Source organism: Ruegeria sp. AD6 (assembly GCF_056542325.1).
The window spans coordinates 1-57,671 of the sequence record NZ_JBQFZQ010000010.1; the positions used below are offsets into that span (position 1 = coordinate 1).

45 protein-coding genes and 1 tRNA gene (1 of these 46 running past the window's edge) are annotated in these 57,671 nt (G+C 53.7%); 12 read left to right on the forward strand and 34 right to left on the reverse strand.

Annotated elements, in window-relative coordinates; genetic code table 11:
* The 8 genes from ACR0KJ_RS16860 to ACR0KJ_RS16895 form a co-directional block, all read right to left on the reverse strand.
* The coding region (locus ACR0KJ_RS16860; RefSeq protein ID WP_480627215.1) for a hypothetical protein at positions 1-239 on the reverse strand (239 nt) is incomplete at its 3' end.
* Between the two features lie 9 nt (positions 240-248).
* Positions 249-4,619, reverse strand: a complete 4,371-nt coding sequence (locus ACR0KJ_RS16865) for an NACHT domain-containing protein (RefSeq protein WP_480627216.1) — start codon at positions 4,617-4,619, stop codon at positions 249-251.
* A gap of 41 nt (positions 4,620-4,660) precedes the next feature.
* Positions 4,661-5,245 (reverse strand): restriction endonuclease, encoded by a 585-nt coding sequence (locus ACR0KJ_RS16870; protein WP_480627270.1) that lies wholly within the window; start codon positions 5,243-5,245, stop codon positions 4,661-4,663.
* Between the two features lie 1,281 nt (positions 5,246-6,526).
* On the reverse strand, positions 6,527-7,891 hold the full coding sequence (locus ACR0KJ_RS16875) for a sensor histidine kinase (protein WP_480627217.1): 1,365 nt from the start codon (positions 7,889-7,891) through the stop codon (positions 6,527-6,529).
* A 561-nt stretch (positions 7,892-8,452) separates the two neighbouring features.
* Positions 8,453-8,779 carry a hypothetical protein gene (locus ACR0KJ_RS16880; RefSeq protein WP_480627218.1) on the reverse strand — a complete coding sequence of 109 codons (327 nt, stop codon included), beginning with the start codon at positions 8,777-8,779 and terminating at the stop codon, positions 8,453-8,455.
* A gap of 90 nt (positions 8,780-8,869) precedes the next feature.
* A complete protein-coding gene (locus ACR0KJ_RS16885) occupies positions 8,870-10,240 on the reverse strand; it encodes a sensor histidine kinase (protein ID WP_480627219.1) in 1,371 nt (456 codons plus the stop codon).
* Positions 10,227-10,904, reverse strand: a complete 678-nt coding sequence (locus ACR0KJ_RS16890) for a response regulator transcription factor (RefSeq protein WP_170734041.1) — start codon at positions 10,902-10,904, stop codon at positions 10,227-10,229. Before ACR0KJ_RS16890 ends, ACR0KJ_RS16885 begins: the two co-directional genes overlap by 14 nt.
* Positions 10,905-11,015: 111 nt before the next feature.
* Positions 11,016-11,543 carry a roadblock/LC7 domain-containing protein gene (locus ACR0KJ_RS16895; protein WP_480627220.1) on the reverse strand — a complete coding sequence of 176 codons (528 nt, stop codon included), beginning with the start codon at positions 11,541-11,543 and terminating at the stop codon, positions 11,016-11,018.
* Between the two features lie 1,055 nt (positions 11,544-12,598).
* Here ACR0KJ_RS16895 and ACR0KJ_RS16900 point away from each other — a divergent pair.
* The 5 genes from ACR0KJ_RS16900 to ACR0KJ_RS16920 all read left to right on the forward strand — a co-directional run bounded on the left by ACR0KJ_RS16900 (position 12,599) and on the right by ACR0KJ_RS16920 (position 18,236).
* On the forward strand, positions 12,599-13,054 hold the full coding sequence (locus ACR0KJ_RS16900; RefSeq protein WP_480627221.1) for an EF-hand domain-containing protein: 456 nt from the start codon (positions 12,599-12,601) through the stop codon (positions 13,052-13,054).
* A 234-nt stretch (positions 13,055-13,288) separates the two neighbouring features.
* A complete protein-coding gene (locus ACR0KJ_RS16905; RefSeq protein ID WP_480627222.1) occupies positions 13,289-14,353 on the forward strand; it encodes a hypothetical protein in 1,065 nt (354 codons plus the stop codon).
* Entirely contained in the window at positions 14,350-15,879 is a 1,530-nt protein-coding gene (locus ACR0KJ_RS16910; RefSeq protein ID WP_480627223.1) for an ABC transporter transmembrane domain-containing protein, read from the forward strand. Before ACR0KJ_RS16905 ends, ACR0KJ_RS16910 begins: the two co-directional genes overlap by 4 nt.
* Position 15,880: 1 nt before the next feature.
* Positions 15,881-17,464, forward strand: a complete 1,584-nt coding sequence (locus ACR0KJ_RS16915; RefSeq protein ID WP_480627224.1) for a sensor histidine kinase — start codon at positions 15,881-15,883, stop codon at positions 17,462-17,464.
* A gap of 100 nt (positions 17,465-17,564) precedes the next feature.
* Positions 17,565-18,236, forward strand: a complete 672-nt coding sequence (locus ACR0KJ_RS16920) for a response regulator transcription factor (RefSeq protein ID WP_480627225.1) — start codon at positions 17,565-17,567, stop codon at positions 18,234-18,236.
* A 471-nt stretch (positions 18,237-18,707) separates the two neighbouring features.
* Here the strand turns inward: ACR0KJ_RS16920 and ACR0KJ_RS16925 are convergent, their stop codons facing one another.
* The gene (locus ACR0KJ_RS16925; RefSeq protein WP_480627226.1) at positions 18,708-19,565 is read right to left on the reverse strand and encodes a LysR substrate-binding domain-containing protein; all 858 of its coding nucleotides are present in this window, start codon (positions 19,563-19,565) and stop codon (positions 18,708-18,710) included.
* An 85-nt stretch (positions 19,566-19,650) separates the two neighbouring features.
* Between ACR0KJ_RS16925 and ACR0KJ_RS16930 the strand changes: the two genes are divergently transcribed.
* Positions 19,651-20,673, forward strand: coding sequence for a permease (locus ACR0KJ_RS16930; protein WP_480627227.1), 1,023 nt, complete (start codon positions 19,651-19,653; stop codon positions 20,671-20,673).
* Positions 20,674-21,290: 617 nt separating this feature from the next.
* Here the strand turns inward: ACR0KJ_RS16930 and ACR0KJ_RS16935 are convergent.
* From ACR0KJ_RS16935 to ACR0KJ_RS16945, 3 genes are all read right to left on the reverse strand, one after another.
* A complete protein-coding gene (locus ACR0KJ_RS16935; protein WP_480627228.1) occupies positions 21,291-22,589 on the reverse strand; it encodes a dicarboxylate/amino acid:cation symporter in 1,299 nt (432 codons plus the stop codon).
* Between the two features lie 152 nt (positions 22,590-22,741).
* Complete coding sequence (gene cuyB / locus ACR0KJ_RS16940; protein WP_480627229.1) at positions 22,742-24,175, reverse strand: cysteate racemase; 1,434 nt, start codon at positions 24,173-24,175, stop codon at positions 22,742-22,744.
* Positions 24,172-25,569: an aspartate ammonia-lyase gene (locus ACR0KJ_RS16945; protein ID WP_480627230.1), complete on the reverse strand. Its 1,398-nt coding sequence runs from the start codon at positions 25,567-25,569 to the stop codon at positions 24,172-24,174. Before ACR0KJ_RS16945 ends, cuyB begins: the two co-directional genes overlap by 4 nt.
* Before the next feature lie 183 nt (positions 25,570-25,752).
* On the opposite strand from ACR0KJ_RS16945, the gene ACR0KJ_RS16950 reads away from it, so the two are divergent.
* The gene (locus ACR0KJ_RS16950; RefSeq protein WP_480627231.1) at positions 25,753-26,649 is read left to right on the forward strand and encodes a LysR family transcriptional regulator; all 897 of its coding nucleotides are present in this window, start codon (positions 25,753-25,755) and stop codon (positions 26,647-26,649) included.
* A gap of 8 nt (positions 26,650-26,657) precedes the next feature.
* Here ACR0KJ_RS16950 and ACR0KJ_RS16955 read toward each other — a convergent pair whose 3' ends face one another.
* The 7 genes from ACR0KJ_RS16955 to ACR0KJ_RS16985 form a co-directional block, all read right to left on the reverse strand.
* Complete coding sequence (locus ACR0KJ_RS16955) at positions 26,658-27,584, reverse strand: LysR substrate-binding domain-containing protein (protein ID WP_480473292.1); 927 nt, start codon at positions 27,582-27,584, stop codon at positions 26,658-26,660.
* Positions 27,585-28,102: 518 nt separating this feature from the next.
* Positions 28,103-28,453, reverse strand: a complete 351-nt coding sequence (locus tag ACR0KJ_RS16960; RefSeq protein WP_480627232.1) for a hypothetical protein — start codon at positions 28,451-28,453, stop codon at positions 28,103-28,105.
* 88 nt (positions 28,454-28,541) lie between these two features.
* Complete coding sequence (locus ACR0KJ_RS16965) at positions 28,542-30,422, reverse strand: TniQ family protein (RefSeq protein ID WP_480627233.1); 1,881 nt, start codon at positions 30,420-30,422, stop codon at positions 28,542-28,544.
* Positions 30,419-31,411, reverse strand: coding sequence for an ATP-binding protein (locus tag ACR0KJ_RS16970; RefSeq protein WP_480627234.1), 993 nt, complete (start codon positions 31,409-31,411; stop codon positions 30,419-30,421). Before ACR0KJ_RS16970 ends, ACR0KJ_RS16965 begins: the two co-directional genes overlap by 4 nt.
* Positions 31,404-33,542, reverse strand: a complete 2,139-nt coding sequence (locus tag ACR0KJ_RS16975; protein ID WP_480627235.1) for a transposase — start codon at positions 33,540-33,542, stop codon at positions 31,404-31,406. The genes ACR0KJ_RS16970 and ACR0KJ_RS16975 overlap by 8 nt, the downstream gene beginning before the upstream one ends.
* The gene (locus ACR0KJ_RS16980; protein WP_480627236.1) at positions 33,539-34,234 is read right to left on the reverse strand and encodes a Tn7 transposase TnsA N-terminal domain-containing protein; all 696 of its coding nucleotides are present in this window, start codon (positions 34,232-34,234) and stop codon (positions 33,539-33,541) included. The genes ACR0KJ_RS16975 and ACR0KJ_RS16980 overlap by 4 nt, the downstream gene beginning before the upstream one ends.
* 259 nt (positions 34,235-34,493) lie before the next feature.
* On the reverse strand, positions 34,494-34,718 hold the full coding sequence (locus ACR0KJ_RS16985) for a helix-turn-helix domain-containing protein (RefSeq protein ID WP_170755634.1): 225 nt from the start codon (positions 34,716-34,718) through the stop codon (positions 34,494-34,496).
* A 259-nt stretch (positions 34,719-34,977) separates the two neighbouring features.
* Here ACR0KJ_RS16985 and ACR0KJ_RS16990 point away from each other — a divergent pair, with 259 nt between their 5' ends.
* The 3 genes from ACR0KJ_RS16990 (at position 34,978) to ACR0KJ_RS17000 (ending at position 37,644) form a co-directional block, all read left to right on the forward strand.
* A complete protein-coding gene (locus tag ACR0KJ_RS16990) occupies positions 34,978-35,445 on the forward strand; it encodes a hypothetical protein (RefSeq protein ID WP_480627237.1) in 468 nt (155 codons plus the stop codon).
* A 214-nt stretch (positions 35,446-35,659) separates the two neighbouring features.
* Positions 35,660-36,409 carry an NERD domain-containing protein gene (locus tag ACR0KJ_RS16995; protein WP_480627238.1) on the forward strand — a complete coding sequence of 250 codons (750 nt, stop codon included), beginning with the start codon at positions 35,660-35,662 and terminating at the stop codon, positions 36,407-36,409.
* Positions 36,410-36,876: 467 nt separating this feature from the next.
* Positions 36,877-37,644 carry an inositol monophosphatase family protein gene (locus tag ACR0KJ_RS17000; RefSeq protein WP_480627239.1) on the forward strand — a complete coding sequence of 256 codons (768 nt, stop codon included), beginning with the start codon at positions 36,877-36,879 and terminating at the stop codon, positions 37,642-37,644.
* 6 nt (positions 37,645-37,650) lie between these two features.
* Here ACR0KJ_RS17000 and ACR0KJ_RS17005 read toward each other — a convergent pair whose 3' ends face one another.
* The 4 genes from ACR0KJ_RS17005 to ACR0KJ_RS17020 all read right to left on the reverse strand — a co-directional run bounded on the left by ACR0KJ_RS17005 (position 37,651) and on the right by ACR0KJ_RS17020 (position 42,532).
* Positions 37,651-38,217, reverse strand: coding sequence for a histidine phosphatase family protein (locus tag ACR0KJ_RS17005; RefSeq protein ID WP_480627240.1), 567 nt, complete (start codon positions 38,215-38,217; stop codon positions 37,651-37,653).
* A gap of 2 nt (positions 38,218-38,219) precedes the next feature.
* On the reverse strand, positions 38,220-39,293 hold the full coding sequence (locus ACR0KJ_RS17010; RefSeq protein ID WP_480627241.1) for an ABC transporter ATP-binding protein: 1,074 nt from the start codon (positions 39,291-39,293) through the stop codon (positions 38,220-38,222).
* The gene (locus ACR0KJ_RS17015) at positions 39,290-41,416 is read right to left on the reverse strand and encodes an ABC transporter permease (protein ID WP_480627271.1); all 2,127 of its coding nucleotides are present in this window, start codon (positions 41,414-41,416) and stop codon (positions 39,290-39,292) included. The genes ACR0KJ_RS17010 and ACR0KJ_RS17015 overlap by 4 nt, the downstream gene beginning before the upstream one ends.
* A 90-nt stretch (positions 41,417-41,506) precedes the next feature.
* Complete coding sequence (locus ACR0KJ_RS17020; protein ID WP_480579810.1) at positions 41,507-42,532, reverse strand: ABC transporter substrate-binding protein; 1,026 nt, start codon at positions 42,530-42,532, stop codon at positions 41,507-41,509.
* 729 nt (positions 42,533-43,261) lie between these two features.
* Here ACR0KJ_RS17020 and ACR0KJ_RS17025 point away from each other — a divergent pair.
* Positions 43,262-44,155, forward strand: a complete 894-nt coding sequence (locus ACR0KJ_RS17025) for a bifunctional helix-turn-helix transcriptional regulator/GNAT family N-acetyltransferase (RefSeq protein WP_480627242.1) — start codon at positions 43,262-43,264, stop codon at positions 44,153-44,155.
* Between the two features lie 232 nt (positions 44,156-44,387).
* Here the strand turns inward: ACR0KJ_RS17025 and ACR0KJ_RS17030 are convergent, their stop codons facing one another.
* Genes ACR0KJ_RS17030 through ACR0KJ_RS17065 form a run of 8 tightly spaced genes read right to left on the reverse strand, consistent with a single transcriptional unit; the run spans position 44,388 to position 54,471 of the window.
* Positions 44,388-45,692, reverse strand: coding sequence for an aminotransferase (locus ACR0KJ_RS17030; RefSeq protein WP_480627272.1), 1,305 nt, complete (start codon positions 45,690-45,692; stop codon positions 44,388-44,390).
* 52 nt (positions 45,693-45,744) lie between these two features.
* Positions 45,745-47,307, reverse strand: coding sequence for a trimethylamine methyltransferase family protein (locus ACR0KJ_RS17035; protein WP_480627243.1), 1,563 nt, complete (start codon positions 47,305-47,307; stop codon positions 45,745-45,747).
* Positions 47,300-48,532: an aromatic ring-hydroxylating oxygenase subunit alpha gene (locus ACR0KJ_RS17040; protein WP_480627244.1), complete on the reverse strand. Its 1,233-nt coding sequence runs from the start codon at positions 48,530-48,532 to the stop codon at positions 47,300-47,302. The genes ACR0KJ_RS17035 and ACR0KJ_RS17040 overlap by 8 nt, the downstream gene beginning before the upstream one ends.
* Positions 48,532-50,592: an oxidoreductase gene (locus tag ACR0KJ_RS17045; protein WP_480627273.1), complete on the reverse strand. Its 2,061-nt coding sequence runs from the start codon at positions 50,590-50,592 to the stop codon at positions 48,532-48,534. The genes ACR0KJ_RS17040 and ACR0KJ_RS17045 overlap by 1 nt, the downstream gene beginning before the upstream one ends.
* 60 nt (positions 50,593-50,652) lie before the next feature.
* On the reverse strand, positions 50,653-51,714 hold the full coding sequence (locus ACR0KJ_RS17050; protein WP_480627245.1) for an ABC transporter substrate-binding protein: 1,062 nt from the start codon (positions 51,712-51,714) through the stop codon (positions 50,653-50,655).
* 17 nt (positions 51,715-51,731) lie between these two features.
* Positions 51,732-52,829: an ABC transporter ATP-binding protein gene (locus tag ACR0KJ_RS17055; RefSeq protein ID WP_480627246.1), complete on the reverse strand. Its 1,098-nt coding sequence runs from the start codon at positions 52,827-52,829 to the stop codon at positions 51,732-51,734.
* Positions 52,826-53,614: an ABC transporter permease gene (locus ACR0KJ_RS17060; protein ID WP_170560404.1), complete on the reverse strand. Its 789-nt coding sequence runs from the start codon at positions 53,612-53,614 to the stop codon at positions 52,826-52,828. Before ACR0KJ_RS17060 ends, ACR0KJ_RS17055 begins: the two co-directional genes overlap by 4 nt.
* On the reverse strand, positions 53,611-54,471 hold the full coding sequence (locus tag ACR0KJ_RS17065; RefSeq protein WP_480580044.1) for an ABC transporter permease: 861 nt from the start codon (positions 54,469-54,471) through the stop codon (positions 53,611-53,613). Before ACR0KJ_RS17065 ends, ACR0KJ_RS17060 begins: the two co-directional genes overlap by 4 nt.
* Before the next feature lie 203 nt (positions 54,472-54,674).
* Here ACR0KJ_RS17065 and ACR0KJ_RS17070 point away from each other — a divergent pair, with 203 nt between their 5' ends.
* Positions 54,675-55,241 carry a TetR family transcriptional regulator C-terminal domain-containing protein gene (locus ACR0KJ_RS17070; RefSeq protein WP_480627247.1) on the forward strand — a complete coding sequence of 189 codons (567 nt, stop codon included), beginning with the start codon at positions 54,675-54,677 and terminating at the stop codon, positions 55,239-55,241.
* 597 nt (positions 55,242-55,838) lie between these two features.
* Here the strand turns inward: ACR0KJ_RS17070 and ACR0KJ_RS17075 are convergent.
* From ACR0KJ_RS17075 to ACR0KJ_RS17085, 3 genes are all read right to left on the reverse strand, one after another.
* Positions 55,839-55,915 (reverse strand) — tRNA-Arg (locus ACR0KJ_RS17075).
* 64 nt (positions 55,916-55,979) lie between these two features.
* On the reverse strand, positions 55,980-57,362 hold the full coding sequence (locus tag ACR0KJ_RS17080; RefSeq protein ID WP_480583054.1) for an ATP-binding protein: 1,383 nt from the start codon (positions 57,360-57,362) through the stop codon (positions 55,980-55,982).
* Positions 57,363-57,381: 19 nt separating this feature from the next.
* On the reverse strand, positions 57,382-57,671 hold the 3' portion of the coding sequence (locus ACR0KJ_RS17085; RefSeq protein ID WP_480627248.1) for a dihydrolipoyl dehydrogenase family protein. Its footprint extends 1,129 nt past the window's final position; 290 of the gene's 1,419 nt are visible here — the last part of the coding sequence; its start codon lies off the right edge, out of view; its stop codon occupies positions 57,382-57,384.

Consider the following 57,671-nt stretch of genomic DNA (forward strand, 5'->3'; position numbering starts at 1 on the left):
GTTTTGATTTCCGTATCACATGAAGTTGTCATTGATGTCTCCACTTTGCGGGCACAGGCTGATCCTGCGCCCTGTACTGAGTGGAGCCCGGCTGTTCCGAGCGAATCTTGACCGTCGTCAGTACCGCTTCCGAACAGCCCAAAGTCCAGTTGTTTACTGTAAGAATCGGGCGGAAACCGGAAGTTCGCCGCGAGTGCAGCCTTCAATAGGTAGACCTGCAATGCGGCCGTTTGGTTCACAGAATCCGCTTACATGGTGTCGGACGGTTTCTCGGAGATGTCGCGCGTAACTGTGACCACCATCTTACCGTCAACGAGGCCATCATTTACTTCCGCACATTTATCTCCAACGAGTGCAACGAGTTCTGCAAAGTTCACCGTTTGGCCTTTGACGGACTTTCGGAAGGCGCTTCTCTTAACTTTCTTAGTCTTCTTGTCTTTCTCGACCTTTCTCGGACGAGCCGCATTCACGAGAACATAGATGCCCGTGTGGGATGAGGGCTCAAACAAGTACTGTTTTGAAAGCTGTTCGCCGGGGGTGTTGACCAGCTGATCACCGGTCCAATGCGTCATATCTGCGAGCTTAATCTCAACTGAAACCTTCCCCAAAGCGTCCGCTCTCGAGTGCAGCCTGATATCAGGTCGCTTCTCACCCGCGACTTCTTGCTCCCTGATCACCGTGTAGTATTGTTCCCCTGCGTCTCTTAGCCGAGCTGCCAGCCAATTTCTTAAATCGCCTTCCTTCGCTTCTCCTCGTCGGAAGAATGCGCTCTCATCATCGTCGGAGGTGTGCAGCCTTTCGAGGAGCGTCGTTAGATGCGATTGGCAAAGTTCCCTGAACTCGTCCACAGTCGTGGGCGCTTTGGACTGATCGTTGAGAAACCGAATTGCTTCATCGGGTGAAAACTCAGGCCTTCTTCCGGCCCCTCGTTTCATCAGCTCGATCTGGTACAAAAAAGTATCCCGGTAGCCCGCAAGCGTTTTTGACTTGGCCAGTCTCCCAAATGCGCTGACAACGCCTGGTGTTTGAAAGGCCGCCAACATGTTTGTGTAGTTTCGCCTGTTGCTTTCTGCGTGGTCAGCTTTACCCGGCGAGTACACAGTCTCATGCTGCACATCGTTCTCGGGAGGCCATGCCAAGTAAGATGCTTGAACCAACCACTCTAGAAGAATTGGATCTTGCTTAAACTCACCTCGCACAGGGTCTGATCCTTCCTCTAGAGCAGGCTTGTTTCCCTCGCGCCCCAAGTATTCGAAAAACAGCGCCCTCTGCCCGGCGCTTTCGAGATCGTCAAAGGTCGAGACCAACAAGCTTCTAGCGGCGTTCGAGTTCGCGTTCATCAGACTATCAAGCCAAACCCACGCCTCTCTGAAATCAAACCGAGTCAACGCCGCTCGATAACCCGAGGCAAGGAACCTTGAAATGTGGCCTTGTTCGACAGAAGGCGCGCGTGCCACGATGTCTAAACATAGCATTCTATCACGACGGTTCTGTGGAAGATCGCGCATCATCATCCGAAGGAGCATCGGCGCTACTAAGCTTCTAGTACGCCCGCCAGAGTAGGCGATCTTACTCACGCAATCAGACACGTGGTGGTCGTCATCACCTCGCTCCGTGTTGAAGTCCGCAAGCAACGCACCTTTGATCTCAGAGCAAAATTGGCTTGGAAAGTTGTGCGCTAGCTCGTCAACCCACTCAGGAAATCCGTTCAACTCGTGAAATGCGTAGCGGAAGGCTTTGCGTGCAAGCTCGGCATCGCTGGGCAACTCTCCGAATGAGTAATCCAAGTTGATGCCAGCTAGGCCGATGTGGCCGAGGTATGTTCGTCGTTCATCGTAGCTCGTATCATGGGCCTTCCAGTATTGCCGCAGGCCATCACTGAATAGCTGGGCAATCTCAGATCCGTATTCCTCCTGGACTGCGCGGATCGTTCCTGAACCAAGACCACTTGGGGCTTTATCGAAAAGCCAAACCGCATTGCTGTTGTCAAACTCGCCAGCAGCAATGTTCTTGCGGTTGCTCGTGATGAATTTTCGGTTTTTTCGGGCGGTTCTCCATGACTTAACGGCTTTCTTCTTGTCCCGGAGCCACCTTTGGGCGGCATAGCGATACTGATGCTGGAAACGAGTTTTTGTTCGCAGAAACCAACCGGTAACGCCGAACTGCCGCCGTTGATCGTCGTCCCCGTATTTCTTCAGATACCTCCTGAACAAACGTAGTGCATTGTTGTGTTCTGCGCCGCGGAGATTGACCAGAATTGTTTGGGCTAAGTCGAGTAGAAATGCCCGCTCGGACTGGTCGGTGGTTTCTGCAGCAAACTCGCAGTAGTGAGACACATCGGATTGATCGAAGACCCCTCCGTGTTCCTCGTTTTCATCAAATTCTAGGGGGTAGATCACCCCGAACGGGACTCGGTTCTTCTGAACGCGATCAGAGAAAAGATCCACTCTTCGTTGAACCAGAGCGTGCTTGACGTCGGGACGTGCTCGTAGGCCATCGGCCAGTTGCTGCGTCGGTGCCTTGCGACCGAATACGTCTATCCTGTCATCCTTGCCCATCGCCATCTCAATGGCATCAAGCAAGTCATCGTCGTCAGGGGGCAAATCCCTATCAAGCAACAGTTCCGACGCCAGATAGATGATGGCAGGCAAAAACCTTCGGTACCGGGCCGATGCGCTTGGCATTCGGTACCGATCCTCGGAACGGCCCGTAAACGCAAATCGCAGCAATATTGACAGCCAAGTCTGCTTTTGGAGCTTAGGAAGGCCTTCGAATATTTCGATCAAATACTGAGATGTTGCGGATGAATAGTTTGAGCGTTCTCGGTGAATTCTCGAAAGAATGGCAATCCCGTCGAGCAAGTTGGCTTCACCAAAGCTGTACTTCAATGCCTTCAACAGGAACATATTCCAGTTCGGAGCAGAATCCGTATCCTCGATGTCCGGCGGCTTGGTTGTCAGGGCTTCTGACAGCACATCAAGGCGAAATGACTCGTCTCCTATTTCATCGAGGGCAGCACACGCTTCCGCTTTGCTACGATAGCCAATTCCAGAATTTTCGACATAGCCCGCCAGTTTGGCAGCAAGCGGTCGCATCTTTCCGAACCGAGCGACCTCGATCAAAAAGTCGGTCAATTCAGGAGAGCTGGATTGGTCCAGAAGCTCGTCAACTACGGGCCACAAGTCAGGGTGCGTGAAGCGCTTTACATCATCATGATAGAACCATTCACCTCTGTATCGAAGGTCATCATACAGACGTGCTTGACTGCGTAGCGCGATCTCCTTGTCGCCGACAGAAAGTGACTTTGGGTCTCCAGTCTCGATAAGCAGCGCCGGTCTCACACTCGACACAACAGCCTTCGCTGAGCTATTCAAGGCCGCCAACCAGCCCATGACGTGTTCTGTTGACTGTGGGATCGACCGACGCCCAAGACCGTCGGCAAAAAGTGGCGCGATTGTTGCTTCGGAATGTGCTCTGGCTCGCAAGCTTTCGTCGAAATGCTCCGCTGCAAGGAAGTCTCGTATCTCCCGATGCGCAAACCTGATGCGACCGCCAACAGAGGGCTGAAACAGCCCGCTTGCGAGAAGCTGACGAACTTCTGTCGTGGTCCACGCTTCCACATCTGTAGACAGGACATTTGCTGCATTCATGGCATCAACGGCCGCCAACGGCTGGACAGAAAGATCCTGTTTACCCGACAAGACCACGAAGGCTGCAAGTTTTGCTGCGGCCTTGCGTGCCCGGTGAATGTCAATGTTCAAGCGATCTTTATTTTCAGATCGTCCAAATAGCCGCCACCCTACCAGTTCGCGCATGACTTGGAGTCTTGATTTGAAGACGTCATGCGATGAGCGACCTTCATTAATGGCCTTTTCCCAAACATCTAAGAATAGGTGCGCGTCCAGCGGTTGCTGGATTAGGGCAGTGGAAAGGTGGTCGTTCACGGCACCAATAAAGCCCGTGGGCTCTACGCCACGAGAAACAGCAAGTTTCTCAATGTCCCCGCTCACCAGTGGTGCTAGGCGATAAATCCTGTGTGTCGGGTCGTCCTCTCCCAAGTCCTGTTTTGCATCTCGTGTCTTTTTTATGAAACGAGTAAGACGTCTAATATCGCGCTCCCCAAGCCACTCGCTTGGGCGACTGGTGACTAGAACGCGCAAAGGGCTTCGGCGGCGTCCAATTTCAAGTGAGACAACGTCTAAGGCCTTTTCTAGCGCACTCTCATTGCGTGAAGACGGTAGGCGGGCCTCGTCCAGCGCGTCAAAAAACAGGAATCCGCCTTTTCTTGATCGCTTCCATTTTTCAAATCGGTCGCCTTGGTCATCCAATTCAAAGTCGAATGAGTTAGCCAAAGCTCCATCCTGTAGCGCTTCCAAGCGCATCAGGAATGCGTCTTGCCCTTCCTCAACGAGGCGCTTCACATGCTGACGGATTTCAGTTGTTTTGCCAGATCCAGCGGTCCCAAGGAGAATAGAAACATCGTTGGTGAGAATTTCTTCCCACTTTTTTCCTGTCTCGCGCGTCGCGAGAGAAGCCCAGATATTTTCGGACTCGTTCTCAAAGTCGCTGGGGGTGACTTCCAAAAACCGTCGGGACAAAGAAACATAATCTGAGGTCAAAAGATGAATACTCTCTTACTAGTGCCTATTTCCAAGCAGGCTTAATGCTGACGAAATGGGCCCTCTCTGTCAGACCTGAACCACTGTGCCAATGGGTTGATACGATCATCAGTAACAGTCGAAATAGAGGTTCTATTGCCTTCAGACCAAATCAATTGTCCTGCAAAATCTGGCAGATCGGGTGGATAGCCTGCTGCGCATAGCGGCTCTCTGCTCCGAGTGACGTAGGTAAGTTTACCATCCACGAATATCACAAGTGCGACACCGGCAGACGTGGCAAACTCGATAGCCCCTTTCTGAAAACCCGAAGTTGAAAATACAATAGACTTTTGTGCACCAACTGCTTGGGCTTTTGCGTACACACCCAGTATGACATCTCGCTCTATTGGCCGTCGGTGCTTTTTACACTCTACAAGGACACAGATCTTTGTACCGCCAAAAATCTCAAACTCTGCCCAGCCATCAATACTGTATTCTCCACCATGGCCATTTATCTTTTCTAGGTGACTGACAGTGAAACCCTGAAGCTCCTGCCCCGCAGATCGCAGCCAAGAAACAACCTGCTTTTCATAGACTTCTGGCGCAATCTCGATTGGATTGTGGGGGTTCCACCTCGGGTTGGTCACAGCTTTCAACTAACAAGTCCTGAAAAGTTTGGTTTTGAGAGGAGTATGTCTAGCCCAGGTTCGACAACAAGGTCATTTGCCCGTAAAGTGAGCTACCTGGATCAATGTCGGCTATGTGTGCTGCGAGTGCAGCATCTCGTCTATGTCTTGAAGGTCGGGAATGGGCCGAATGTCACTTTTCGCTATTAAGGGAATTTAATGATCGTCAATGGTGGCTATCATCCTTCACGCCTCATTCCTTTCGTGGGCCAGCGGGATTTGGACAAGCCAAACGCCCCTGGCCGTCAGGGTGAGGGCGCTGCCCTCCCCCTAGGGTAACCCTATTAGACAGGCCGTGTCCTCGGCTGTGCCTGCGGGCCGCACCACCCCTATCGAATAGCGTTGCCTCGCCCCCTCCCGCGTTCGCCACGTGGCAGATTAGCAGGAACAGGCAGCTTCGCTGTCTGACCTACAAATCAGCTCTGATTTTCCGATATGGATGTCAGATCAAACCATAATGTCTGCGGGAGTATGAAATCGGGGCGGCGTGTTAGTTGATGACTCAAAGATCAAATTCAACTGATATCCAACGTTGGGGGCGCCTTCCGATGTCGAACGTTCACTGAATTTCTGGTCCAACTGTGACGGTTGGGTCAGGTTCGTGTGACGTTCAACAAGCTGTAGGGCGACACATAGTTTTGCCATTCGGCGACCAGTAAGTCATTGATTTTGGGTCATTCGACTTTTAATGGGCACACTGGTTTTGCCTTTTGCGACTCAAAGGTTTTCCATCACATCAAAGCAGCTCAATATTCCAGGCCGCACGGGCTTTAGGCAGTCAGCCAACCATACCAAGACCGATTAGACCGATTTCAAAACGGTTCTGGTATTCGATGTCGGCCACCGGGGCGTTTCCAAGACGCTGAGCCAGAAGCACACACGGTCAATGCACGCACAACGACCAGCTGGCCTAAGAAGTTGCCGTTTAAAGCCATCATCAGGATTAAGTTGTACAACGTTAAATCCGACTCAGCTAGTTTCAGCAGCCTCTTCTTCTATAGCCAATCTAGGTCCACTAATTTATCCACACCCATCGCGACGAATTGCTTCCGTCAGCGATATTGGGTTTGTTTAGATACGCCGAATTACCTGATTACATCAAAGCGGGGCATCCCCGCCCTGTCGGCACCTTGAATGGTCGCTGTTTCGAGACAGTCTCTCCCGGCTTTGGTTGTTCGACTACCTTCTTCGGTCCCAAGTTTCGCAAACACCAAGATAGGTTCGCTCACCTATTAAGTGCCCTTACGCAACTTCGAATTGAATTGAAACAGTCAACCCAGGTGAATTGTTTGTGGCAGTTAAGAGCGACGAATGGTGGTCTGCAATAGCTTTCACCAGCGCCAACCCCAAACCATTCCCAACACTGTTACGTTCACTTTCCAGTTTATAGAAAGGAACAAAAAGCTTACCTAGTGTGTTTTCTGGAACGCCAGGGCCATTGTCGACTACCGAAAGCGTAACGATGCTTTCTTCTTGTTCAACGATCAGCAGAACCTTGGAATGCTCTGGACAATGATCAATTGAGTTCTGCAAAAGGTTTGCACAGAGCTGTTTTAGCATACCCTCATCGCCTTCGATTAGTGTGCGCCCTGATTGGTTCTCCACAAAACTAAGGCTTTGTGCCTTCACTTCCGCTAGCGGGATCATGTTCTCAACAGCTTCTCGACCCAGTCTATTCAAATCCAGATAGCTGAACGCTTTTGAACTGTTGCCTTCTTCGATGCGATTGATCCGCAAAACTGTTTCAAAGGTCCATTTGAGCCGATCAAGTTCAGATTGAATTTGGTCAATAGCTTCGACAGATTGACCGTCCGATTGCAGTGAATCCTTCGCTTGCTGAAGTGTGATGTAAGCGTGGGTGAGCGGGTTCTTCAAATCATGCGCAATGGCCGCAGCGGCTGATCGTGTTGTTGACATCAAAGCAGTCAGGTTGTCGAGATGGCTGTTCATTAGCCTTGAAACCCGGTCTATCTGATCATTGTTCTTGCCGACCGGAAGCCTCGCTTTGACTTCCCCTCTTGAGACTTTGTTGAGCGTCTTCGCCATTTGATCAAGTTTGCGATATGTTCTTATGCTGGTGATGTAGCCAACCAACAGCGTGCACAGCGTTGCTCCTAATCCGATTGCAACCAAAGACCAAGCCAACGATCGAAGTGTGCTTGTTACAAATGCAAGATCGCGACCAACCACGATTACGAAGCCACGGTAGGTTTGCACATTTACACGATGGATACGTTTTTCACCGCCCAAGTTAATGCCATCATCTTCGATTTCCCCCCAGCCTCGAAAGGAAGGGAATTCGTCTATGTTTCCAGCCAGACGCTTCCCTTGGCTATCGAACAGACCAATCAAACTCGTGTCGAACGGCAACCTGAGTGTCGCGTCATCAATCGCTTGTACGACATCGGAATCGTTGTCGTTATCGTCCAGGATTTCCTGAATGAAACGCATTTCGTCGATTAACAACGAGTCCATTTCACGCTGCAAGTCGCCACGAATTCTTTCAAATGTCAAAAATGCCAATGCTGCAACCGAAAGAAGTATGACCACCGCTGCGTACAACGCGGTAGTAAAGGCTGCTCCAGATACAATGTTTGAGCGTTTCATTCTTCTTTAGTCCGGTTACGTCGTCGTCACCATGTGGTTCGGCTAACGACGAACCTGTTCTGACGGATCAAGTATGTGATCTGAGGGTTTTAGCTGCATTTTCAGTCGAAGAATGGGGAATTTGGCCGAATGTGTTGCAACACTGGCGATGCGGTCCCCGCGAAGTTCAGTAGAGTCAAGCCGTTGATGTCCATACATGCTGCACTTGATTGTGCACAGCGCGCCACTTTTCACAGTCAACGCACAAGGAGTTCACGGCCGGTATTAGGAAGCAACAGAAAGCAGGATTAAGTGAACTTGCAACGCGCCCTTCCGAGGGGGAGGAAGGGCGCGCTGCTTTGACTGAGGGAAGCTTGCTTACGAGTGAGTGGTCCGTGTCTTCACGGCACCGGTAATACCCTCAAGAAGGGGTACGAGTGCTTCCTCAGTCGAGTATTCGGCTTCAGTTCCGAACCTGACAGCATCTTCTGCAACGTGATCTTGCCAGCGGGTTTTCACCATCCTTACGTTTTTGAAAGGTTTTTGCGATCTACCCAGTGAACACCGAGTGATTTGCGTTGATCATCCACCCTTTGTGCAATGTCCGTGATCTTCGATTGGTGTGGCACCATGAGTGGACAACTCATAGGTCATGGTTGGAAAATGGAGCACCAACGTCCAGACTTCGTCGGGCTTGATGTGGATAAATGTTACGCCATCCAGGCCGTGTGCGACAGAGGCCATGCCTTCTGTATCCTGCACTATCAGTCGCGCTTCTGAGAGGTCGGCATCCTGAAAAACCTGAACTACTTCTCCGTTTGTTTCTGACGTGCATTGGAATATTGTCTCGCCCGCCGTCACTGCACTCGCAGGCAATAGTGCCATTAGGAATATTGCATTTTTCATCATTGTGTTTCCGATCAAAGAGGTTGAGCTTTCAGGTTTGAGTGGTCCAGGTGATGGTTAGAATTCTAAGCAGCACAAATCTTCAGCTTGTGTTCAGGCCGCAATCGGAGGCTTCCCAAAACTCACACATACCCGCAGGCCCGGTTTGTTGTTTTCTGCGGTGATAAGTGCGCCGTGCCGCATTGCGATGGCCTTAACAAGCGATAGGCCGAGCCCATTTCCGGTGTCGTTTTTTGGGTGGTCAATTCGGAAAAACGCGTCAAAAATCTTGCTGATTTGTGGATCCGGAACCCCCGGTCCGTTGTCTTCGACAACCAGCTGTATCGCTTCAGTCGTGGCCGTAAGGGAAATCCTGATCCAACATCCAGGAGGGCAAAACCGGAGTGAGTTATTTACAAGATTGACGAGCAGCCGCTGCAGCATGTTTTCGTCGCCCCGTATCAAAATTGTGTCGGCGTTATAATCAGCGGTGATGTGTTTACCTGCTTCGACGGCGACCGGGTGAAACGCCTCTGCCACATTCTCAACGAGCGCACTCAAATTGACGGTCTGAAAGCTTATCTCATGCCCGCCCGCCTCGATCTGATATACTCTGAGTATTGTGTCGAAGGCGGTTCTGATGCGACTAAGGTTTTTCTCTAAATCGTCGAGGCTTGGTCGCGGGTCACCACCATACTCAACTTCGCTATATACCTTTTGTAAAGCCATGAACCCGTTCGTCAAAGGGCTCCTCAAATCGCGGGCAATTGTGACCGCAGTGGATTGAGCACAGTTGAGTGAGCTCGAAATCCAGTCGAGACGTCGGTTGACCATATGGCAAATTCGATCGCATAGGTCGCTTGTATCTGACACGGGAAGACGAAGACTGATATCTTCTTGAAAGGCCTGATCGAGGGTTCGCTCAATCCATTGAAGTTTTCGATGGTCTTGAGCGCTGAAGTAGTAGCCAAGACCCAGGACAGCGGCAGTTGTCGAAAGCGTCAGCAGCAACAACCCTTCCCAAAGGGTTGTCAAAGCCTGATGAAGTGTTGTCAGGCTGCGGGCGACCACTGTGCGATACCCAAGATACTCTGATATATGGAGAAGATAGACCGGGGCGGTCCCACCAAGTTGCAAAAAATCCGGATCGACCTCGTGCCAACCTATCGTATCCGGCGTTTTCGCAACTGATCCAGCAAGTGCTGAACCGTTCTGGTCGAACAGCGCGACTACGTGAAGCCCAGTTCGATTGGGACTATTCAAATGTTCAATTGCTCGCTGAACTGCTTCTGAGCCGCCGTCCAGTAAAATCTCATGAAGCAAGAGCTCTTCATCGAGGATTTGTAGCTGGAGATCACTGCGAAGCCTGTCTGCAAGCGCTAAGTAGGCAGCATAGCCAAACACAGCAGTTATGATCCAGACTATCAATGCTGCGAAACAAGCCGATCGGAACGGGACTCCTGAGGGAATGCTAAAGCGGCCCATGAAGGCTGTATCCAACGTTTCGAGACGTGTGCAAAAGTGGCGTCTCGAAGGGTTTGTCGATCTTCGACCTCAGGCGACTTATATACGTTTCAATCACGGTCGAATTTGGATCAAAGTTGTAGTCCCAGACTTGCTCCAAAAGCATGTTGCGTGTCACGATCCGACCGGCATTCCGCATCAAAACTTCCAACAGCGCAAATTCACGGGGCAATAAGTCTATTGTAACGTCTTGCCTTTTCACCACCCTGCTGAGCAGATCCATCGAAAGATCGTGGACTTGAAGCCCAGTTGAGGCAATGCTGGTCGGCTGTCGTCTGATAATGCTGTTTAGGCGCGCCAGAAGTTCTGAAAAATGAAAAGGCTTAACCAGGTAGTCATCCGCACCTTCGGTCAAACCCTCAACTCTGTCCTGAACGTCGCCTATTGATGTGAGGAACAAAACTGGGGTCTGTTTCTTCGCGGCCCTCAGGGCCTTGAGAACAGAGAGACCATCCATTCCGGGCAACATACGGTCTAAGACTATGGCGTCACATTCGTTGTACAAACAATATGAGAGAGCATCTCGACCATCATCATACCACTCCACACTGAAACCGTTCGATCTTAGCCCGGAATTGACAAATTCGGCGGTCTTTTTGTCGTCTTCTGCGACGAGTATTTTCATTTCAAGACCTCCGACTTTACCGTTGGATCCGTTTATCGCAGTTACCAGTGCGGGGTTAACTGAACTCAGCCATAACGGGATGGCTAAGTCCATTTGGCATTTCGTTGCAGACTAGAGGCTGAGCGTTTCTTCAACAGCTTTTACTTGCAATCGGGCGAGCCCCAGATTGGCGGTCTTCTTGTCCAACGCGACATACACAAAAATGTTTGGGTTTTTGTCCAGTGGACGAACCAGATGAAACTGTTTGCCAAGTGTGATCAGAATGTCTTCGATGGTATCGTTAAGCTTCAAAGCTTCAATTGCCTGAAGTTTGGCACGAACGACTTCAACATTCGCTGCCCCGGCAGTATCAAGATCAAACTTGGAACCGCCTTCTGCGCCTAATGTAAGGCCTGTATCGCTGTCGACGAGGCACGCCCCTAGAAGACCTTTGATTTCACTTAGTTTAGAAATGTCCAACGACATGTTTGGCTCCTTTTTAGCCTTAGAATTGTTGATCTGACCCGCACCGCGCATTTGATTGATTGGACGAGTACTGTTGTTTGCAGGTGGGATGGTAATGACGAGTTTTTGAACCAAGCCAAACCTTTCGCCAAATCTGGCCAGCACAGAGGTGGCATCACCTTTATGTCTCGACATTTGCTATCCAATTCTCGCTGTGATCGTGGAAGTAGAATGTCGAACTGGTTGCCTGTTGCTTCGAACTGCTTGGGCGTGAAGAAACAGCTGATCAACCAATCTGTCATCCAAACAAGGGAGATCGCCTGTCCCTTGACGGGGAAGACACTTGGGTTCTGATGTCACTTTCAAAACTGCGGTGCTTGGGTCTCGGGAGTTATTGTGCCCTCTGTGCAAAAAACTCAGTGCGGCAACGCAGGCAAGGGCCAAATATTGGGCAGTGTTGGCTGTAAGAGCCAGTACACTTTCCGAACCAAGAAGGAATGCGGGCCACAAATGACCGAGCTCAAAAAGAACGCCAGCCAAAACGGATAAAACAGAACTCAGCATCAGACCTTCGCCTCGTTACCAAACGACTAAGTGGTCCGTAGAGTATTCAGAGTTTTAACCGACCTTTCAGAAAGCTTAAACATTTGTAAGAATTTGTTTTTACGTTGACGAAAACTGGAAGCTTTGGCGCCAGTGGTTCATCAACAGTCCTTGCGAGCATTCAGACACCGGCTTTGGCTTAACGCTGAAACACTTGCTATGCCTTCTACGGATGAAGGCAAGCAAGTTGTTGGTCTATTGAGGAAAGTCGCTAGACTTCTGACGAATTATGCGATGGCACAACCAGCTAAGAAGCTGTTACGATCTGGTCAAGCTCCACAAAACGGTTGAGAAGCCTCTGCATTTTTTCAGGTAGAAGGACTTAATACGAAAGCATTAAATACTCTCAGACGGGAAGTGAACTGACTGAAGGTCTGATGCAAGCTGACATTAAGTAAACATATCGGACCCGATCACTCACGCGGCTGCAAAGTATAATTAATTGATCATCTGATAAATTTAGCCAGCGAAAACGCTAACTTAGATTCCACGCCAAACAATCTGCAAAGCACTCCATAGCGTCGCCAAAATTCATCTGACGTTCATCAGCAGAATATCAGCGCTTCATCCGAGCGCGCTATCATATCCTACTGAGATAGAAAAACTTGGTTCTCCAGGAACAATCGTCGGTTAAAGGGATATCTTTGTTGTTGGATCGACGCGAGACGGCGACGTGCAGAAAAAGGACATTCGGCCAAACTTACTGTTCTTTCACTTTCGCCCTTATCCTAATGATCGGCATTGGTTTATCGAACAAGGCCACAGCACAGACAGCGAGTTTTCGCTCTGTCGATACAAATTCAGACGGCGTTCTCAGTTTCAACGAACTCGTGGCTGCATTCGGGGAAGCAGGCGCGCGCAGGTTGATTGAGGATATCGACCAAAATGGCGACAACCGCGTTACGATCCGGGAGTTACGACAAAGCTCAGACAAGAAGAGTGGTGATCGAGACGGGCGTGAAGATCGGGAAAATCGGAGCGGAGGAGAGCGCGGCGACGACAATGGCGACTCTGGTGGAACGGGCGACGGCGACGACAGTGATGACGATGGTGGAGATGATAACGGGGACGATGATGGGGATGATGGGGATGATGACGACTGATCGTCGTCCAGCCGTCGCCGGGTTTTTGGCCCAATCCGTCCAACTCCGCCAACCCGGACTCAAATCCATTTCGGGGCTGCCATCAAGCTAAGCTTGCGCCCATTACTACCACCAGCGCGGCACGTTCATCTACTGTTCATTCAATCGCACCATGCCCCTTCATGCGCCTTTGCAACCTTTCTCACATGGAGCTGACAAAATGAAACCATGGACACGTCAGCCACGGAGCAAAGCATGAAACAGTTTTCCCCAATCCCCCTCAGTGCTTGTGAAATCGCAAAATGGGCATTCACAACCCGCCGCGTTGATCGGTCGGATGTTCACGGCCTCAGCACTCAGATGAGCAACGCAAAAGCAGGTGATCTGATTCTCTGCGAGATCGTCGAGATCGGGCACCACAAGAAAATACAGCTGGCCGAGCGGCGTGTTTCGACCAGCTATCCGGGCGATTTTGTTGTTTTGTGCCTGGGTGATCGCTATGCGCCAGACCAGTTTCTTGCCAGCGCCGTTGTCGACAATGATCTCATCGATCTGGTTGCGGGCGGCGGTGTAGCGGGCCGGGTGGATGCCGCGCATATCCGTATGGAGGACCCCACAAGGTTGAAACCTCTCGGTCTTCTGACCAACGCTAAAGATCAAGTAATCAACATCGCGGATTACGCCTTGCCCCAGTTGCCTGCCAATGACCGGGTCACTGTCATCGGCGTTTTTGGGGCATCAATGAACTCCGGCAAGACAACAGCTGCATCAAGCCTGGGCCATGGCTTGATGCGTGCGGGGTATTCTGTGGCAGGTGTCAAAGCCACAGGCACCGGCGCCTTTGGCGATTTCAATAGTTTCGAGGATGCAGGCGCGGCTGCGCTTGATTTTACGGATGTAGGAATGGCGACAACCTATCGGATGTCGTTGGAGAAGATCGAAACCGGCTTTGACACGCTGATAGCTACAGCCGCATCGCGAGGGGCCGAAGTGGTGGTTGTAGAAATCGCAGACGGCGTGTTCCAACAGGAAACACGCGCAATCCTTAAATCCTCGCGCATTCGGGATCGTCTGGACGGTATCCTGTTTGCAGCGCCAGATGCGCTGAGCGCATTAGGCGGTGTAACCGTGCTAAAACGGGTTGGGCTAAGCCCATTTGCGATTTCCGGGAAGGTAAGTTGCTCACCCCTCGCCTCAGCCGAAGCGCTTGAAGCTACCGGGTGCCCGATCCTGTCGCGTGAAGACCTTTGGTCACCTCCAATGATCGCCCAACATGTTGCCCCCCTGATGCGGCACGAACCAGAGAACGTGGCCGCATGACCCCCCTCCCCAGACTGGCCACTCGGGACCGCATCATCGATGCGGTCCTCGTGGCATCAAGCAGCGTCATTCAAGCGATTGCACTAGCCTTTGCTGCTTTCGCAACGCGAGACGCGTTTGGGGCGATTCACGCGGGACATGCGCTTGCTATCGAGACTGTAGCGCAATTGGCCGTCTCTGGTATGGTCACTGCCTCGTGTTTGTTTCTGTCTCAATATCGCGCGGAAGCGCTCGGCCAAAGCTATGCGATCTCATTGCGGCGCGCGCTCTATCAGCAGATCGCACAACTTCCCAAATCACGCCATGAGAGACGCCGGGTCGGCGCGCTGTCCTTAAGGTTTGTTGGTGATTTGTCAGCAGCCCGGCTGTGGTTTGGACGTGGTTTACCGAGCGTCTGCTCTGCAACAGTTGTGATCCCGGGTGCGGCATTCATTCTTTACAGTCTTGATCCCGCGCTTGCGGTCCGTGGCCTGGCAGCGCTCGGTTTGTCGCTACTGCTGGCAGCGACAATGGCCTGGCATCTTGAGCATAGGCACCGAAGACTGCGCCGGCGCCGGGCCAACATTGCAATCTCCATGATCGAACGGATTGCGATTGCCCCCGAGCTCGATCTGATGGGTCGCACAGACCACGAGTTGAAAAAGCTAGGCACGCAAGGTGCGTCACTGCGCAATGACGCGCTGGCGCGCCGCGGTCGCGTGGTCAGCCTTCAGACGCTTCTGCAATTGGGTATGGCATTCGCGAGTCTCTTTATGCTTTGGCAAGCCGGCCAAACAGACATTGCACCTGCAATCGTTGCGGCCTGTCTTGCGGTGATGGCGCTGATCGCTCTGCCACTGCAGAACCTCGCCAGTGCATGGGATTATTACTGCGCTTGGCGCGTCGCGCGCGAGAAAGCTCATCGGCTACTTTCGGAACCGACGGTCAAGCGTGGCGTCGCAAAGCAGACCAATGCCATGGTCATTGACGTCACCGGGAAGATTGACGGAACGCCTGTCACATTCGTTGCCAGACCGAACAGGATCTCAGAGTTGACGGGGCCAAGTGCCAGCAAGCTCGCGCGATGTATCGCGGGCTTTGACACTTATGAGGGCATCGCAGTTCGTTATGGTGATCAGCAAGCCCCACCAAGATTCGCTTTCATCGGAGACGTCCATATCGGGCTTCAGGGCAGTTTACGCCGATCCGCAACCTTGATGTGCCGGAAACGCCCCAGTGATCGCAGGATCGCGAAAGTGTTAGGGCAATTTGGTCTAACCGACCTACTTAAGGCCACAGAAGGTCTCGACCAGCGCATTGCGGAGAACGGCCAAGGGTTGACCTCTGATCAGACTTTGCGGCTGGATCTTGCGCGCGCTGTTCTGGGCAAGGCCGAAGTTGTCGTGATCGCCTCAATCAGATGGACGGCCTGCCTACATCACAAGGCTGAACTGCTCGCGACGTTTCAAAAGCTTTCCTCGGCAACGATCATATTGGCCGATGCCTCTGTACCTTCTAATATTCATGAGAACTCAAAGGTCATTTGATATGCGCTCCTCCACCCTGTTTGGAATATACGCTGCTGTTCTTGTCGGGTTTCTGGGTGGGCTTGCGGGGCTGACCCTCTACAGTTTGGAAAAAACCCGCTGGTGGGCTGCCCGGATATTGTTGGCCCAAGAGTCCTACGGGCTCCATCTCCGGCTTGAGGCAGACCTTTACCGCCTGTTCAAACAGCATGGCGACACGCTTCTCATCGGGGATCGGGATGACGGTGCTCGGGAAGCAGAGCTACAGGTCAAAATCGCGCAAACTCTTGAAGACATACGAAATGTCATTGCGCACGAAATCCAGATAGTTGGTGACGAGGAAATCGAAGAACTGGAACTGCTCGATCAGATTGAAGATGATATTGAATCCGTGAACGCAGCCATCGCCAGCCTCACGGCAGAAGGCAGCCCGATTGAAACCTTTGTTCGTATCGAACGCCTGGCAGCCCTTCTGGATGGGGATATCGATGACGAACTTGACCGAAAAATCAAATCCGCGCTCGACGAAGAGATCGAGGAAGTTGAAGAAGTTCTGACCGAGGCCGCAATTTTCCGGGAATGGAACAAACGATTGGTCTATATGATTGTCGCGGCTGCAATCGGTGCGCTTCTGGTGGCACTTGTGTCGTTCAATCGTCAGATCAGAAAGCCGTTGATCCGACTTGCCGAAGGTATCGGCCACCTGCGCAGGGCCGATTACTCCGAGCCTGTGAGGCTTGGTGGCAGTCGCGAATTCAGGGAACTCGGTACCGTTCTGAATAGCGTGGCCGAAGGTTTGGCCGCACGTGAAGCCAGCCGTGCGGAACAAAAAAGACAACTTGAGCAAACCGTCGCGGCAAGAACGTTCGAGCTTCAGCAACTCATCGACAAACTTGAAACCGGGGAAGAGAACCGCAAACAGCTAATGGCCGATATCAGCCACGAATTACGCACACCGCTGGCGATCATACTTGGAGAGGCCGATGTTACATTAAGGACATCCGACAAACTGTCAGAAGAGGTCTCTGACTCCCTCGCCCGCATCCGAGATTCTGCAAAGCACACCAATCAGATCGTCGACGATATGCTGACTGTGGCAAGGTTCGAGGCCGGTCAGCTTCGCCTTGATCGCAGGAAGACCGACCTGCGAAAGATACTGCACGATGCGGTCGCTATGTTCCCTGAGCCGGTTGAGGTTGAAACGCCCAAGGACAAAGTTCTCGCTTCGGTCGACGAAGTTCGCCTGCGCCAATCCCTTCTGGCATTGCTGCAAAACGCCCGGCGCTATGGCGGTCCTACGATTGAGGCCAAGCTAGATGAAGGCCTTGCCTCTTGCTCGATTGCGATCGAGGATGATGGGCCCGGTTTAAGCGCTGCAGAAAAGTCCCAAGCATTCAATCGCTTCTATAGGGGTTCGAACGCCTCGGGTCAGGGGATCGAGGGCAGCGGCCTCGGCCTTCCGGTCGTAAAATCAATCGTCGAGGCCCACGGCGGAACCGTTGAACTTCAGGACCGTCAACAGGGTGGTTTGAAAATTGTCCTGACACTTCCCAAAGGCCCCCGGATGAAAATTGTGCAAGCTGATACGTGGCGAGAGACAGGCTGATGTTATTTTGTTTTTCTGAATTTCTGTCTTCAGAGCCTAGCAAGCCATATTCCCTTCGGCATTGCGATGGATTGATGCAGCTAGTGAGTTGAGGCCTGGCATGAATATTCTACTTGTCGAAGACGAGGTACGCGTTGCAGACTTCATCCGTCGCGGTTTGTCCGCAGAAGGATGGACCGTCGATCACGCCTCAAGTGGGGAAGATGCGCTAGAACACGCGACCGCAGGCGAATACGATGTCATCCTTTTGGATCTAATGCTGCCCGGAATTCAAGGGCAGGATGTCTGCCGCAAGTTGCGCGCCCGTAAATCCAAAATCCCCATCCTGATGCTAACCGCATTGGACAGCCCCGAAGAACGGGTCGAAGGATTGAAAATTGGCGCTGACGACTATCTTCCGAAACCATTTGATTTCGACGAACTCATAGCGCGCGTTGAAGCCCTGCACCGGCGCGCCAACAATTACGCCAGCGATCTTGGGGAGGCCGTCATCACGTGCGGAACCCTAAGCTTCGACCGGCGGTCTCTCCACGTGTCCGTAGCTGGTGAAGAGGTGCAGCTGTCCAAAAAAGAACGCGATCTTCTTTTGCTGTTTCTGACCAATGTAGGTCGTGTCCTGTCACGAGAGCGTATCCTAAACTCCGTATGGGGCATGAACGAAGATCCATTAACCAACGTCGTCGATGTTTACGTTGGCCGCCTAAGGCGCAAAATTGGAAGCGAGGGTCAGCGGATCGTTACGCTTAGAAATGTTGGGTATAGGATGAGTTGACTAGCACACAGAGAACTTAGTCTGTAGGTTAGTTGGCCGCGACAAATTCAGTATTGTAGAAGATGGTCACTTTCTGTTCTTAGCCGACATTCCCGGCATTCTGACGGGCTAAGACATTGCCCCCCTCGATTGGACCCATCGCCGCCTTGCAAGAAGAAAGCGCAAAATGTGGCGGGTCAGACAACTTTCGTTGGCGCTACGCAATACTCTCCTGCCCTCCCCAAAGGCTGCCGTGACAGCTCTGTTCAGGCATCAGTACCTGATGCAGCGTTTCTTGACCGATCTCGCCATCTTCCGCCAGCAGACCTTTCATTTGGGGGACATACGTGACGGCATAGAGGATTTTTGTGAAGCGATCTTTGGTTGAGTGGTCAGCTAATCATCGAGCCCAACGCCCATTGCTTCAATTCACCTTCTGGCGGCCATTGATCCTGCCTGCAGAGAAGAGTGTGAGGGAGCCAGAACGGCCCATCATACTCTGGACAAAAATGCAGCTCTGATAGATTCCTTCATTGCGTCTAGAGGCCTATGCTCTTTTGGATTACTTGATGCCATCACCAGCTTGGAGGCAGGAGTAGCCTCAAAGCCCAGCCCCTCGTTGACCACGGATAGCCCGATGTGAAGCGACGACCGGCCCAGCAGGCCAACCGCGATCCCTGCCTCTACCGCGGCAATCACGCCAGAAACGCTTTGGCTCGAATAGACGATACGGTATGGCTTTCTGCGGGCTTGTAACGAACTGATTGCAGCGTCGCGCCACCAACACGCTTCATCGAAAAGGGCCACTGGTAGGACTTCATCGGCTGAAAAATCCCGATGTGCCGAAGACACCCAACAAGTCGGGTCTTCATAGAGGAGTTCCTCAAAACCAGATGGAGTTTCGACCTCGTAAACCGCAAGGTCCAACAGCTCTTTGTCGAGCGCATCAGGAAAATGTGCGCTCAAGGCGCAGGTGACCTCCAGTTCGACTTTAGGATGATGACTGGTAAACGCCGCAATAATCTTCGCGAGTTTGGCGCGCCCTTGATCGTCGGGTATGCCCAAGCGTAGTTTTCCGCTCACAGAATTGTGGGAAATCTCCCGCTGTATCGCGTCAAGGCGGGCCGTCACGTCTTTCGCAACGAACAGCAACGTCTGCCCCGCATCGCTCAACACAACCCCGCGACCATGCCGATCAAAAACAGGGCGGCCCAGAATGGACTCCAGGCGTTTGATCTGAAGGCTCGTTGCAGATTGGGACCGGTGGATACGAGCTGCTCCATCCGTGACGCTACCGGCCTCAGCAACGGCGACGAAGGTTCGCAAAAGATCGCTATCCAGATTTTCCATCTATTTTTCCAATATCTGAAATTGAAACTATTCGTTTCAAAGATGGCTCGTGCCACTCTAGTTTTCAAGTTCAAAGGAATAGGCAATGTCCGATCAAACCGCTGCCCATCGACCATCTACCCGGAAAAACCTGATGTGGGGCGTTTCTCTGGTGCTGTTGTCGGGTATCTGTCTTGTTTGGCCGGAACAAGCGGCAAACGCTGCAAAGTTTGTCGTCTTGGGCTTGATTGTCGTCGCCCCAATCGTCATTCCGGGTATCATCCTTGCGGCCTGGATCATTGCCAGCAGCGCGGACACTCATATTGCTGCTGCCTTTGAGGGCAGGACATTTCGATCGGTGTTGGCCGCGTCGCTGATCGGAGCTGTTACGCCCGTCTGCGGTGTTACCGTGTTGCCGTTAATGGCTGGGTTGCTGGCTGCGGGTGTACCGCTTGCACCGATCATGGCATTCTGGCTGTCTTCTCCGATAACGGACCCGGCGATGCTCGCGACCACCGCCGCAACATTGGGTCTGAGCTTTGCGATTGGCAAAACTCTTGCAGCTTTCGGATTGGGTGTATTCGGGGGCGCGATTACGGGGCTATTTTCCAGGGCGCCTTGGGCAATGATTGCGCTTCGCGATAATGATCTCGCTCGCCAACTGAGTGCTGCGAGATGCGGCGAAGGTCAGCCGTTTGATCCCTGGGTATGGCGGTCTGAAGCGAGACGACGTTCCTTCGGCAAACAGTACTGGGCAACCAGTCGGCTTATCCTAATTTGCCTGATACCGGCGTTTACAGCCGAGTACGCCCTGAACACGGCACTGACGCCTGGATCGCTGGCAGTATATGTCGGGGAAGACAAATGGTGGGCCATACCCGCCGCTGTCTTCATTGGTGCCCCAGCCTATATCGACGGGTACGCGGCACTCCCACTGACGCGAGGGCTGATCGACAACGGCATGTCCGAAAGCGCAGCGATGGCTTTCCTTGTATCGGGTGGCGTAGTCAGCATCTGGGGTGCAATGGCCATCGCACCGGTGCTCAAACTGAAGCCGTTCATGCTATATCTGCTGCTTGCTGTTCTTGGCTCGATTGGAGCGGGGTATGTCTTTGGGTGGATCGTCTAGACGTCATAGTCCCAACGTCGGTTTCGTCCGAATTGCGGTCGTGGCGGTTTGGCACCACAAATGGCTGGTTTCGCAACCATTGGGTGACTTGCCGCGCCATACCCAACCACTAACGTCGCTGAAGCGGTTTTATGTGACGCGATCTCTGGTTGAGTGATGGCCGTTCATTGGAGCGAGTACAAAAGACTGCCTCGCGGACAAACCGGACTTGTGCACACGCGGTTTTTGCTGACGCAGCGATTGTTCGCACATGCGGCAGTATGATTGCCGCTGCGCAGCGGTGGGTCGTCAAACCGGTCATTCAGCGTAATTGCGATACCCAAATTTCAACCGTTTTCGCTGCTGCCACGTCAAACAACCTAGACAAGCAACGGAGCCGCCTTTCGCTTATATGGCGATTGTCGACGCAGAAATTTCACACGGCCGCGGCACGCTATTATTGCAACGCAGCGTGCATCGCTGATCCAGCCATCCCTGGGTGTGGCTTGTCTGACTAGGTAGACTAGTCATACTTTTTCAATCCAAGCTTTTGAAATCGAAAATGTTATTAAACGGCTAATCAAAAACGAAAAGCAGCCACCCCTATCGGGGTGACTGAAGTCGGGGAGATTTACGATCTATGCTTTAGAAAGATCAGGTGCCGCCAAAACATGCGGCGTATTGTATGCTTCGAGGTCCAATTGATCTTCGGACTTGGCGATCAGAACGGTGCACGCCGCGTCCCCCGTGACGTTGAGCGATGTCCGCGCCATGTCGAGAATACGGTCGATACCCGCAACGATTGCAACGCCTTCCAGCGGCAGCCCAACCGATGTCAGAACCAGCGACAGCATGACAAGACCAGCGCCGGGAACGCCGGCGGTTCCGATCGAGGCAAGCGTCGATGTCAGGATGATGGTGATGTATTCGGACATGCCCAAGTCAACGCCGAACGCCTGCGCGACAAAGAGTGCAGCAACACCTTGATACATCGCCGTGCCGTCCATGTTGATGGTAGCACCAAGAGGAAGCGTGAAGCTGGCAACCGAACGATTTACGCCCAGGTTTTTCTGAACTGCGGTCATGGTGACCGGCAGCGTCCCCGAGGAAGACGTGCTGGTAAAGGCCACGATCTGAGGTTCAACGATGCCCTGGAAGAACCGCACCGGGTTCAGACGGCCAAGGAATGTAACCAGACCACCATAGACGAACAATGCGTGTAGGATGCAGCCAATGTACAGTGCCGCAATGATCGTACCCAACGGAAGAAGAAGATCCAGACCGTAAGTGCCTGCAACCCAAGCCATCAGGGCGAAAACACCGTAGGGTGCGAACGATATGACGATTTCCGTCAGTTTGAGGATGACCGAATTCAGGGCTTCAAAGAAATCCCGGATCGGTTTTCCCGCGTCCCCAACAAGGTTGATAGACAGGCCGAACATGATGGCGAAGAAAATGATCTGCAGCACTTTACCGTCAGCCGCTGCCGCAATTGGGTTTTTGGGCACGATCGCGATAAGCTGATCAATGAATGGTGGTGCAGTTTTTGCTTCCATCGCAGCGGCGGCGCCTAGGTCGATGCCTACACCAGGCTGGAAAAGTGTCCCAAGAAGAAGCCCGATGGCAATCGCGAACGCAGTTGTGCAGAGATAGAAGACGACCGATTTAAGGCCGATCCGGCCCATACGCGCCATGTCGCTGACCGAGGTCATACCGCAAACCAGCGATACAAAGATCAGCGGTACGATCAGCATTTTGATCAGCGAAAGGAACAATGTCCCGATGTACTTGATCGTTGTTGCAAATTGTTCGTTGCCGGTTGTGTTCAAAATGACACCGACGATGACCCCAAGAACAAGGGCGATAACGATTTGCTTCCACAGAAGCAGGTTTCTCCAGGGCGCGAGAAACCCTGTTTTTTGATTTGTGGTTTCCATGATTACCTCCCTTTCCACTGGGCAGTCGGTATGTCGAACTGCGAGCAATCATGTATTCTTTAACAGCCTAGTGATCGGCCTTACGCCCCAAATGGAGAAACGGCGTTGCAAGTTTTGCAACGCCGTTTCTCAACAGTCAAAAGCACTTGAATTTACGTACTCGCTAACTGCACGCATTTGCGGGCGAGCACATCTGTCGGATCGACTGACAATGCGGCCAATCTCGGGTCACTGGCATCGACAATCAAAGGAAGCTCTGTGCATCCCAGAATGATTGCTTCTGCCCCATTTGCGACCAGATGCCCGAATGCCTGCGCTATCTGCTCGACACAAAGCCCGTCAGTGTATCCGGCTTTCACCCCCTGCGGCCCATAGATGGAGTCCATGACCAAAGCCTGATGGGTTTCGTCCGGCAAAATCGACTGCAGGCCAGCGTTTGAGAGCGCTTGCTGATACAGGCCGCTATGGATGGTTCCGTTTGTTGCCAGGATGCCCACACGTCGACTTTCTGGCGATTGTTCGGTGATGTAGTCCGCTGTGGTGGAAAGAATGCTGACAATCGGAATATCCAGGTGACGCTGAATGCGATCCACATAAGCATGGGCAGTGTTGCACGGGATGGCGATCATATCAGCGCCGCCCCGTTCCAGCTTTTTGCAGGTGGAATAGAGAGCCACTGTGGGATCTGTGCCATTGCTGACCAGGTTCTCGGTACGATCAGGGATTTGCGGATTTTGTTCGACCAGAACTTTGATGTGATCCTGATCTCGCGACGCTTCGGTCGCCCCCACAAGCTTACCCATAAAATCTACGGTTGCAGCTGGCCCGACGCCGCCAACGATTCCCACTTTGAACTTGTGGTGCCGGTCGACCTTGGTCGCGTCCAATGCGTGCCGTGCATACGCAGCAGCCGTGTCGACAGCGGCCATTCCTTCAGGGATCGTGAGTTGATCCAACAGCAGCGGCAACTCCGTCATGCCTGGAACAAAAACTTCCGCCCCTTGCTTTGACAGGTCGTCAAGGGCCTGATCGATCGGAGATATAATCTCAGGCCCCCTGTTTCCTGACTTGAAGCCGCCCACACCATAGATCGCCTTCATCACACTCATTTCCAGTTCAGTAGACGGGTAAATGACCGAAACGAGGTCGCCAAACAGCGCTTCAAATAGCCCGCTCTTTCGGACGAAAGGCGTTGTCAGCACTCCAATCCTTGATGGCGCAGACGGTAGTCCATCAATGGCGTTTTTGATGGCGTCGGTCATGCTGATCAGCTTGATTTCAAGCTCATCCTCCAGTTCCTGCAAAAAGCAATGGGTGATAAAGCACGGCAGCAGAGCTGCGTGACACCCCTCCCGCTCCATTTTTGCCAGAGTATCAAACACATACAGCTTTCGATGCGTGGGATTATAGGCACTTTCCATTGGCGCAACGGGCTCGCGCATCGGTTTCTGTTCGAAGATCAACTCGCGATGGTCACCTTCGGATTTGACCGGGGTCGATTCCACGATCCGGTAGAGCAAATCAGCCCCCGACAGCGCGCCAAGCCCACCGACGATACCAAGGCGTAGAGTTCCGGTTTGTTTCATTCGACAATACTCGCTTGGCCAAAGTTCAGATGCGACAGCGCGATCGCAGCCTGTTCGCTAGGCAGCACTGGCTCAGCTGCTGCTTGCAGGCTCAGACCGTTCGCCTGAGCATGTTTTGCAAGTTTTGTTGCCGCCTCATATCCAATGATCGGCGCCAGTGCGGTGACATGTACAAGGCTGTTTTCAAGCAGGGCCTGGCAACGCTCTTCATCTGCAACGATGCCATCCACGCATCGGGCTGAAAGGACGTTCATTGCGTTCGTTAAAGATCCCATCGTTTCCAGAACCTTGTGGATGATGACGGGTTCCATGGCATTCAGCTGAAACTGTCCTGCCTCGGCGGCCATTGTAACGGTGAGGTCATTTCCGATCGCCTGATAGCAAACCTGATTTACGACTTCCGGGATCACGGGGTTCACTTTGCCAGGCATGATCGACGACCCGGCCTGCACCGCCGGTAGAATAATCTCACCAATTCCGGCACGCGGGCCAGACGACATCAGGCGCAGGTCGTTGCAGACCTTCGACAGTTTGATGCTGACTCTCTTGAGTGTGCCTGAGAACATGACAAATGCTCCAAGGTCAGAGGACGCTTCAATAAGATCTGCAGCGAGCGACAAGGGCTCACCCGAAATATCCCGCAGATGGGCGACGGCTGTTTCACCAAATTTAACTGGCGCGTTAATACGCGTTCCAATCGCTGTACCGCCCAAGTTTACTTCGGTCAGCAGGCGCGACAAGTCGCTTAAGCGATCCACATCTTCGTTTATTGTCGTCGCAAATCCCCGGAATTCGGCCCCTAGAGACATTGGAACAGCATCTTGCAGCTGGGTGCGTCCGACCTTCATGATGTGGTCAAACTCCGCAGCTTTTGCCATCAGAGATTTACTAAGAGAGTGCATCGCTTCAATGAGCGGGCTGATCCGGGCCAGAACTGCCAACCGGATCGCAGTCGGGTAGACGTCATTTGTGGACTGAGAGCGGTTTACATCATCGTTTGGATGAAGGTGGCGGTATTCACCAAATTGTAGCCCTAATTTCTGTAGCGAAAGATTCGCAATAACTTCGTTGGCATTCATATTAGTGGATGTGCCTGCGCCTCCTTGCATAACGTCGACAACGAAGTGTTCGTGATGCTGACCCTCCAGGATTTCATCACAAACCGCGACGATGGCATCAGCTTTTTGGTCGGCAAGCTCTCCAAGCTGCTTGTTAGCAAGCGCGCAGGCCTTTTTGACCGCCGCCAGCCCTGTAATCAGTTCGGGATAATGACTGATCGCAACCCCCGTGATCGGGAAGTTCTCCAATGCGCGCTGGGTCTGACACCCCCATGCAGCAGCCTGCGGAATACTGATTGCACCCAGGCTGTCCGTTTCGGTTCGAGTTGTGGTCATCCAACGGCCTTTCGCTTGAAATCTTATGTGCCGAAATAGAGCGGTCACATCCCCGATGTGGATTGGGGTTGCTCCGCAAGCTAAGATTTCGACTGTTGCAGCGCCAACGCTATTGGCGCATCATCATTGCAAAACTTGCAACAGCATATGGCCTTATGACGATGCCACCAGAAAGAACCTGACATGGAGATTGATTGGCTTGAAGATTTTCTGGCCCTTGCGACCGCCGGTGTCTTTGCAAGGGCGGCTGATGCCCGCAACATCAGTCAATCCGCCTTCACCCGGCGCATCAAGAACCTGGAGCACTGGGCTGGTACCCCATTGTTTGACAGAAGCGTTCACCCGGTAGAACTCACCGCTGCGGGCAAGGCGTTCCGACAGACCGCAATTGATACGGTAAGTGCACTGACCCTCACAAAGGACGACATCCGCAGCCTGTCGCGCCGCGAAGCCGATACCCTGGACTTTGTGGCCCTGCATACACTGGCGATCTCATTCTTTCCGGCTTGGCTGGGCAAGATGACAGACTACCTTGGCCCTGTAAAAACACGGCTGGTTGCCGAGAATTTTTCCGGTTGCGCCGAGGCTATTCTCAATGGCAGCGCAGACTTCATGCTGTGCTATTCACATCCTTCTGTGCCGACAATATCGGATGAAGCCCGATACCCTTCAACGACAATTGCCAAGGATAAAATTATCGCTGTCAGCGCTGTGAATTCCAGAAACGAACCTGTGTTCAGCTTGGATGAACCGGGCGAAGTACCTTACCTGTCTTATCCGCCCGACACTTTCCTAGGGCGCATATCACAAGTCTGCCTGAAGCGTGGCAACCTACAGGATACCCTGTCCCCGACCTATGAAAACTCTGTTGCTGAGGCGCTCAAATCGGCGTGTTTTGAAGGGCATGGCGTTACGTTTCTCCCAGAAGTTTCTGTGAAACGCGAACTGGCTGAAGGCAAACTAACGAAGGTGAGCAAGCCAGGTTTCGAAGTTGAGATATACGTCAAACTCTATCGTTCAATCGAACGATCCAGACCGCAACTGGAACGGTTCTGGAGGCTCAGCCAAAAGCAACAGTAGCTCCGATCTCATAGCGCTGCTTCTGCGATTTCAAAATCGACACTTGAGTTTTTGGCCAATGTCCAAAAGCGCTCGACAGCAGGGCGGCTTGTTTGCATGTTACGAAAGAGCTTGATCGGCATCTGATGCTCTGCATCGGGATGGCTGATCCGCACAAGAGTTCCATCGTCAAGCTGGGGTTTGATGGCCATCTCGGGAAGCCAGGCAACGCCTAGCCCCTCAAGGCATGCCGCCTTTTGCGCCTCGGCAACCGAGTTTTCGCTTTGCGTGTCCAGCCTGTCAGCCAAATCGGCCCGTTCAATCACGTCTCGGCTTAGACGACCGAGAAAACTCTCCGAGGGGTAGGACAAAAAGGGTAGACGACCCTTCTGGTCAAAGTGAAATAGCGCTGTGCCGTCTGTATCGGCGCGGGAGACAGCAACCAGACAATCATCAGAGACCGTGATGGATGGGTACCACGAATTTTCGGTCAGTACCGCCATTGAGGGGTGGTCATAGCTTAGCATGAAGTCAACGTTGCCAGCCGTCAGTGTCTCAACACAATCTGAAAAATTATCCACGACGAAATTGGTCCTGACCGGGCCGATGGATTTGGATATTCTCCTGATCCAAGAAGGAACAAATGATATAGAGATCGTGTGCAGAACCGAAAACTTCAGCACTTCTCCGGCAACGCCTGAAAGCTGAGTCAGCTCTGCTCGAGCCTGTTGCAACGCGCTGAGTGTTTGACACGCCGTCGAACGAAACGACTCTCCTGCTGATGTCAGTACGACCGGGTGAACACTGCGGTCAAAAAGCGGAGCGCCAACCCAGTGTTCCAGATTTTTGATACGTCTTGTGAATGCAGATTGGCTGACTCTGCGGCTATGGGCGGCCTTTGCGAAAACACCCGCCGTGGCTAGGGCGAGAAAATCTTCCAGCCAATCAATTTCCATAGGTCTGCTCCATAGATCACAAGTAATTGTAACCGTTGGCAAGGGAAGGATGAGTTGCAAACATTGCAATCGTGTTGCGAAGAACACCGAATGCGTTTTGGCGTCCTTCCGTTTGGACCCTGACCAAAGACGTGTATTGCGCAAAGGCCGGTACCAATTGAGCTAAGAATTCCACTTTTCCACACGCCAACGGCAGCGGTGCTCTCCGTATTGCAGCACCGAGCTATTAGCTTTTTTGGAAAAACCACAGTGCGCCCACTCACAGCAGATTTTGAACACTTCGGCTAAATGGCAGCGTTTCCCGTCGCCTTGCAGCAGTGCCACACTCGCGCTTGCGGCAATTTTCTTGCTGCGAGCGCTGGCAGCGAAATTCAAAGGCTTCTGCTGTGGGCTCCTTCGAGTCATTCGCCGCGTCCCGCCTAAATGTCAGGTTTTGAGTTCTCGGAGGGAAGGCCTTAGATAAAAGCCATTGGACATTGCTGAACGGGTGTTACGTGAACCACCTTCTAGTTACATCGTCACCCATCTGGGTCCTCATCGCTCCATTGTCCAATTTCGTAAACACCCTGCTTTTTCATGCGACGTATGAACGCTAGGTAGTTAACTACGCGGTCGATCTCATCCAATTCTCCAGTGGCATAGGCGACCGCAATCATCTTGAATTGGGCCTCAAGATCTTCCGCAATTTTTTCGTCTCGTCGAGCCAGGCCCTTTCCAGTCCTCAAAGAAACAGTAGTTGTTTCGTCTTCGCTCCACATCTCATCGAGATAGGCCTTTAGATTAAGCTCGGGACTATTCGCGCCCAGCTTGCCTACGGCCTCCCATATTGGTTGAAGCCGTTCAGTAAGATCTCTTCGACTGCTAGTCATGTTTCTTTACCTCGCAGTACAGCAGTTCAACGTAGTTGCCCCAATCGATAGACCGCCACTTATACCGATGAGCATGTGTCGCGGAGCATCAACCTTTCTCCGCCGCCTGCTTATCTTGGTTCCAACTGTCGTGGAGACAGTCTGTTTGGATCGAAGTTTTTCCCCCCATCGTCATTTCCCAAACCAAATCTCGTGTCTCTTTCGGGTAAGCCCGAACAAACCCAGCCTCGCAGGGGATTGTCTCAACTTCTCTGCGATCCAGTGCCGGACCCAAATGGATCGCGGCAATCTCAAACTGTTCTGCCATTTGGCCCAGCGTTACATAGTGTTTTTCAAAAGCCTGAATACTCTCTTCAGTGATGTAGTAACGATAGTGCTGCGTGTCCGGGTTTCGCAGCTTTACCTGCTTCAGGTATCCACAATCCCGCAATAGCCGAATTGACCCGATGCTAATTCTCAAGCGCGCCGCCGCATCCAGAAGCGACAGGTCGCCGGAAAACACGCGCTCCGATTTCTCCAGGATCTCAGCGCAGTCGATAAGGATTCCAGCCAACCCCTCTACGTCCGGATCTCTCCAAACGCCGGTCAGTCGGCCTGCTGCCCAATCGGCGACAACGCGAGCCAGGGCCACCCTGCTCTGTCGGCTGTACTCCGAGAGGGGCAACCTATGACGTGCCCGAGAGGCAATGCGCAGGCCTTCAAGCCTAGTCAGCAAGGTCTGTACTGAGGACGATGGAACATAGCGAAGAGACGTTCCAAAACGATAAGCTTCCAGAACATTATGCCGGATCAGTGCCTTAACATGGACCGGATGGATATTCAGCTGGACCGCGGTGGATTTGGTATTCTGCAACCCAGACCAGAAGTCGAGCACGGCAGCCAGATCCTCATGGCTGACATCTTTCATGTATGACAGGTCGCTCGCATTTATACCGCGAAGATGGGCGAGAATACCTCGCACCCGAACCTCGCCAACCCCATGTAGCTCCCGCGCGCGTTCAAGCGTGATGAGTTTGGGCGCTGAGATTTCCGTACCCAGAACTTTTGCGCCGGTCTGCAGCGGATAGTTTTCACGCACAAAATCCTGCACGCAAGCCCTTAGCACTGCTGTCGCCGGGTCCTCTTCAGTGTCTTTAAGCCAGGTGTAGAATTCGCCCATATCTGTCGTGAAATAAGACCGTTTAGAGGAAGACTGGCGCCTGGCACGCTCCAACTCAGATTTCAGGGCTTCCGGCCCACTCTTCAGAACCTCGAAACCAGCCGACATGCAAGCACGCTCTTGTTCGAAGTCCAAGCCCGAAAGGTAGACGCCCCGGTCCATAGCAATCGCCATACCTAATGTCAGAGCGGCCTGATGAAGATGCGTCAGCTCCAGCGAGTCCAACCAGTCATCAGCGACCCCAAAGTCAATTCGGCGGCTCAGGTAGGTTTCAAACGAAGATCGCCCAAGCGTTGTTGCGTCTTGAGCGGCTTCAAAGATCAGATCCTGATGATGCATCACTTGCTCAACCACGTCGTAGGTGAGATGCGCATGCGACGCATTGGGAAGCTGGAGCAACGGTACGCTATGTTTGGCACAGGTCTTGATCGGCAGCACCAACCATTCAAGAAGTTGGAACGCGTTCTCAGGACCCGACCCATCGATGACATCCACAATACACTTCGGACAGATTCGGGTGGTAGCCCGGCGGAACGAACCGGAGGTGGCAAAGGAATGCCCGACGCGGTACCGACAGGGGCCAACCAATCTGGCCGCCGCCAACTCCAACGCTTCAAGTGGCACCCCAGCCAGTTGTGACAGCCGCTCCAGCTGATCCGGATGAGCCGAGCAGATATGGGGCCATCTCAGACCCAGATCTGAGCAGAATTCCCTCGTAACACTAAGATTTCGACGTGACAGCCGGGCGACATAGGAAGCAGGCGTCTCCATGTGATGATGAGGCAGAGTGAGAGCGAGTTGTCGTTTCATTGCAACCCTCTGTCCAACGAGGGATCGCCGTGATCCAACCAGCCCATGATGGTCCTAACATCTATGCTAATGTAGTCTTGGGCAAGGAATGGGTTGAAAGCAGGTATACACCCCGACTTGCGCCGGAATGCTTCTGCAAAATGTCCAAGTCGGAGCTGGGTTTCTCCGTCGTAAAGCGCCTCTTCTATCCCACTCAGACACATTTCGATGATCATTCCAAACTCATTGCCACCTGCGTGAACCAGCCGCTTGAGAAACTCTCTCTGTTGAAGTTCAATGGAAGGTGTCAGACCAGACTTCCGAACGAACTCAGTAAAGATCTCTGTGATCTCGGGTTCGTGGGATATCCAGCTCACTGCACCCAAGTGCACAACATCTATGCGCCTTTTAAGCTGAACATCAGAATTGATCATCTCGATCAGATCGGGCGTGCCAGACAGAACAAGACCAACCGGCCAGTCCTTATCGTTCATAAGCGATTTCAGGGTGTTCACCACATCATTTCGGGTTTTGACGCCTTTGCTGATGTAGAGGTCCTGAGCCTCGTCCAGATGCACAAACAGGGTCCTTCGCAGTTGGAGAAACTGACGCACCTGCGTCCAGATGATCCCAACCGATTTGTCCCGAGCGAGCGGATATCCCAAACCGGACAGGATCGTCGTACCAACATTCTTTAGCGTCGCTGGTGACGGCACCAGTAGCCGGATCACTTCCGCCACATCCTGTCCCTCCGTTGGCAGGATCAGGTCAGTGTGATTGTCAAACAAGCGGTCTGCGGCGGTGGATTTACCACTGCCAGACGCCCCGATCAAAGCAATACCGCGGGCCTCACTGCGACTACCCAATCGGATAGCCGCTCGTCTTCGGCGCAATTGACGATCAAAAACCAGTTTGAGATCGTGGAACACCTGGTGTGAAACGAACATGTCTCTAAGACGTGCAATCTGGACGTCGATCTCATCAGATGGATCGCCAGGGAGATCAGTCATCTTCAATCCTCCATTTCGAAATCCTCGAACGATCCTCATCAGGGTTTTGCTCCCGGACAGCACTATCGTCGGAGCCTTCGTCGTCCTCGTCTGATAGCGAGATGACATGCCCGAATAGATCTGGCTCCGGCGGAAGGTCAAAGTCTTCAGGATCATCCGTTTCGATGCTTAAACCTAGGAACAGATCTTCCCTGGCCCGTCTAAGCCCTGCAGGTGTCTGACGCTTCAGGACAGCCCCGAACCTGCGTTCTTCATCGGAGGTCTTTTGGATGATGGCATGCAATGCGTCAGAGACAGTCTTCTCCTGAAGCACGGCCTCAGCCTTGTATTTAAGCCGCAGCTGACGCGCTGTCGCTTCCCACTGTTCATATGACACGGCGTCAAAGCACTTCTGCAGAGCGCGCGCCGCATACCACTTTTTCCCGATCTGAATCATGATCCAACCGAGATCGTTCAGGTCAACTTTTATTTGAACGTGACGGCGACGGTCGTGCACATAGAACTCACGAAGTACCTGGCAGTTGTAGTCGATGCCAAACAGCCTCACTCCTTTGCCAAAAACACGCCTGCGATACCTCACACCAAAGGCTTTGCGTCGGGTGGTTTCAGCGAGCTGGGGGACAATACCCATTTTCTCGGCGAGGCGTTTCCAGCAATTATTGGGGGTTTCGCCGTTCAGCCCACGGTGCGGCATGTTGTGATACACGTCCACAACGAACCTGATGAGGATTTCCATCAGCACGTCATCTGAAAGAGAAGCCATCTCTTCCGAAGGGTAATCTCCTCGCTCTTTAGGATCGGAAAATGTGCGACCGGCGAGGAGAGGCATCAGGGCCGTCCCAAAGGTTCGAAAGATACGCTCCACGCGCCCGCGCAAACGCGGTAGCCCGCCGCGAGGCGTCTCAACAACCCCATGTGCATCAAAGACCGCACTTCGAAACGCGTCGTCCACAAAAGCAACGCCAAGATCGGTCACCAGGGAACTCACCCCGCCGTAGTGATGCCAGGTCGATTTGCAGCCAGCCGCTATCGCAAGGTCCGATTTATCGCGTGTGATGTCAGACAAAAGAGCCATGGCGTCTCGGCAATTCGGCTTTTCCGCCAGTCTCATGCCCACCACACATCGCGTGGCACAGTCGATCGCGAGGTAAAGCCAACGACGCCCACGATCCAGCTTGGCGAGCTCTTCGGGACTCAAATGATCCAGCGCGCCTCGTTCAGCAAGTATCGTGATCAGATCAACGCACCATTCATCTATCTCAACACGCTCCATTGGATAGCTAGCTGTGACACCTTCCTCATAGAGCGCGAACTTGCGATTGGCGTAGTCCACGCCGTGCCTTTGGACGCATGTGAAATACGGATCAAGCTCAGAAAGTGCGCGCTCAACTTTGCGCCGCGAAGGAATTGTGAGCTCCGGCTTACCCTCCACCACTCGTTGCTTGTTCACAGTTTTGAACCGGTCCCGGCACACGTCCGCGACGTTCTTCTTGGTCAGCCTTTTCCGGGTCAAATAGGCTTCGAGGCATTCGCCCAGCAATCTCGAAGCCTCCAGGCAGAACCGCGCAGTCCGGTTGCCAGACCTATGTGTACCCGGGATCAACCCGAGCGGAGAGCCGCCTGCTTTCTCGTATCGTTTCACCCATTCTCTTAAGGTTCTTGGACTGGGAGGATCACGGAAAACGTTTTTCTTCCCGGCCCTCGGGTTCCGCCAATTGCTTTGGGCAGCCCGTGCCTGTTTGTTCACATGGGCCTCGATGGAAGGAATGACGCTCTGAAGCGAGAAATCTGTCCGCTTCGCCTCATCGACACGCTCGAACTGGTAAAACCCGTCGACCCAGGAGAAGCGCCAGACTACTTCGGATCTCACGTCATCTGGCAAGCTCGCTATTGCTTCAACACCCGCACTCATTCGCACGTCCTGGCGTTCAGGTAGATAATACCCGGGATCAAAGGTCACATCAGGTCTTTGAAGGAGGTCGGCAAATTCGTCGAATGTGAGAGACAGGTTCCTGCCAGTCTCATCAAAATCTTCGAATTGGTAACCAAAGTCGGTTTTCCGGTCTAATTTGTACTTCCGGCCGTCAACAGTCAGACGGCCAAAGACACTCACTCTGAAAGGCAGGTTCATTTTGCACCCCCCTTCGAAAGCAGAGTGTCGAGATCAATCAGGTGCTTTCTGTCGGCCGTGAGTATGTCTTCAAATATCCCAATCACAATGGTCCTGAACCCTGCGCCACCGAGCCCCAACAACTGGCACATCTCGTCGACCGTGACTGGGAAACAGACGTCGCAGGTGATGGATTTGAGATAAGCTTGATGCCCCGAATTTCTCGTCTTTGAGAACTCAACGAAACGTTGTGCGTTGAGGGCCTCTGCGCGGGAGAAATCGCGCTCTGTAACTAACACGATGTCATCGGCAAAATCCTTGCGCATCGCCGCGCGGATCTGCTGAAGCTCGCGCAAGAAATTCTTCTCCAGCACCACCTTCCACGGCTTCACTGCTATAGCCAATCGGCGACCGTTTTTTAGCTCCGCCAAGAAGTCTATGAAGTGGGTCTTCCGATTGCCTGATTGATCGCGGTAGCTGATGAATTGCGGCTGCTCCCAAACGTCGGCGACTGCAGGGTTAGCCAGCAGCAAAAAAAGCACCCGCTGTTCCAGTTTGCTTTCAAATTGAACGACCCTCGGGCAGTTTTGCCCAGGCAATTGCATAACAACACCGCCTCTGGAGCTATGCGTCGATCTCCGGGGAATACCCCGTGTCGCACGGCTGGGCTCAGGCGACATCTCACCCGTCAGTGTGAACTCTTCATCTTTCATGTCTGTGATTTGGAGCGCCGACCAGCTTGGCCTGATCGTGCCTCTCCACCTTCTTTTGGTGTTGCTTGGGCAAAGCCAAGCCACCTCATCGCCAAAAGCGACGACGAAACAGTTGACTTTGCGATCATCGCGGGGGAAGAAGGTGTATCGGTTGAGTATCGATACTGAATTCAAAGGCCTCGATGGGTTGCCGCCCTCGGGGCCTTACTCTTTCTTCCATTTAATGCGGTTGTTGCTAGCTCATCTTTGGGCACCTCCATTATCCATAGCGTTCCGGCCATAGAGCCTCAGGTGTTGTCCCTAGCTTTTCTGCTATGGCTTTCTGGACGTAGTCGGAGCGCCTGTATCCTTGTGACACAGTAGACACTGAGCTGATGGAACGGCCGATGTCTCGGCTCAACTTCGCCAGTGAACTGCCCTTAAGCCGAAGGTCACATTTGATCTGCTCATGTTTGGCGAGATCGACAATCAAATTCGCTGTCATGTCAAAGGTTCCGACTGATTCCGGTTACCGAAACCTACCAAAAGACCTCGCATATGTCATTTTTATTGTTTTTTAGCAATGTGTTACACATTCATGCCCCAATGTTTCAATGTCATGTCGGAAGACAATCAGCTAAGCTGCTGAAACGCCGATGGCTTTGCGCTAAGAGACGCAAATTGAGGTATCTGACGTTGAAGGAACTGGGTAAGGTTTGAACACAGTAGTCGAAATAAAGTGCGGCAGAGTTCCGACTATTTTCGTGAGAGAGACGCCAAATGCGTGGCAGCCATACCTGCGCCGCAAACTCCTAGCTCTACTTAAACTTAGCAAATCCCATAAGGAATTTGCTGAGCGGCTCGGAATTAGCCCGTTGGTTGTGCGACGGCTCCTGGATTTGCTTGGCGTCGACTATGTTCAACGTCTCTATAGGCAATATCAAAGGGGAAAGACCTGTTCAGATATTGCCAATGCAAACGGAATGAAGCCAGCAACGCTGTCCAAACTCTTTAGGGAACGCGGCTTCGGAGTGCAGCGCGGGGTTCGTAAACCCAAAGTGCCAAAACAAAAGCTGCGCCGCATCTGGATAGAGACCCAGATAATCAACAGGGTGGCGCGAGAATTCAAAATCCATTGGAAAACGGCGCTAAATCTGCTCGAGGATGAAAAGCTGATCGTGGATTATAAAGGTCGACCGGGAAAACTCTCAAAATCATCACGGTCGCCGTAGGTTTTTCGCATGCGTCACAGGGGCATACTAGCAGACCTAGGCAACTCTTGGTTCGGCCCGTAACCGACTTTGGTCGCACCAGTGGATGCCGCAATGCGGCTTCCCGGAATCGGACGTATGAGCCACGCTGTCATCGGTTTCCAGCTTTTGCCCAACGCATTAATTCTATCTATGTTCGGATTGAGTTGGTCACTGGTCGGAGAACATAAAATCCTTGGAACTACTTTTTTTGTTGTTCGCTGTTGGCGCAGCGTTTCTATATTTTTATCTGAAATCCCCAACAGTGATTGGCGCAGAAGGCGAGCGCCGCGTCAATGCGGCGCTTAGCCGAAAACTAGATGAACAGGACTTCATCCTACTCGAAGATCTCACCTTACCAACTGGCCAAGGCACGACACAAGTCGACCATATCGTCTTGTCACGTTTCGGTGTCTTCGTAATCGAAACCAAGAACATGTCAGGATGGATTTTCGGTGGCAAGAACCAAGCGCGTTGGACGCAAGTCATGCGTCGCCACAAATCACAGTTTCAGAATCCCCTTCGCCAAAATTACCAACACCTAAAAGTCGTCCAAGACCTGCTTGGAATCAGGCCGGATCAGCTGGAGAATCTTGTCGCATTCGTTGGCTCCGCGGAACCAAAAACCGAAATGCCAGCCAACGTGTTTTGGAGCAGACGAGACCTGTCGAACTACGTTGCTTCAAGGACAACTGTTCAGTTCACTGAAAACGAGGTGCACGATTTTGCCCGTAAACTGCGCTGCAGCGCTTTGGAGGCCAACAAGGAAACACGGCGCGCGCATGTCCAGCACGTCCGAGAAAAAGCCATCCAAAAGGAAACTGATCTCACGAAATGCCCCCGGTGTGGATCGAAGATGATCGAAAGAGCTAATCGAAAGACTGGACAATCCTTCTATGGCTGCTCGCGCTATCCGAAATGCCGGGGCACGCGACAAGTGAAATGATCTAGCGAGTCTTAGCAGCGGGGCGGCTACCGAGCCGAAACAAAGCGGCCCAATCCTGACGTTCAGTACAGTGTCGCGATGCTGTGGTCGCAGCCCGCTTTCCAGACATTCGCTGCGCCCGCGAGTTAACTGACCTGCTCGAACTTACCCACTGCGGACAAAGCAGTCGCTACATTTATGGTCGGTCAAGGGTTTTTTGGGCTTAAGCTGTACCGTCGGAAATTAATCGGCTTTGGGCTACAACGCGCTCAAAGCGGGCCTTCACGTAAGAGACATCAATTGCATAGGTCCGTTGTCCACTATTAGTTTGGGGCTTCATTTCGTTGTCGTAATATGTATCCGAAGAAATCGACGAAAGGGTTTCGATGTTGCTTGGTAGTGCTGACTCCCGGCAGCGCCTATTGTTCATAATCAGAAACAGAATTTAACGGCAGGAGGGTCGAGTGCATAGCATCTCTGATCGAAGTATGTTCGCCACCAAAGTGGCTGAAGAAGCAGGCGCGTTGGCTATTAGATATTTTGGAAATAGAGACACTCTGGTGGTGGACGCAAAGGGTGCTCAGGATTGGGTCAGCGAAGCCGACCGGAATGTCGAGACGTATGTTCGAGAAAAAATAACCGAGGCCTATCCCGATGACGGAATCTTCGGAGAGGAGCATGATGCGAAATCAGGGTCCAGCGGGTTTGACTGGGTGATCGACCCAATTGACGGCACCACGAACTTCGTAAACGGCATTCCGGCGTGGACGATCGTCCTGGCGGTTGTTGCAGAGGGACAAACACAAATCGGTGTCATTCACGAGCCGAACGTGGCTGAGACCTATGTCGCCATGCGGGGGGCGGGAGCAACGCTCAACGGGCAGCCAATGCAGGTCGCATCAGGCGTCGATATGGCAAGTGGGACCGTCTCGGTCGGATATTCGAACCGCATCGAAGCGGCAAAGGTGATCCCAATCATTTCAGCCATCATCGAACGCGGGGCCATGTATCATCGCAATGCAAGCGGCGCGCTGTCGCTTGCCTATGTCGCGGCAGGCCGGCTGTTGGGGTACGTCGAAGAGCATATGAACGCGTGGGACTGTCTTGCCGGTCAACTGTTGATCGCAGAGGCCGGTGGTGTCGTCGAAGAACAGGACGCCAATGAAATGATCCGCAATGGTGGCCGCGTCATTGCCGGTACGCCAAAGATCTTTGATGATCTCAAAGCAATTTGCGAGAAGGCATGGCACGTCTGATTTGCGTCAGGCGATAGCACGCCAGCCGGGGCTACAGCACAGCGTGTCCAAATCAGCGCTCCAGAAATGCCCCTGCCCAGGCTGGTCGTGCTGGCGATCAATCCGCACTCCCGAGAGATGACACCAGAGCAGCGTCCCAACCGCGCCATGGGTTACGATGGCAAGATCACCACCTTCGTGCGCGTCCATGATTGACGTGACTGCCCCGACAATCCGGGCCTGAGCATCTGTCGCGGTTTCCCAGCCGCGAAAGCTCACGTCGGGTGCAGCGAAGAATGCATCGGCGGCGGCTTCGAACTGGTGCGGTGGCAAGAAACCGGTGGCACTGCGGTCGTTTTCGCCCAGCGCCGGGTTTACCTTCACCTCAAGGCCGTGCGGTTTGGCCAGGATCGCAGCTGTCTGTTCTGCCTTGCGTTCGGTGCTGGACCAGATGGCGCTGACCGAGGCCATGATCGGCGCATTTGCAAATGCTTCGGCCCGGGTGCGGCCCACCTCACTCAGTTCCCAGTTGGTGATTGCGATCTCTGGGTTCACGACCACTTCCGGGTGCGAAATGATAACGAGTTTCGGCAATGTCAGCCCTTTGGCAGCAAAACCGGTCCCCGGTCTGCAAAGGCCATTTTGACGTCAGCGCCCGGCTGCAACGGGTCATCTACGTCGTCCTGCACGGCAAACACCTGTCCGAATGCGCCGGTCAGCGTGTATTCCATGCGCACGCCGACATAGGTAGCCTTGGAGACTTTTGCCGGGATGCCGGTTTCGTATCCGATTAGGACGCGGGACGGACGCACCGCCAGCGTTGCCGGACCCACGGGCAAATCGCGAGAGGGCAAGCTGTGGCGGTGTCCTTCGATGTCGATTGTCGCCTGATCGCCATCGACTTCGACGATTTTGCACTCGATCAGGTTCGCTTCACCGATGAAGTCAGCCACGAAGCGGTCGATTGGCGCGTCATAGAGTTGTCGCGGGGTCCCGATCTGGGCGATGGCGGCGTTACGCATGACGACGATTTCGTCGGACACGGCAAGCGCTTCTTCCTGATCGTGGGTTACATAGACAACCGTCAGTCCGAGGTCCCGCTGAATGGAGCGAATGTCTTCGCGCACCTGTCGGCGCAGTTTGGCATCGAGGTTCGACAGGGGTTCGTCAAAGAGCAGCACCTGCGGTTCCAGCACCAGCGCGCGGGCGACTGCGACACGTTGTTGCTGGCCTCCTGACAGCTCGCTAGGCAAACGGTTGTCGAAGCCTTTGAGGCCCACCAGTTCCAACCCGTTGAGCGCGCGCGATCTGGCCTCGCTCTTATCAAAGCCTGAGAATGTCAAACCGTACATCACGTTTTCCAGCACGCTCATATGTGGGAACAGGGCGTAAGACTGAAACACCATAGACACATCGCGATCAGTCGCGGGCAGCTTGGTCACGTCGCGATCGCCAATCACGATCCGGCCCGAGCTGGCCATCTCCAGACCGGCAATCATGCGCAGCGTCGTCGTTTTGCCGCAGCCCGATGGTCCCAGGAGCGTCACCAGTTTACCTGCTTCCACATGCAGGTCGATGTTGTCGACGGCCACGACATCTTTGCCAAATACTTTTGTCACTCCTTCGAACCGAACCGGCGCGGCTTTACTAGCAATGTTGGTATCCGTCATGTCGTTCTTTCCGCTCCGATCTGGGTGCGCCGTCCGATCTGCACGCGGCCCACGAGGAATTGCAAAAGCCCTACAGATGCCAGCATCACGAAGATCAGCGTGGTGGAATAGGCGATGGCAAGGCCGTAATCATTGTTCTCGACGCGCCCGATGATGTAGCTGGTCGCCATGTCGTATTCGGCCGATACCAGAAAAATGACTGCCGAGATCGCGGTCATCGCGCGGACAAAACTGTAGACGAGTGCCGCTAGGATGGCGGGCTTGAGCAGGGGCAGGATCACGCGTCGGAACGTCTGCCACGAGTTTGCGCCCAGCGTCAGCGAGGATTCATCAAGCGACCCGTCCAGTTGCGACATGGATGCGATACCCGCACGCACGCCAACGGGCATGTTGCGGAAAATGAAGCTGATCACGAGGATCACACCGGTGCCTGTGATTTCGATCGGGGGAACGTTGAAAGCCAGGATGTAGCTGACCCCGATGACGGTACCGGGAATGGCAAAGGACAGCATCGTTCCGAATTCGAAGGCGTTCTTTCCGGCGAAATTTTGGCGCGTGAGCAAGTAGGCGGTCACCAGTCCTACAGCTGCCGTCAGTGGAGCCGCTATGGCCGCAATGCTGATGGTGGTCCAGAAACTGTCCCATGCAGCACCCGTCCAGCGGATGCCTTCCTCTTCAATGCGCACTGAGAAGGCGGTGACATAGTGTTTGAAGGTGAGCGTGTTGTTGACGCCCCAAAGCTCAACGACGCTGCCGTAAATGATCATGCCGTACACAACCGCTGTAAACAGCGCCCAGATGGTCGCGATGGCTAGCACGGGTATTGCCAGCCCATTGGGCATCAGCGGATGCACGCCGGCGTCCCCCTTGCCGGAAACGGTGGTGTAGCTTTTCTTACCGAGCCAGGCGCGCTGCGCGTAAAAGGCAGACAGCGTGAAGAAGAGCAGTACCATGGCCAGCACGGCGGCCCGACCCTGATCATATTGCGCGCCGACGATGGCAAAGAAAATCTCGGTCGACAGAACGTCAAAATTACCGCCTAGAACAAGCGGGTTGCCGAAGTCGGCCATGCTTTCGATGAAACCGAGCAGAAAGGCATTCGCCAGACCGGGTCTCATCAGGGGCAGCGACACCGTTCGGAAGGTTTGCCACCTATTGGCGCGCAACGTTTGGGCGGCTTCCTCCATCGACGGCGATACGCCTTCGACAACACCGATCAGCACCAGAAATGCGATGGGGGTGAAGGCCAGCGTCTGTGCGATCAGGACACCCGGCATTCCATAGAGCCACCGCGACGGTTGCACGCCAAAAAGATCGGCAAAAAAGACTGTGACCGACCCGGATAAACCGAAGAGTAGGATCAAGGCCAGCCCGATTACGAAGGGGGGCGTGATGATTGGCAAAACCGTCAGCGCGCGCATCCCGCGCTTGAACCGAAACCCTGACCTGGTGACCACAAGTGCAAAACAAAGTCCCAGAACCGTGGTGATCAGGCCGACGAGAATGGCCAAAAAGAGGGAGTTCCACGCGGCGCCGCATTTCGCACCCCAAAAACACCCCAATCCCCAAAGACGGTCATCAAAGAATTTCGAGGCAAATACAGATACCGAATAGGCGCCGTCTTCGGTCACAAAGGCCGAAAACAGCATGTTGGCAATTGGAAAGAACACGAAGGCGGTGACGATTGTTATGACGCCGCCGATCGCGCTGACGACAAACACATCGCCGTTGACTGCACCGCGCGCCGCGATGCCCTGCGTGAGCAGGAACAGGAAGGCAGACGCACAGAGCATCGCGCCATACCCCATGCCGAACTGTCGGATTTTTGGCTCGCCAAACAGGGCCTTGAGCCAGTCGAAGTTGAAGCCGCGAATGCCGATCCCGAAGCCTTGCGCAATCAGCCAGCCAAAGCCCAGTGCACCCGCGAGTATCAGTGTCTTAGCGTAGATCGGATCAGATTTAGGTTTCCCCAGCACCAGAATCGGCAATGCCAGCGGGATCAGCAAGGGTGCAAGCCAGAGCTTTTCACCCTGCCCGATCAGAAACAGAGCGGGCGCAAAATCTTCATCAAACGGATAGCCACTAAAGAGCCATTGAAATGACCAAAGGCCATCCTCAACCATGTACCATGGCAGCAGGACGTAGCCGACCCACCCGACAAAGATCCAGAAGATCAATACCGGGTGGGTCCTGGTTTTTGCAGTGTCAGCCACTTACTGCGGCAGCACCGAAACGTCTTCGTCCCACTTTTGCAGCAGACGCTTGCGCTCATCAGAGGAGCCGTACTTTTTGAAGTCATAGTCGATCAGCTTGATCTGGCTCATATCCGGGGCGCTTTCAGATGTTTGCGCACCCTTGTTGGATGGGACCTGGAAGGCATTGACTTCAAGCGCGAGGTTCTGCGCTTCGGCACTCAGCGCCCAGTCGTAGAACTTCTTGGCTTCTTCTTCGTTGCGAGCGCCTTCAATGATCGACATCGAACCGATCTCGTAACCAGTGCCCTCGCACGGGGCGACAACCTTTACAGGGAAGCCCGACACCGCCTGCTTGACCGCGTCATGCATGAAGACAATGCCGATCGTGTTCTCGCCACGACCCGCGGCCTTGATGGGTGCTGAACCGGATTTCGTGTACTGATTTATGTTGGCGTGAAGGCCTTTCATGAACTCAAACCCCTCGTCCTCGCCAAAGATCTGCACCATCGACGCCAGCGTGGTGTAGGCAGTTCCGGACGAATTCGGGTTCGCCATCTGAACGTGCCCTTTATATTCCGGCTTGAGCAGGTCCTTCCAGCAGGCGGGTTCAGGCAGGTTGTTGGCTGCCAGGAGGTCAGAGTTGTAGCCATAGCCCAACGCACCCGAATAGATACCGATGGTCTTGTTGCCAGCACTTTCGGCCTGTGAAATTGCCCAGTCATGCAACTGGTCACGCATGGGCGAGACATATTCCATAGTTAAACCTTCTTCGGCCGCTTGAAGGTGCGGGTCACCCGTGCCGCCCCACCAGACATCTCCTTTTGGGTTTGAGCTTTCCGCACGGATTTGCGCAAAGGTCTCGCCAGAGGATTTGCGAGTCATGTTCACGTCAATGCCGGTGGCGTCCTCGAAGCTGCGCGCCATCAGCTGGCACCAGTCTTCCTGCGCCGAACAGTAGAATGTCAGCTTGTCGGCTTGCGCAGCACCCATGGAAGCGGCGAATGCGATCAGTGAGCCAGCAAGTGTGTTTGTCAGTTCTTTCAAAATCTTTCCTCCCATAATTATCCAGCTGCCAGCTTTGAGCCGGGAACTGTCATGTCACCTGTGAGGGCGGCCACGCTTAAGTGTGGCATCTTCTGATTTCACCAGTCTCGGTACGGCTTTTCCCCTTTGTGACTATGTAAGTCTGACCACTCTAACGCTTGTTTCGCAAGGATTTTTGCAGAGCGACAATATCAGTGCGATCCAAACGGAGCACTTTTGCGAACATTATTCAAAGGAAGATCGCAAGCTCATCCATAGCCTTCGAATGCGCGGAACTTGATACTTGCGCCAATTGGCGAATGTGTTCTGGGCAATCAGATTGTTTAGCGGTAATACAGATTTTGCAGCGAATGTTGAAAGCTAGCTTCCGATTTTGACCCCACTTGTGATGTGTGGGTTCACGCAGTCAATGCGCTCTCATCGCCCTGCATGACCAAGGAAACTTACCCTGCGAACGTCAACAATGGGCTCATTCCGGACCTCGGTGCCGTTGCAGCACAGGCCCCTACCCCGCCGTCAGCTGAACGCGTAGACGGCCCTTTCCGGACCTTATTAGACCAACACTAGTTTTGAATTTGGCCCACACGCGATTTTAGCCATTGAGGATTTTAGCCATTGAGAATGTAGGGACGCAGTCTTTACGTTGGCGCTACAGCATTCCGTACTTTTACTTGACAAAATCAAGCAGCTCCATATTACTTGAATTTGTCAAGTAAACGGGATTGCAATATGGATCACATCTCGACAATTCGCGCCTTCAATCGGTTCTACACACAGAGGATGGGTTTGTTCTCCCCCGACTACGGCGGTAGTGGAATGAACCTCACAGAACTGCGGGTTTTCTATGAGATCGGAGTGCAAAATGGCTCAACTGCCCGGTTGATCGCCAATGCCCTGGACCTCGACGAAGGCTATGTCAGTCGTATCCTGAAGAACTTTGAGCGATCCGGATGGATTCTAAGAAAACCTTCTGAACATGATGCACGGCAAAAGGAACTTCATCTTACTGAATCTGGGCACCAGAAGTTTAGCGAGCTTGTCGACCGGATGGCGCTTGAGGTCCACAAGCGATTGGATGGGGCAGATGCAGGGCGCGTCGCCCGGGCTTTGGAGCAGGCGGTGAGATCATTTGACCTGCCGGGCCCGGTCGAATTTCGCGAATTGACCCCAGGCGACGCCGGATGGGTCGTCAATCGGCACGCCGAGACCTATTACACGGATTATAAATTTGATTACCGCATGGAAATGCTCGTCATGCAAATCCTGGCGGCTTTTTTGCCGGTCCAAGGCATTGATGGAAACCGCGCCTTTATTGCTCATATCGGCGAGATGCGGCTGGGATCAATTTTTTGCATGAATACAGAAGAACCTGGCGTTGCGAAACTGCGATTATTCTTTCTGGAACCCGAGGCCCGCGGAATGGGCTTGGGCAAGCGTTTGATGACGATCTGTCTGAATCACGCGCGTGCATCAGGGTTCAAACGCATGACGTTAATGACCCACGAGACACAGATAGTCGCACGCGCGCTCTACGCTAGATTCGGATTCACTTTGACAGAGCGCGTTTCCGGGTATCACTTTGGTAGTGAGAGCGTGCAAGAAACCTGGGACCTCACACTTTGATCTCACAACTGTGCTTTGCGCTCAGTGCGGCCGCGCATAAACGACCAGACATTCGCTGCGCGGCGTCGTATGAGCAAAATGAGCTCGGTGCGGTCCTTGGAGCAGTGCCAGCACGTAGGCACGGCAAACCTACGCTCGGATAGTGACGGCCCAAAGCCGACATTTGGAACGGAATCCAAATGCTGCAGAGGCATCTCGTTCTGTGGACATACGCAACCGTTGTGCCTGCTCTTCATTGGTCACTGATTCCAACAAGCCACGTTCTTGTCGCTTCAAGCCCTTCGCGCAAGATAGAAAACATCTTCTTAATTTCACTTTCGCTAATGATAAGGGGCGGTGAAAGAACACACATGTTGATCACAGGTCGAACCAATAACCCACGTTTTTGGCATTCAATATCGATCTGGCCACCAATTTCGTAGTCGCGTCCCAAATCGCTCTGAGGATCACCATCAACCGAGCATTGAACGCACCCCATCAAACCCATCCCGCGCACATCGGCAACGATGTCAACGTGACGCAATTGCTGCAGTTGATCTTGAAATATCGGAGCGACTATTCGAACGTGTTCGAGTAGCTTTTCTCGTTCAAAAATCTCCATGCTTTTTAGTCCGGCGGCCGCGCTAACCGGGTGACCAGAATAGGTGTAGCCATTTGAGAAGGTTGCACCTTTTCCTGCAACGTCTGCGATCAATCGGTCAGAGATTATCGCGGCACCCATCGGCGCGTACCCGGAGGTCATTCCTTTGGCGCAAGTGATTATGTCTGGTTGGATGCCGAAAACAGCCTCTGACGAAAACCAATGACCCAATCGCCCGAAAGCTGTCACCACTTCGTCGGAGATATACAGAACATCATACTTCCTGCAGATGTTTAAACAGCCTTCGTGATATCCTTTTGGCGGCACGATCACGCCACCAGACGCCAGAACCGGTTCAGCGATAAAAGCGGCAACATTTTCTGGACCAATCGCCAAAATGGCATTTTCAAGATCGGAAACTTTCTCGTTCAGAAAGCTCACTTCGCTTTGACCAGGTGCGCGGTAGAGCGGATTCACGTCCGGCAGGAAATGTGCGAGGTCATCGGCCTTGTCGAGCCAAAGCCTGTCACGCTCTTTTCCACTGACGCTGGCCGCCAAGTAGGTGCTTCCATGATAGGCTTTTTGCCTTGAAATGATTTTCTTTTTCTCGGGGCGACCCAGAAGGTTGTTTCGAAAATGGACAAATCGGATAGCCGTATCCACCGCAGTGGAACCACCGGTGGTAAAAAAGACGTTGTTCAAATCGCCGGGTGCACGTTTGGCGATTTCGCGTGCAAACCGGGCAGCGGTCGAGTTGGCGTTGTTGAAGGGCGAGAAATAGGCAAGGTTACGCGCTTGCTCGGCCATGGCCTCGGCCATCTCCTCTCGTCCATAACCGATCTGGGTGCACCACATGCCTCCCGGCCCGTCGATCAAGCGTTCGCCTTGTTCGTTCACCACATGGATGCCGCTGGCACCTTCGATAAATGTCCGGTCGTTCTCGCGCAAAGTTGCCATCCCTTCCCACGGGTGCAGGAAGTGATCGTTGTCCCATTGCTTGGCGTTTGAATTATCCACGGCGGGCCATGCTTTCTGCGCTCATCACAATTGGGAACTCTTCACGAACCTGAGCGTCTGAGGCACCGAAGTAGTTGGGGAAATGGTTGTCGAGAATGGAATTAGCCTTGTCACGGGCGCGGTCCATCAGATCAGTTTTGCCTTCGTTTTCCCATGTATCTGTACGCTCACGATCCATAAGCCGCGGGTAGACGAACTCGCTGTTCATATAGTTCAGCGTGTGTGGGTTGCCGAGGAAGTGACCAGGATCGATGGCGCACTGGTGGATCACATCCACTGCCATGGTTTCATCCGTTACCTCTATTCCGCGTAGCGATCGCAGGATCATGCCGCCCGCTTCGTCATCGATAACCATGCTTTCAAAACTGCATCCCATGAGGCTGCCAATCATACCCCCGAACTCGCACAGACGGTTTGCACCAGCATGGGCGGCAAGTGTGAAGGTCAGCGCCTTTTCCAACCCGTACTGCGCATCGGGAATTTTGGCGTCGGTCATGCCTGCGCCAACGGATGTGGGAAGGCCATAGAAATTGCCCATCTGAATGGCTGCCGCCCCGATCAGGGCCTGTTCGCCGCTGCCTCCGGTGAACGACCCGCTGCGCAGATCGGTGATAAAGGGCCAGGCAGCAAAGCAGATAGGACAACCTGGTGTGATGAGGTTCACGATCGCAACACAGGCCAACGTTTCGGCCACGGTCTGAACCAGTGTTCCCGCAAGCGTCGCGGGGGCTGTGGCCCCGGCCTGCGGAGGCACGGCCAGATCGACTGTCAGGCCAAGTTTGGCGGTATCAATCAGGATCTCCATGTTTTCCTTGCCGATCCGCAAGGGCGAAACCATGGGACAGCCGCCAAAAATGACGCTTGGCTTTTTCATAAAAGCCCCCTCACCACCCTGAGCCAAATCAAACATGCGGATGGCATGGGGGATATGGCTGCGGTCGCGAAAGGTCAGACAGGCTGGCTTTTGGCTGCCTGCGAGCATTGCATATATGGTGTTCATATCGTGGGCGAAATCATCGGTCACATCGGTGGCCAATACTGTGTCGCCCAGCATATGGATATTGTCCAAACGGTCCACCAGACGGGTGAAGTCATAGACATCACGCAGAACCGATGGGCGATAGGACTTGGTGTGCGAGTCAAAGGTCGTGACGGCGGTGCCAGAGTTGGCGAAATAGACACTCTCGGCCGAGCAATGCATGTCGTCTTTGCCTTCACGCTCGCCGCGGGCATAGACGTAAAACTCCTTGGCAGCGCCAGCCAGGATGTCTTCCATCAGCGCGCGGGGAAAGCACAGACGATTGAGGTCATTCAAAACTGCGCCTTTGGGCAGCACCAGATCAAGCAATTCCGGGAAATGGTCGGTAACGCCGGTGTTTTCCAGAACGGTCAAGGCCGCTTGATGGATGTTCTCCATCTCTGCTTGGGTCAGCGGTTTATAGCGTCCGCCACTTAGGCCTCCACGTACGGCCTCATTGCCCGTGGTCGCCTGTTGAACCTTGATGCGCGCGGCGCGCCCGCCGCCGCCGCGACGGCGTGATTTTGCCTCAGCCATGACCGGCCATCCTTTGTTCTGGTTCCGGGCTGATCATGTTGAAATAGAAATCGTAGAAGTCCTGGATCGAGGTTTCCATCTCGCCCAAGGGGCCCGGTTGGAAGTATTGAGAGTTTACGCCGGACTGGTTGTGGCGAATGATACGTTCGTCATCCATAGATGTGACATGCCAAAGCCAGGTCAGGTCTTCTTTGTCATAGTCTTGGTCTTCTTCGGCGTCAGCGCGAACCAGCCAGACCACCTGAATGTCGGTTTCCTGCAGGCCCCGCGGAATGAAGCGATAGCCGACCATGTGATCCGAATAGATCAGGAACCAGTTCAATGGACCAATGTCAAAGTCAGTTGCGCCACCGTCGAAACTTTTCAACGTTCCAAGCAATGGCGCAAGCACCTCTCCCGATTTGCTGCCGGTTTTGTAGCCTGGATAAAGTGGATAGCGCCGATAATACCCGCTGGTGAACGGAGTGGGCGCGGCGTCGCCGACAAGCGCCAACTCATCAGGTGACAGCCCGGCTTCCACAGCCCTTGCCTTTAGCGGTTCAACCAAACCAGCCATGTCTTGCGGCGATTTCAGGCTATGAGAACGGGAATATTCGTTATGCGCTGGCCCGCAATGGTAGCACTCAAGATAGTTCTCAACCGCCAGTTTCCAATTCGCGGGAACGGGAAATGACGCCGTATGCGCTACTTTCAGATCGTCAAAGCCATAGGGCTCGACAAGTGGCGAAAGTTGGTTGAGGACAGGATCAAGCGATGGTGTATCTGCATCGGCACAGACAAAGATCAGCCCTTTGAAGACACTCACCTGAACGGGAAAAAGCCCGAATTTGGATGGGTCAAAATGTTCCCCCATGTTGTGGCCCGCACGAAGTTTACCCGATAGCTCATATGTCCAGGCGTGGTAGGGGCAAACAAGAACACGGGCGTTGCCGGACTGTTCGGTGCAAACACGAGAACCCCGATGGCGACAGACATTCAAATGAGCGCGAACTTCGCCTTCGCGGTCGCGAACAACGATAATGCTCTCCGGGCCATAGTCGAACAGGAAGTAGTCACCGGGGTTTGGGATTTGGCTGACATGCCCTGCCCAAAGCCAGTTGCGGTTCCAGACCTGGGCGATGTCATAATTATAGATGTCTTGCGAGGTATAGAAACCGCGCGGTAAGGCGTGGCCGTACTGGTGCGAGGCTATCAACGCATCCAACTCAAACGGTCGGCTGTTCATCACGTTTCCTCCAAATCGATTATCTCGCGGCGAAACCAATCCTTGTCTGCTTTTGCCTTTGGGCGTTCAAAATTGCGTGCCGCGCGGTGGCCTGCGAAGACTGCGTCCACGATCAACCCGGGCGATGCAGCATCGCCAATGAGTTCGAGGGTTTTCAAACCGGTCCCTTGCAGGCTGTCATAAAGAGCCGTCTCCCGATGGCGCTCGGTGACCAGAACTGTCGAGGCACACGGAATATCCGTTTCGCGACCGGTAAAGGCACAACCGATGCGCGCCATGCCACCTTCAACAGCTGTCAGCACCTGATTGCAGCGAATGTCGATGCCAAGCTCGATCAGGCGGGCCTGAATGCGCGGCTGCTCCAAAGTATTGATGGCGTAAGCCGAGACCAAACTCTCCGGCGTGACAAAAACCACCTGGTATCCTGCGGTCGCCAGTTTTTCGGCGATCACCCCCGCCAGATAGATGTGGTCATCATCATAGATCATCACCGGCCCATCCGGAGGCAGAAGACCGTTCATGATGTCATCAGGTGTCAACACTTTGGCGCTTTGCTCGATCTGAGGCATACGGCGTTGTGTGCTACGCCCCATGCCGTCGGTGCGCCAATGGCTGCCGGTGGCCACAAAAACGTGTTCGACGCCTAGCTCTGCCACTTGATCGCCATCAAGTCTGCTGTCAGTGAACAACTGGACGTTGCCGCGCTGCTTTAGGTCATTCAGGCGATAGTCGACGACGCGGGACCAAGCTGCGAGGCCGGGAAGTTTGCTTTCCTTCGTAACCCGCCCGCCCAATTCGGCTGACGCCTCGGCCAAGGTCACTTGATATCCTCGCCTTGCCAACTGCGTAGCGCATTCAAGACCTGCAGGGCCACCGCCAATGACCAAAGTATCCGCGTTGCTCTTCTTCGGCGCGATGATCTCGGGGTGCCAACCGCGCCGCCATTCCTCGCCCATCGTGGGGTTTTGAGTGCAGCGGATCGGGATGCCCAGATTGTCGGATGAAACGCAAATATTACAGCCGATGCATTCGCGGATTTCGTCAATGCGGCCCTCTTCAATCTTTTTCGGAATGAACGGGTCCGCTATGGAAGGTCGTGCGGCTCCGATAAGGTCGACAATTCCCTTTTTGACCATCGACAGCATCATGTCGGGGGATGTCAGGCGCCCGACACCAACCACAGGTTTCCGGGTGATCTGTTTGACGTGTGACAGAAACGCGTTCTGATATCCGTCTTCTGGCTGAAAACGGGTTGTCGCACTGTCATTGGACCAGTCGGCTACATTCACATCCCAGAGATCCGGAAGGTCAGACAAAAGCTCGACCACGGCGCGGCCTTCTTCCGCGGCCTGCATGCCGCTGACGCCCATCATCTCGTCAATGGCAAAGCGGAACGCCACGGCGCAGCTGTCACCCACCGCTTCGTGAGTATCCTCCAGCAATTCGCGTGTCAGACGTACCCGATTTTCAAGCGACCCGCCATATTCATCACTACGCTGGTTCATATGAGGCAGCATAAAATGCTGCGCCAATGTCATGTTGTGTCCGGCATAGATGTAAATGATGTCGAACCCGGCGTCTTTAGCGCGCAAGGCGGCGTCGCGATGCCAACGGCGGAACTCCCGAATATCGGACTTATCCATGGCCTGCGCCTGCTTGGGATGCGTCGTGTCGACGGACATCTCGGAAGGCGCAAGAACCGGCGCGCGGGTCAGCAGGTTTTGCGCATGATTGCCATTGTGAACCAGCTGAATGGCCGCCAGCGCACCATGCGAATGTACCGCATCCGTCATCAGCCGCAACGCGGGCACATCGCGCCCGTCCCATAACCGTCCCTCGGCATAAGGAGACAAGTCTGAGGTTGGGTGGATCTCAGTTTCCTGATTTGAAACCACCGCCCACCCGCCTTCGGCTTTCATCCCGCGAACGGCAGCATCCGCCCGTGGACGGAGGTGCCCCAGCCCGGTGCAATGGGGCACCTGATAGAAGCGGTTCCTGGCTGTCACCGGACCGATCTGGACCGGTTCAAAAAGCAGAGCATATGGGTTCGCGTCCAACATGTTCACGCGTTTTCCTGTATTTGGGATCCGGAACCGAAAGGCCCCGGAAATGGAGTTGTGTCAGAAGCCGGCTTTGATCCGTTCAAATTCAGACAGCATTTTCGCCTCAAGCTCGGGATTCACCGCATCAAAGAACAAGCTGCCTTCGAAGAAGCTTTTTGGATCCGAGAACCCATAGGCTTCGATGTTGGCTTGATCGGCTATTTCGAACGCTTTTGCGTTGGAATGTGGGTAGCCCCAATTGTCGATGATGTATTGGCCGCTGGCAGGATCGGAGAGCGCGTTCAACAGATCGTAGACCTGATCGACAGGTGTCGTCGAAGATTTCAGATGCACGTAGCCACACGCCCAGGTCGCGATACCTTTGTCGACGTCACGCATCATGGCGGCAGGCACTTCGTTCCAGATCAGGTTCAGTTCGGACTGGTTCCAGGCCCAGCCCAGTTCGATCTCACCACTGGTCATGGCCTGATCGAACTGACCCGCATCTGACCAGTAAAAGCGCATGTTCGGGTGGATCGAGCGCAGGAAATCAGATGCTTCCTTGAACTGTTCGTCACTCAGATTCGTGTAATTGTCGGCATTTCCAGTAGCCAGCGCTGCCAAGGCATATGCAGACGATGCGGCATCCGGGATGGCGATCTTGCCCGCATAGGCCGGATCAGCCAGCAGTTGCAGCGAGATGTCATCGCCTGAGATTTTGTCGGTGCGATAGATAAGGCCCGTGTTCCCCCACTCGAACGGCAACATGTAAAGCTGGCCGTCCAGAACGATGGCGTCCACTTCCTTGATCTCGGGCAGCACATCGGCCCAATTTGTCAGCTTGCTTTCGTCCAGTGGTTGGATCAAATCGGCTGCGACCCATTTCCGGACCGCGTCGGAACAAGGATGCGCCAGATCAGCCGTGAAACCCGAACTTAGTTTCGTAAAGGCTTCCTCCTGACTCCCGAAATAGGAATAGCTTGGCGCCTCATTCCCGTACTTTTCCATGTAGCTGGCAAAGAACCCGGGATCTTCATATCCCGACCAGTCAAAAACCGTAAGATCAGCGCCATTGGCACTGGCACTTCCCGTACTAATCGCCGTCGCACATGCGAAGGCCGCAATTCCCTTAAGTTTCATTCTATCCTCCCACTGATTTACTTTGTGCCTGTACCAAGATCGATCACGCTGGCCCCCTGAAGCCCCAGCCAAACTACGTCTCCGCGCTTGAAATCGACCGTGTGAAAATAGTTGGGAACCGATACCGAGATTGGTTTCTCAGCTCCCACCACTTGAATGTGGTAGTGAATGTTCTCGCCATAGAAGGCGACGTTGCTGACAGTGCCCTGAACCGTTGATGGGTAGTCTTCGGGCTTTTCAGCAGAGATTTCCAATTGTTCCGGGCGAATACCGATGTTCATGTCTTTAGCGCTGGTTACAACGTTGGGATTTTTCTCGATCTCAATCCGCCCGAAAGCGGCTGCGTCGATCGACAACATATCGCCGGTTTCACCCAACGACTGGGCAGGCAGTATGTTCATTTCACCGATGAAGCTGGCCACCTGCTGATCACAAGGACGGGCATAAAGCGTGGTTGGTGTGTCCACCTGCTTGAGCCGTCCGTTAAACATCACGCCGATGCGATCTGACATGGTCATCGCTTCATATTGGTCGTGTGTGACCATCACAAAGGTGATACCAAGCGATTGCTGCAAATTGCGCATTTCAAACTGCATTTGTTCGCGCAACTTCTTGTCGAGCGCCGACAAGGGCTCGTCCAGCAACAACACTTTGGGTCGCATGATCAGAGCGCGGGCGAGCGCCACCCTTTGCCGTTGCCCACCCGACAATTCACTTGCGCCGCGATCCTGAAGACCGCCCAGCTCGACCATTTCTAGGGCTTCGGCTACGCGCTGGTCGATCTCAGCCTTGGGTGCCTTGCCCCGTAGTCCATAGGCCACGTTGTTCCCGACGTTCAAGTGCGGGAAGATGGCGTAGCTTTGAAACACCATGTTTGTTGGCCGGTTGTTGGCTGGGACACCTTCCATATCCTGACCATCGATCAGCAGGGTGCCCTCGGTCGGTTCCTGGAAACCCGCGATCATCCGCAATACCGTGGTCTTGCCGCATCCCGATGGGCCGAGAAGCGAGAAAAATTCGCCCTCTTTGAGATCGAGGTTGATCCCGCTTGCCGCTAGGAAAGTGCCATAGCGTTTCTCGACGCCCCTGAGTTCTATGATATTTCTGACTGTCATCGGACCTCTGATGCAGATGAGCGGCGGCGGAAATACTCGGCCAATACCAAAAGCAGAACCGAGGTGAGCAGCAAGATGGAGCCAAGCGCCAGCACATTGGGAAGCTTGGCGGGGAAACGGATCTGGCTCCAGATATAGACCGGGAGGGTTGGCTGGTTGCCTGACAGGAAAAAGGCGAGGACGAACTCATCGAAGCTGACCGTAAAAGTGACCAGCATGCTGGCTATGATACCGGGGGAAACGACTGGCAGCGTCACGCGGCGGAAGGTTTCGAACACGCCAACGCCCAGATCGTAAGATGCCTCTTCCAGCGACGCGTCAAAGTCATCAAAGGCAGATTTCAAGATCGAAACTGAAAACGGTAAGGCGAGGAACGTATGGCCCAGAACAACGGTCAGCAAAGACGGTTTGAGACCGAGAAACAGAAACAGGACCAGCATTGACGAGGCCACGATAATACCCGGAATAACCAAAGGCAGCATCACCAGCCCTTCAGCCGCACGCTGACCCCTAAACCGATAGCGAACAAAGGCGCGAGCGGCAAAGAGCCCCATAGCCGTGGATAGAATTGCAACGACCGTGCCGACGCCAAGTGAATTCCAAAGGGCCTGGATCAATGTATCCTGCTCGCCCAGCTTCCGATACCAGTCCAGCGTCCAACCCTTGATCGGAAAGGCAACGATTGTGCCGCTGTTGAACGAGAACAGGGGCAGGAAAAGGACCGGCAGGTATAAAAATACCAGGTAGAGGAAAGCGTAGGCTGTCAGGGTTGAAGGACGTCTCATTTGATCCGCCTCCCAAGCCGGGTGGCGGTAATGACAAACACAATGGCGACAAAACCAACCGACAGCATTGCGATCAGTGACAGCGTGGCACCGAGGGGCCAGTTGTTGGCGGCACCGAACTGCACCTGAATAAGATTAGCGATCATCTTCCCGTCCGATCCGCCGACGAGTGCCGGGGTCACATAGTCACCGACAGTGGGGATGAAGATGATCAGGCAAGCAGCAATTATCCCCGGGATCGTCAGCGGCAGCGTCACCCGCATGAAGCGTTGCAAAGGGCTGTTGCCGAGGTCGGTGGCGGCCTCCAACAGGCTCGGATCGATCTTCTGCAACGAGACATAGATCGGCAGGATCGCAAAAGGTGCCCAGGCGTGGGCAAGCGTCAGTACGACAGCGAATTCATTATAGAGCAAGAAGTCGAGCGGTTCGTCGATCAGACCAAGCATCAGCAGTGCAGAATTCATCACCCCGTTGAACCCAAGAATGAGTTTCCAGGCAAACACACGCAACAGATAGCTGGACCAGAACGGAATGGTGATGAGCAAAAGCCAGATGGTCTTTTTTCGGGCCTTCATCGCGATAAAATACGCGATGGGATAGGCCAGTGCGACAGTGACTACCGTAACTGCTCCGGCAATCCAGATCGACCTTAGCATTAAGTGTCGAACCAGCGGATCAGCAAATGCCTCGTTATAGTTTTTCAGCGTCGGCGTCTTGTCGAGCGTTACGTAGGTTTGGGTCCAGAAAGAATACGCGATCAAGATCACTAAAGGCGCTGCCACCAGAAACCCCACGTAAGCCGTGGCCGGTGCGCTGAGGGTAAAACCCCGGGACGCTTCGCTGCGAAAAATCACCATATCCCCTTCTTGGATTTACGAGCCACTAATGGACGATCGTCCATTTAATGTTGCGCCAGAAAGGCCTTTCGTGTCAATCTTCCTGTGAGCCGTCCGATTTAGAAGACCCTAAGCTAATGGAATCATTGAATAGAGTGACAGAACTCAAAGGACGAAAGCGTAGTTCGAAGCGTGACCCAGAGGCCAATAGGCAGCTTCTGATCATGGCAACTTTGGACACTATTGCTGATATTGGAGTTACCGATACGTCGGTCAGCCGCATCTGCGAGCGTTCCGGTTTATCACGCGGTATGATCCATTTGCATTTTGGTGGGAAAGACAATTTGTTGACGGCGGCAGCCCAACATTTCAGCACCCAGTATTATGCTGAGATGGACAGATTGACCGATCTAGGTTTGGATGCATCGCCTGAAGACCGAGTGATGGCTGTTATCGAGGCAGATCTGTCCGAAGCTTTGCTGAATCCAAGAAGTACGAAAATCTGGCATGCTTTCCGAGGTATCGCAAGCTCACACCCAGGCATTGCCCGTTACAGCAGCACTCAGGATCACAGACTTGTTGAGACCTTGCGGCTTGCGTTCTTGGAGATAGCGCAACAAACCGGGCGTGACCCAAACTTGGTGGACGATGCCGCCAGCGGAACGCTGGCATTGCTGGAAGGTATGTGGGTAAACTACCTTACTGATATGCAGGGTTTTTCGCGACGTCGCTCTGTCGATCTAATAAGAAGGTTCTTAGGCGGGCTTTTCCCCGGAAAGTTCAAATTGTGAGCCTTGGCGACGCTTGGGTTTTAGATAGATACGAAGCCTCTTCTTGGATAGCCGACCATTGGTTTTGGCGGGCCTCCTCGCGCCTAAGTGTTATCCACCCTGCCTTTGACGAAATTCAATGTCTGCTTTGTGCTGGAGAAAGTCCCTCTTTGCAGATGCAGCGAATGACAGCTTTCCGCCCATTATTTTGAAAAGCAACGTGTTCTGGCGCAAAAAGTACCGGCGCAGCCTGCACTGCCGCACTTGTTTTTGGGGCCGCGGGATTTGGACAAGCCAAACGCCCCCCGGCCATCAGGGGTAAGGCGCTGCCTTCCCCCTCGGGCAACCCTATTAGACAAAACCGTGTCCTCGGCTACGCCTGCGGGCCGCACCACTATTGTCGAATAGCATTGCCTCGCCCCCATCCGCGTTCGCCACCTGGCAGATCAGCAGGAACAGGCGCCTTCGGCGTCTGATCTGCAAATCAGCCCTGATTTTCCCAAAAGGAAGTCAGGATCATTGAAATCGGTCTGGGTGCTGGATGAAGGAAGTAAGGCGAAAATGGCAAGGTTCTGTCGCTGATGGCAGAACTATGTGTCGCCTGACACAAGCACCAAGTGGCGGACCGAGGAGGATTCGAACCCCCGACCCCTTGATTCGTAGTCAAGTACTCTATCCAGCTGAGCTATCGGTCCGCGTTGGTGAGGCGGTATTTAGACCCGGGGCGGTGGACGTGCAAGTCGATTCTTCAAAAAACTTTCAAAAAGTCACGTCGCCGCGGGGAAGCCTTATTTCAAAGGTTGTTCCGCTTGCGCTGGTGTCTTTCAGAAGCAGATCTCCGCCATGGCCGCGCACCAGTTCCTGTGAAATCGCAAGGCCCAGACCCGAGCCTCCTTTGCGGACGCCGCCCTGAAAGGGTGTGAACAGATTCTCGCGCGCCTTTGGCGGCAGACCGGGGCCCGTGTCGCTGACTTCGATGCACCAGCTGGTCTCGAACTCGCATCCGGCGATGGTCACGCGGCCGGGTTGGCCTGATGCGACCAGGGCCTGTCTGGCATTGCGCACAAGGTTCATGATGACGCGGAACAACTGCTCGGGGTCGGCGCGTACGACCAGGTCCTCGGGGACTTCGTTGACGATTTCGACGTGGGCATCCGCAACGGCCAGTTGTTCGCTGGCCGCCACATCCGCCGCCACGTCTCGAACCCGGACCATTGTCAGGGTCGGCGCGGGCTCTTCAGCGCGGCCGAAGGCCAGGGTGCTTTCGCACAGTGAGACGGCCCGGGTGATCGAGTTGACCAGTTTCGGCGCCAGACGACCAACCAGCGGGTCATCGCTGGATTCGATCCTGTCGGTGAACAGCTGCGCCGAGGTCAGGATGTTGCGCAGATCATGGCTGACCTTGGCGACGGCTCCGCCAAGTTGCGCCAGACGCTCGCGCTGCTTCAGGGCCTGGGTCAGATCGGTCTGCAAGGTTTTCAGTGCCTCTTCCGCCTCGCGCAGTTCCGTGACTTTGGAGGCAGGTGCAATGATACCCCGCGCGTCCTCAGGCGCGCTGGCGTAGCGCTGCATGTAGCCGACAACGCTTTTGATCGGACGCACAAGGACGACGCGAACCGCCAGAAACAAAAGCGACGCCGTGATGATCGAGATTACAAAGGACAGGCCGAGAATCCGAAGGCCGTAATCCACCATCGCCATGCGCAAAGGCGCGCTGTCGATGGTCACCTCGATCAACAGCCCGGCCCCTTTGACCGGCTCTCCGATCACGCGAACGACTTCGTTTTCGACCGTGAAGATACGGTTCACCGCGTCGCGGATCAGAATCCAGGGGCCCGCATCGCGCAGATCATAGGTATTGGTGATCTGCTCGGGGATGGGCGAGGACAGCATCAACTGCCGCACCTCGTCGCGCCGCAAAACCACGTTATAGACACCGGCATTGGCCAGCAGTTCGGCCTCAAGCTCATCGGCCAGCATGTCGTCGGCCAGCAACGCGAGCGAGGCGATCTGCGCACGCTCAAGCCTATTCAGCAGAAAGTCTTCGCGAAAGCGCGCAATCGAGGGGACAAAGATCAGGATTTCGGCCAACATCACGAAGACCGTCGTCAGGATCAGGAAACGGCCCGAAAGCGAGTTCAATTGGCGCTCCTTCTTTAGGTCAGGGGATCCAGCGCTGGACGAACCTGACCACTCGTTTAACTGTCTGATTCTCAAACAGCCTCGGCGAGAAATAAGCACCCGCCACACGTTTGTTAAGCTCTCCTATCGTCGGATAGGGGGAAACCATCGCGGCGATCTGACCCATCTTAAGGTTATTGGCAAGCGCAAGAGACCACAAGTTGATCAGTTCCCCGGCCTGATGCCCCACGATCGTTGCACCGACAGGTCGGCCTTTTACGACCATAACCTTGATAAACCCTTTCGTCTTGCGCTCGGAAATGGCGCGGT

Bases quoted from the DNA above. Each gene is read 5' to 3' on its own strand.
- ACR0KJ_RS16875 (WP_480627217.1), bottom strand. From the start codon at position 7,891: ATGAAACGCTCAAACATTGTATCTGGAGCAGCCTTTACTACCGCGTTG.
- ACR0KJ_RS16880 (WP_480627218.1), bottom strand. From the start codon at position 8,779: ATGATGAAAAATGCAATATTCCTAATGGCACTATTGCCTGCGAGTGCA.
- ACR0KJ_RS16885 (WP_480627219.1), bottom strand. From the start codon at position 10,240: ATGGGCCGCTTTAGCATTCCCTCAGGAGTCCCGTTCCGATCGGCTTGT.
- ACR0KJ_RS16890 (WP_170734041.1), bottom strand. From the start codon at position 10,904: ATGAAAATACTCGTCGCAGAAGACGACAAAAAGACCGCCGAATTTGTC.
- ACR0KJ_RS16895 (WP_480627220.1), bottom strand. From the start codon at position 11,543: ATGTCGAGACATAAAGGTGATGCCACCTCTGTGCTGGCCAGATTTGGC.
- ACR0KJ_RS16905 (WP_480627222.1), top strand. From the start codon at position 13,289: ATGAAACAGTTTTCCCCAATCCCCCTCAGTGCTTGTGAAATCGCAAAA.
- ACR0KJ_RS16910 (WP_480627223.1), top strand. From the start codon at position 14,350: ATGACCCCCCTCCCCAGACTGGCCACTCGGGACCGCATCATCGATGCG.
- ACR0KJ_RS16915 (WP_480627224.1), top strand. From the start codon at position 15,881: ATGCGCTCCTCCACCCTGTTTGGAATATACGCTGCTGTTCTTGTCGGG.
- ACR0KJ_RS16920 (WP_480627225.1), top strand. From the start codon at position 17,565: ATGAATATTCTACTTGTCGAAGACGAGGTACGCGTTGCAGACTTCATC.
- ACR0KJ_RS16925 (WP_480627226.1), bottom strand. From the start codon at position 19,565: ATGGAAAATCTGGATAGCGATCTTTTGCGAACCTTCGTCGCCGTTGCT.
- ACR0KJ_RS16930 (WP_480627227.1), top strand. From the start codon at position 19,651: ATGTCCGATCAAACCGCTGCCCATCGACCATCTACCCGGAAAAACCTG.
- ACR0KJ_RS16935 (WP_480627228.1), bottom strand. From the start codon at position 22,589: ATGGAAACCACAAATCAAAAAACAGGGTTTCTCGCGCCCTGGAGAAAC.
- cuyB (WP_480627229.1), bottom strand. From the start codon at position 24,175: ATGAAACAAACCGGAACTCTACGCCTTGGTATCGTCGGTGGGCTTGGC.
- ACR0KJ_RS16945 (WP_480627230.1), bottom strand. From the start codon at position 25,569: ATGACCACAACTCGAACCGAAACGGACAGCCTGGGTGCAATCAGTATT.
- ACR0KJ_RS16950 (WP_480627231.1), top strand. From the start codon at position 25,753: ATGGAGATTGATTGGCTTGAAGATTTTCTGGCCCTTGCGACCGCCGGT.
- ACR0KJ_RS16955 (WP_480473292.1), bottom strand. From the start codon at position 27,584: ATGGAAATTGATTGGCTGGAAGATTTTCTCGCCCTAGCCACGGCGGGT.
- ACR0KJ_RS16960 (WP_480627232.1), bottom strand. From the start codon at position 28,453: ATGACTAGCAGTCGAAGAGATCTTACTGAACGGCTTCAACCAATATGG.
- ACR0KJ_RS16965 (WP_480627233.1), bottom strand. From the start codon at position 30,422: ATGAAACGACAACTCGCTCTCACTCTGCCTCATCATCACATGGAGACG.
- ACR0KJ_RS16970 (WP_480627234.1), bottom strand. From the start codon at position 31,411: ATGACTGATCTCCCTGGCGATCCATCTGATGAGATCGACGTCCAGATT.
- ACR0KJ_RS16975 (WP_480627235.1), bottom strand. From the start codon at position 33,542: ATGAACCTGCCTTTCAGAGTGAGTGTCTTTGGCCGTCTGACTGTTGAC.
- ACR0KJ_RS16980 (WP_480627236.1), bottom strand. From the start codon at position 34,234: ATGAAAGATGAAGAGTTCACACTGACGGGTGAGATGTCGCCTGAGCCC.
- ACR0KJ_RS16985 (WP_170755634.1), bottom strand. From the start codon at position 34,718: ATGACAGCGAATTTGATTGTCGATCTCGCCAAACATGAGCAGATCAAA.
- ACR0KJ_RS17000 (WP_480627239.1), top strand. From the start codon at position 36,877: ATGTTCGCCACCAAAGTGGCTGAAGAAGCAGGCGCGTTGGCTATTAGA.
- ACR0KJ_RS17010 (WP_480627241.1), bottom strand. From the start codon at position 39,293: ATGACGGATACCAACATTGCTAGTAAAGCCGCGCCGGTTCGGTTCGAA.
- ACR0KJ_RS17015 (WP_480627271.1), bottom strand. From the start codon at position 41,416: ATGGTTGAGGATGGCCTTTGGTCATTTCAATGGCTCTTTAGTGGCTAT.
- ACR0KJ_RS17025 (WP_480627242.1), top strand. From the start codon at position 43,262: ATGGATCACATCTCGACAATTCGCGCCTTCAATCGGTTCTACACACAG.
- ACR0KJ_RS17030 (WP_480627272.1), bottom strand. From the start codon at position 45,692: ATGGCAACTTTGCGCGAGAACGACCGGACATTTATCGAAGGTGCCAGC.
- ACR0KJ_RS17035 (WP_480627243.1), bottom strand. From the start codon at position 47,307: ATGGCTGAGGCAAAATCACGCCGTCGCGGCGGCGGCGGGCGCGCCGCG.
- ACR0KJ_RS17040 (WP_480627244.1), bottom strand. From the start codon at position 48,532: ATGAACAGCCGACCGTTTGAGTTGGATGCGTTGATAGCCTCGCACCAG.
- ACR0KJ_RS17045 (WP_480627273.1), bottom strand. From the start codon at position 50,592: ATGTTGGACGCGAACCCATATGCTCTGCTTTTTGAACCGGTCCAGATC.
- ACR0KJ_RS17050 (WP_480627245.1), bottom strand. From the start codon at position 51,714: ATGAAACTTAAGGGAATTGCGGCCTTCGCATGTGCGACGGCGATTAGT.
- ACR0KJ_RS17055 (WP_480627246.1), bottom strand. From the start codon at position 52,829: ATGACAGTCAGAAATATCATAGAACTCAGGGGCGTCGAGAAACGCTAT.
- ACR0KJ_RS17060 (WP_170560404.1), bottom strand. From the start codon at position 53,614: ATGAGACGTCCTTCAACCCTGACAGCCTACGCTTTCCTCTACCTGGTA.
- ACR0KJ_RS17065 (WP_480580044.1), bottom strand. From the start codon at position 54,471: ATGGTGATTTTTCGCAGCGAAGCGTCCCGGGGTTTTACCCTCAGCGCA.
- ACR0KJ_RS17070 (WP_480627247.1), top strand. From the start codon at position 54,675: ATGGCAACTTTGGACACTATTGCTGATATTGGAGTTACCGATACGTCG.